Here is a 55726-nt window from a genome sequence, read left to right as displayed (position 1 = left end):
TCCCCGCCCGGCTACGCTGAGCGGCCCCATCGCTGCTTCCGCGTGTCGCTTGCCGAGTCGTACACCTGTTCGGCTATTGTCCACAGCGGGGTGCTCGTCCACAGCTCGCGGCCCGTCGGCTGGTTTTCTGTCGGACCCAGCGCCTAGCGTGTCCCGCGTGACGCGAAGCTCAGGAAAGACGCCGGCGAAGGCAGGGGTGGCAAACATGGCCGCAGGGCCCGACCGGGAGAAGGCACTCGACCTTGCTCTCGCTCAGATCGACAAGCAGTTCGGCAAGGGTTCGGTGATGCGGCTGGGCGAGCGGCCGGTCATCCAGACCGCGGTGATCCCGACCGGCTCCATCGCGCTCGACGTGGCGCTCGGCGTGGGCGGTCTGCCCCGCGGCCGGGTCGTCGAGATCTACGGTCCGGAGTCCAGCGGTAAGACCACGGTCGCCCTGCACGCGGTGGCCAACGCCCAGCGGGCCGGGGGCATCGCCGCCTTCATCGACGCCGAGCACGCGCTCGACCCGGAGTACGCGAAGGCCCTCGGCGTCGACACCGACGCGATGCTGGTGTCCCAGCCGGACACCGGCGAGCAGGCGCTGGAGATCGCGGACATGCTGATCCGCTCCGGCGCGCTCGACATCGTCGTGATCGACTCGGTGGCGGCACTGGTGCCGCGCGCCGAGATCGAGGGCGAGATGGGCGACAGCCACGTGGGCCTCCAGGCCCGGCTGATGAGCCAGGCGCTGCGGAAGATCACCGGTGTGCTCAGCAACACCGGCACCACGGCGATCTTCATCAACCAGCTCCGCGAGAAGATCGGCGTGATGTTCGGCAGCCCGGAGACCACCACCGGTGGTCGCGCGCTGAAGTTCTACGCCTCGGTCCGGCTCGACGTGCGCCGCATCGAGAGCCTCAAGGACGGCACCGACGTGGTCGGTAACCGGACCCGGGTCAAGGTCGTGAAGAACAAGGTCGCCGCGCCGTTCAAGCAGGCCGAGTTCGACATCATGTACGGCAAGGGCATCTCCCGCGAGGGCTCCCTGATCGACGTCGGTGTGGAGCAGGCGATCATCCGCAAGTCCGGCGCCTGGTACACCTACGACGGCGACCAGCTCGGCCAGGGCAAGGAGAAGGCCCGGGAGTTCCTCAAGGACAACCCGGACGTGGCCGCCGAGATCGAGAAGAAGATCCTGGAGAAGCTCGGCGTCGGGATCGGCGCGGGCGACGCCGCCGGTGGCCCGGAGCTGCCGCCGGTCGACTTCTGACCGGTCGCCGGCTAAGTGGCAGGACGACGCGCCCGCACGGGGCGGGGCTGGGACGCCAGCCCGCCCCGGCCGGGTGACGACAACACGACCCCCCGACCCCGACGAGGCCGCCGCGGCCGGTCCGAGGAGCCCGGTCCGGAGGCGACCCCGGCGCCGCCGCGCGACGAGGCCGAGGTGGCCCGGGAGATCTGCCTGCGGCAGCTCGCGGTGCGGCCGCGTACCCGGGCCGAGCTGGCCGGGGCGCTGGCCAAGCGGGGCATCTCCGAGGAGGTCTCCGCGCAGGTGCTCGACCGGTACGACGAGGTCGGCATCATCGACGACGCCGCCTTCGCCCGGGCCTGGGTCTCCAGTCGGCACGCCGGCCGGGGGCTGGCCCGCCGGGCGCTCGCCAACGAGCTGCGCCAGCGCGGGGTGGACGGCGACACCGCCAGCGAGGCCCTCGGCGAGCTGGACGAGGAGACCGAGGTGGAGACCGCCCGGGCCCTGGTGGAGCGGAAGCTGCGCTCCGTCCGGGGCGAGCCGGACGCGGTGTTCCGCCGCCTCGTCGGCATGCTGGCCCGCAAGGGCTACCCGCCGGGCGTGGCGATCCGGGCGGTGAAGGACGCGCTCGCCGCGCAGAGCGCGGAGGCGGCCGAGTTCGCCGAGCAGATCGACGCCGACGCCCTGGCCGACGCCGAGGGCGAACCCGACCGGGACAACCGCGCCCTCGGCTGAGCCGGGTCGGCGACCGGGTGCGGCACGCGTTCCGGGCCGAAGGGCGGGCGAGGCGGCGCGGTTCGCGACCGTCGCCCGGTCCGGCGATGATGGCCGGGTGCTGAAAGCCTGTCTCAACGGCGGCCGGCGCCGCGACGAGCATGCCGGCGTCCCGGTCACCCCGGCCGAGCTGGCGGCCGACGCCGCCCGATGCGCCGCGCGGAGGGTCGCCGCGGTGCACGTCCACCCGCGCGACGCCACCGGCGCGGAGTCGCTGCATCCCGCGGTGATCGCCGAGGCGGTCACCGCGCTGCGGACCGCCGTGCCCGGGCTGCCGGTGGGGGTGACCACCGGCGCCTGGATCGAGCCGGACCCGGCCGCCCGGGTGGCCGCCGTCCGGGCCTGGCCGGTGCTGCCCGACTTCGCCTCGGTGAACGCCCACGAGCCCGGCGCGGAGGCCGTCGCCGCGGCGCTGCACGAGCGGGGCGTGCTGGTCGAGGCCGGGCTCTGGACGGTGCCGGCGGTCGATGCCTGGCGCCGGTGGCGGGTGCCGGCCGGCCGGATCCTGGTCGAGTGCCTGGCCGAGGAGCCCGAGGTGGCGCTGGCCGACGCCGCGGCGATCCTCGCCGCGCTCCCGCCGGACGGCCCGCCGGTGCTGCTGCACGGCGAGGGCCCGGCCACCTGGCCGGTGCTCGCCGACGCGATACGCCGCGGCCTGGACACCCGGATCGGCCTCGAGGACACCGTCGTGCTGCCGGACGGCTCGCCGGCGGCCGACAACTCGGCGCTGGTCTCCGCCGCCGCCGCGCTCGGTGCCCGGTGAGCAGGGCCGACACCCCTCCGCGCCTGCTGGCTCGCCGTCTTTGTCCACCCGTGTCCGGCATCTGGTCAGCGCTGGGTGATGCCCCAACTTCTCTCCGTCCGGGTGGTTTGATCATGAGTTCTTGACCGAACCGCCTCTCGCGACCTAGCCTCGCCATACAGGTTCACATTGCCCGACCAGCGCAGGCTAAGCGCACAACATAGATCTCGTAACAGAACAGCATCACTTTGGCCAGCTTCACCGGCCCTTGACGGCAGCTCCGGACAGCCGGTCCGGAGCCGGCCGACAACTGCAACCGGCCGTCGGCGATGTCCTTTCGAGGGCACCGCCGACGGAGAGCTACCCACTGCCAGCCGCTCCGGTCGGGCGTCCAGAGCCGCAGGTGCGTGCCCCCGGCACGTCTCCTGCGGAGTCGACGTTCAGGGGAGGCGGCCATGGCGGGGCGGCACAGGTTCACCGGCGGTCTTCCACGCATCGCGGGCCGGTCGGGCGCCGACCACGCCACCGGCGGTCGGGAGACGGCCGGAGGTCGGGAGACGGCCGGAGGTTGCCGGGAGACGGTCCCACGTTGCGGGGCGACGGCATGAGCGGCTTCGACGTCGTCATCCTCGCGGTCGTGCTGATCCTGGCCGTCGTGGTGGTCGGGGCCGTCCTGGTGGGCGTCCGGGCGCTGCGCCGGATCGGCGTCGCGCCGGCCCCCGAGGATCCGGCCTTCATCGCCGAGAAGGACCGCCAGGAGCAGTCGCTCGCCGCCCTGCGTTCCGCCGCCGACGAGGCGAACAGCACCATCGACGTGGCGAAGTCGGCTGCCGCCGCGGCCCGTGCCGAGGCGGCCGCCGCGAAGGCCGAGGCGAAGGCGGCCCGGGCCGAGGCCGGCCGAGTGCTCGACGACGCCCGTGCGGAGGCCGACACCGTCCTGGAACGGGCGCACAAGCAGGCCGAGGCGGACGCCGAGCAGCTCCGCACGGCCGCCCGGCGCAGCGGCGAGCGGGAGGTGGCCGTGCTCGCCGCGACCACCCGGGAGCAGGCCGCCGAGGTGGAACGCCGGGCGGCCAGGATGGACGAGCGGGAGCGGCTGCACACCGAGGAGGTGGAGCGGCTCGCCGAGCGGGAGCGGCAGCTCACCGCCGCCAGCGCCGCCCTCGCCGCCCGGGAGAACGCGCTGGCGGAGCGGGAGCGGGCGGTGGCCGAGGCGGAGGAGCAGCGCCGGCGGGAACTGGAGCGGGTGGCCGGGCTCACCGCCGACGCCGCCCGGGTCGAGCTGGTCGAGGCGATCGAGGGCCAGGCCAAGCGGGAGGCCGCGCTGCTGGTCCGGGACATCGAGTCCGATGCCCGCAACACCGCCGAGCAGCGGGCCCGGCACATCGTGGTCGACGCCATCCAGCGGGTGGCCAGCGAGCAGACCGCGGAGAGCGTGGTCAGCGTCCTGCACCTGCCGGGCGACGAGATGAAGGGGCGGATCATCGGTCGGGAGGGGCGCAACATCCGCGCCTTCGAGTCGATCACCGGGGTCAACCTGATCATCGACGACACCCCCGAGGCGGTGCTGCTCTCCTGCTTCGACCCGGTACGCCGGGAGGTCGGCCGGCTCACGCTGGAGAAGCTGGTCCTCGACGGGCGAATCCACCCGCACCGGATTGAGGAGATCTACGACCTGGCCCGCCACGAGGTCGAGGAGCTGTGCCACCGGGCCGCCGAGGATGCGCTGGTCGAGGTCGGCATCACCGAGATCCACCCGGAGCTGGTCACCCTGCTCGGCCGGCTGCGCTACCGGACGTCGTACGGGCAGAACGTGCTCAAGCACCTGGTGGAGACCGCGCACATCGCCGGGATCATGGCGGCCGAGCTGCGGCTGGACGTGCCGACCATCAAGCGCTGCGCTTTCCTGCACGACATCGGCAAGGCGCTCACCCACGAGGTGGAGGGGAGCCACGCCATCATCGGCGCCGACCTGGCCCGCAAGTACGGCGAGAGCGAGGACGTGGTGCACGCCATCGAGGCGCACCACAACGAGGTGCCGCCGCAGACCATCGAGGCCGTGCTCACCCAGGCCTCCGACGCCTGCTCCGGCGGGCGGCCGGGCGCCCGCCGGGAAAGCCTGGAGGCGTACGTCAAGCGGCTGGAGCGGATCGAGGAGATCGCGGCCGGGAAGATCGGCGTGGAAAAGGTCTTCGCGATGCAGGCGGGCCGGGAGGTCAGGGTGATGGTGAAGCCGGAGGACGTCGACGACATCGGCGCGGCGGTGCTGGCCCGGGACGTGGCCAAGCAGATCGAGGAGGAGCTGACCTACCCCGGTCAGATCCGGGTGACTGTGGTCCGCGAGTCCCGGGTCACCGAGATCGCCCGCTGACGCCGACGTCGGCCCAGCGCCGCCGCAGGCGGCCGACACGACGAGGGCCGGCCCGGATGCCCGGGCCGGCCCTCGTTTCGTATCCGTGGGTCAGTTGCTGCCCGCGCCCTCGGCCTGTGCCGTGAGCGCCGCCGGGGGCGGGTTCTGCGCCGGGGTGCCGGCGGTCTTGCGGCCCCGGGAGAGCCGGCGCTGGATGTACTGGGCCAGCTTCGACAGCGAGTAGTTCACCGCGATGAACAGCACCGCGATCACGACGTAGACCTGGATCGGGTTGCCCAGCACGCCGATGATCTGCTTGCCGATGTTGAGGGTCTCCTCGTAGCTGATGATGAAGCCCAGCGAGGTGTCCTTGAGCACCACGACCAGCTGGCTGATCAGCGCCGGCAGCATGATCCGGAAGGATTGCGGCAGCAGGATCATGCGGGTGGTCTGCAGCGGCGAGAGACCGATGGCGCGGGCGGCCTCCGCCTGGCCCCCCGGCAGCCCTTCCATGCCGGAGCGGAGGATCTCCGCGATGACCACCGAGTTGTAGATGGTCAGGCCGATCGTCAGGTACCAGAGCGTGTCGAACGAGATGCCGAACTCGGGGAACCCGCGGGCCACGAAGAAGATGGTGATGACGACCGGCAGGCCCCGGAACACCTCGACGCAGACCCGGGTGACCGCCGACAGCAGCAGGCTCAGCCCGCGCAGCAGGTACGCCAGCGGCGTGGCCAGCCCGGTGAACCGCCGCCGGGCGAGGCTCTTGAGCTGGATCCGCAGCACGGCCAGCAGGGTGCCGACCACCAGCGAGGCGACGATGGCCAGCGCGGCGGCGGTGAGCGTGTTCTTGAAGCCGAGGCCGATCCGGTCCCACACCAGGGAGAAGTTCTCGTTGGAGGGGTCGACCAGCGGCCCCCACAACTCCATCGAGAACTGGCCCTTGTCGTCCAGCGGCTGGTAGATCAGGAAGTACACCCCGAGGAGCAGGACCACCCCGGCAACCAGGCTGCTGATCAGGGTGATCCGCCGCTGGCGGGGGCCGGGGACGTCGTAGAGGACGCTGGTCTGCTGACTCATCGGGCCACCGCCTGTCGCTTCTCGATCCGGTCCAGCAGGGCGCCGAGCGGCACGGTCATGATCAGGTAGCCGATCGAGATGCCGATGGCGACCGGGATGAAGGCGTAGCCCTCGGCTCCGGTGAGCTGGTCGGCCGTGGCCGACAGATCGCCGACGACCCCGAAGAAGCCGGCCAGCGCCGAGTTCTTGATCATCGCGATGATGACCGAGCCGAGCGGCACCACCGAGGCCTTCCAGGACTGCGGCAGGACCACGTAGCGCAGGTTCTGGCCGAAGGTGAGACCGATGGAGCGCGCGGCCTCGGCCTGCCCGGCCGGCACCGCGTTCACGCCGGAGCGCAGCGCCTCGCAGACGAACGCCGCGGTGTAGAGCACCAGGGCGATCAGCGCGAAGCGGAAGTACGGCAGGTCGGTGCCGAGCCGGGTGAAGAGCGCGTCCACGCCGGGGATGCGCAGGAAGTCGGCGTTGGAGCCGAGCGCCGGCAGGCCGAACGCGGCGAAGAACATCACCACGGTCAGCGGCATGTTGCGGAAGACGTTCACGTAGCCGGTGCCGACGGCGCGCAGCGGCGGCACCGGGGAGATCCGGAGCACCGCCACGACGGCGCCCAGGATCAGGGCGCCGATCGCGGCGAGTACGCAGATCTGGAGGGTGAGCCAGAAACCACCCGCAAAGACGTCGAACTTGTCGATGAGCACGTTCACGGGTCGGTGTTCCTCCCCACCCTCCAGATCGAAGGATCAGATCAGTAGCGGTTGATGGTCGGGGCGCTGCCCAGCTCCGCGCCGAACTTGCCGGCGGTGTCGTCCCAGGCCTTCTTCCAGCGGCCGTCGGCGATCGCCTTCTCCAGCGTGTCGTTGATGAAGGTGCGGAAGGCGGTGTCATCCTTCTTCACCCCGATGCCGTACGGCTCCTTGGTGAAGTTGTCGCCGGCCAGCTTGAACGACGCCTCGTCCTTGGCGATGTAGCCGAGCAGGATCACGTTGTCCGTGGTGACGGCGTCGACCTGACCGCCCTTGACGGCGTCGCGGCACTTGTCGTAGGTGTCGAAGAGCACCAACTGGGTGGCGACGTCCTTGACGTACTTCTTGATGTTCTCGGCCGGGGTCGAGCCGGTGACCGAGCAGACCTTCTTGGTGCCGTCCTTGAACGAGTCCGGGCCGGTGATGGTGGTGTCGTCCTTCTTGACCAGGATGTTCTGGCCGGCCTCGTAGTACGGGCCCGCGAAGGCGATGCGCTCCTTGCGCTTGTCGTTGATCGTGTAGGTCGCGGCGACCAGGTCGACGCTGCCGTCGACGATCTTGTCCTCACGGACCTTCGACGGCGTCTCCACGAACTCGATCTTGTCCTCGGGGATGCCGAGCTCCTTGACGATGATCTTCGCGATCTCGACGTCGAAGCCCTCCGGCTTGCCCGACAGGCCCTTCTGGCCGAAGCCCGGCTGGTCGAACTTGGTGCCGATCTTGATCTTCTGGGCCTTGTTGAGCTTCTCCATGGTGCTGCCGGCGGCGAAGGACTTGCTGCCCGCGCCGGTGCCCTTCTCGGAGTCGCCGCCGCAGGCGGCCATCCCGAGCGCCAGGGTGGCGGCCGCCGCGAGCGCCGCTACGCGCTTCATACGCATACTCATCTCCTTTTTCGATGGAGCCCGCCGGGGGACGGCGCGCTCCACAACGGACGCCTAGTGGGTGAGGATCTTGGACAGGAAGTCCCTGGCCCGCTCGCTGCGGGGGTTCGCGAAGAACTCCGCCGGCGGGGCGTCCTCGACGAGCTGGCCGTCGGCCATGAAGATGACCCGGTTGGCCGCGTGCCGGGCGAAGCCCATCTCGTGGGTGACCACGACCATCGTCATGCCGTCGCGGGCCAGCGAGGTCATCACGTCCAGCACCTCGCCGACCATCTCCGGGTCCAGCGCGCTGGTCGGCTCGTCGAAGAGCATCGCCTTGGGCTGCATGGCCAGCGCGCGGGCGATCGCCGCCCGCTGCTGCTGGCCGCCGGAGAGCTGGGCCGGGTACTTCTCGGCCTGGTTGGCGATGCCGACCCGGTCCAGCAGGGCCAGGCCGCGCTCGCGGGCGGCGGCCGGCTTCTCCTTGCGGACCTTCACCGGGCCGAGGGTGACGTTCTCCAGGATCGTCTTGTGCGCGAAGAGGTTGAACGACTGGAAGACCATGCCGACCTCGCTGCGCAGCTTCGCCAGCGCCTTGCCCTCGGCGGGCAGCGGCGTGCCGTCGAAGGTGATGGCGCCGGAGTTGATCGGCTCGAGTCGGTTGATCGTCCGGCAGAGCGTCGACTTGCCGGAGCCCGAGGGGCCGATCACCACGACCACCTCGCCCTTGCCGACGGAGAGTGACACGTCGTCCAGCACGTGCAGCGGGCCGAAGTACTTGTTGACCTGGTCCAGCACGATGAGCGGTTCGCCCGTCGTCACGTAGTCCACCGTCCCTGTCGGTCGTCCCGGAAGCGGGGTCGGTAGACCCCCGGTGCGGCAACTGTAGGCGGGGTCATGTGGCGGGACGCAACTCAGATGGTCACGGAGCGGTAACACCGGTCCCCGCCGTGTCCGGGAGTCCGAATTCCGGCACGCGTCGGGCCGCGTGAGTGGCGCCGGCCGGGTTTCGCGGAGATCATGTGGGGATGACCGATGCGATCCGGTTGACCGATTACGCCCGCGGCGGCGGCTGCGCCTGCAAGATCCCGCCCGGCGAGCTGGAGGCGATGGTCGCCGGGCTGGGACCGGCCAGCGGCACCGCCGAGCTGCTGGTCGGTCTGGACCACGGCGACGACGCCGCGGTGGTCCGGCTGGACGAGCGGACGGGCCTGGTCAGCACCGCCGACTTCTTCACGCCGGTCGTCGACGACGCGTACGACTGGGGCCGGATCGCCGCCGCCAACGCGCTCTCCGACGTGTACGCGATGGGCGGCACCCCGCTGGTGGCGCTCAACCTGCTCTGCTGGCCGCGGGAGAAGCTGCCGGTGGAACTGGCCCGGGAGGTGCTGCGCGGCGGCCAGGACGTGGCCCGGGATGCGGGGTGCCACCTGGCGGGCGGACACAGCGTCGACGACGACGGCCCGAAGTACGGCCTCGCGGTCACCGGCGTGGTCCGGCCCGAGGAGCTGATCACCCTGGACGCCGGTCGGGCCGGCCTGCCGCTCTCGCTGACCAAGCCGCTCGGCGTCGGGGTGCTGAACAGCCGGCACAAGCAGACGGGGGAGCGGTTCCCCGAGGCGGTCGCCTCGATGAGCGCGCTGAACCGGGACGCCGCCCGGGCGGCGGTCGCCGCCGGCATCCGCTGCGGCACCGACGTCACCGGCTTCGGCCTGCTCGGGCACGCCGCCAAGGTGGCCCGGGCCAGCCGGCTGACGGTCGCCATCGACGCCGCCCGGGTGCCGTACCTGCCCGGGGCCCGGGAGGCGCTGCGGGACGGGTACGTCAGCGGCGGCACCCGCCGCAACCTGGACTGGGTGACCCCGTGGACCGACTTCGGCGCCGCCGACGAGTCCGAGCGGCTGCTGCTGGCCGACGCGCAGACCTCCGGCGGTCTGCTGGTCGCCGGCGAGGTGCCGGGCGGCACGGTGATCGGCGAGCTGCTGCCCGGGGGCGAGCACCTGATCCGGATCCGCTGACCGCCATGTCGCCTGCCGGGCAGCGGCACGATACCCGATAAGCTGTCATCTTCCCGCTACTCGGAGCAACAGCGCCCGAGGAATTTTTGCCCGGAATGGTCACAGACCGGTAACTTGCCCCCGGCTGAGGTCATATGCACCCCACCATCGTCAGTAAGGCCCGATCCGGAGGCCGGTGGGATCGAGCACAGCGAGGAGGCGGCATGACCGAGCTGTGGAACTGGAGAATCGACGGGGCGGCACCCGTGGAGGTGTACCCCGCGCTGGCCGAGGCGCTCGGCCGGGTGGTGATGCCCCTCGCCGTCGCCGACCCGGCCCGGCTGCCCACGTACGCGGTGATCTGCGATGTGTGGGAGACGCCGGGGGAGTTCGGCACGATGGTCGACTGCTACGGGGTGCCCGAGCGGCTGCCCGAGCTGCCCAGCATCGCGGCGCTGGCCCGGCTGCTGGACCGCAACTGCCTGATGCGTGACGACACCCTGGACGCCGGCCGGCACCTGCTGGTCGCCCCGGACGGCACCATCCGCCCGGTGCACTTCACCGTCACCGAGACGGACGACGGCGAGGTGCTCAGCGACCAGCGGCTCTGCACCGTGGCCGACCCGGGCTGCCGGGGCTGGTCGCAGTGCCACCGCTCCCGGTGGGCCCCCGACTCCGTCGCCCCGGCGTTAGCCGCGGCCTGAGCCCGGGCGCGGCCGGCGCGGGCCGGCCGGGGAGCGCGTCAAGCGGCGTCAGGCGCGGGCCGTCGGCTGCTGGCCGCGCACCACCAGCTGGTCGAGCAGGGTCGCCGTGGCGGCGGCCACGGCGTCCACCGCGGCGTCGAAGGCGGCCGCGTTGTGGGCGGCGGGCGTCCGGAAGCCCGAGATCTTCCGGACGTACTGCAACGCCGCCGCGCGGACGTCCTCCTCGGTGACCACCGGGACGTACGGCTCACGCAGGGTCTTGATGCTCCGGCACACGGCTCCTCCTCGTTCGGTCCGACCAGCTCGGCCCGGATACGCTGTGCACGTCATGACTACCGCAGCCGCGGGCAGCCCGCGCACCTACCAGGTGCGAACGTACGGCTGCCAGATGAATGTGCACGACTCCGAGCGCATCTCCGGCCTGCTCGAACAGGCCGGTTACGTGCGTGCCGCCGAGGCCGACGACAACCCGGACGTGGTGGTGTTCAACACCTGCGCCGTCCGGGAGAACGCCGACAACCGGCTCTACGGCAACCTGGGTCATCTGCGCCCCGTGAAGGACAAGCATCCCGGGATGCAGATCGCCGTCGGCGGCTGCCTGGCCCAGAAGGACCGCGGCGAGATCGTCCGCAGGGCGCCCTGGGTGGACGTGGTCTTCGGCACGCACAACATCGGCTCGCTGCCGGTGCTGCTGGAGCGGGCCCGGCACAACGCCGCCGCCGAGGTGGAGATCCTCGAATCCCTCGACGTCTTCCCCTCCACGCTGCCCACCCGGCGCGAGTCGACGTACGCCGGCTGGGTGTCGATCTCGGTGGGCTGCAACAACACCTGCACGTTCTGCATCGTGCCCTCCCTGCGCGGCAAGGAGAAGGACCGCCGCCCCGGCGACATCCTCTCCGAGGTGCGCGCCCTGGTCGACGAGGGCGTGCTGGAGGTGACCCTGCTCGGGCAGAACGTCAACTCCTACGGCGTCGAGTTCGGCGACCGGTACGCGTTCGGCAAGCTGCTGCGCGCATGCGGCGACATCGACGGGCTGGAGCGGGTCCGGTTCACCAGCCCGCACCCGAAGGACTTCACCGACGACGTGATCGCCGCGATGGCCGAGACGCCGAACGTCTGCCACTCGCTGCACATGCCGCTGCAGTCCGGCTCCGACGAGGTGCTGCGCGCGATGCGCCGGTCGTACCGGTCGGAGAAGTACCTGGGGATCATCGAGAAGGTCCGGGCGGCGATGCCCGACGCGGCGATCACCACCGACATCATCGTCGGCTTCCCCGGCGAGACCGACGCGGACTTCGAGCGGACCCTCGACGTGGTCCGGGAAGCCCGGTTCTCGTCGGCGTTCACCTTCCAGTACTCCAAGCGCCCCGGCACCCCGGCCGCGACGATGGACGGCCAGCTCCCCAAGCAGGTCGTGCAGGAGCGCTACGAGCGGCTGATCGCCACGGTGGAGGAGATCACCTGGGCGGAGAACAAGCGCCTGGTGGGGGAGACCGTCGAGGTGCTGGTCGCCGTCGGCGAGGGGCGCAAGGACGAGCGCACCGGCCGGATGTCCGGCCGCGCCCGCGACGGCCGCCTGGTGCACTTCGACGCCGGCACACTGGCCGGGCGGATCCGGCCGGGCGACATCGTGCACACCACCGTCACGTACGCCGCCCCGCACCACCTCAACGCCGACGGCGAGCCGCTGTCGCACCGGCGTACCCGGGCCGGCGACGCCGCCGAGGCCGGCCGCTCCCCGCGTACCCCCGGGGTGCTGCTCGGGCTGCCCACGATCGGCGCGGCGGCCGCGGCGCCCGCGCCGACCACCGGCTGCGCCGCGCACTGACCGACCGCCGACGGCCGGGACCGCCCCGCGGCGGCCCCGGCAGGGCGTGCGACACCCCCGCCGGCGACGTCGGCAGGGGTTCGGTCCGGACGCGCGGAAGCCCCCGGTCCGTGGCGGGACCGAGGGCTTCCGGACGTGCGTCAGCTCAGCCGGCCTGCTCGGCGAGCTGGAGGAACTGCCGCTTCGAGGCCAGCGCCTGCTCGGCCTCCTTGATCCGGCGGGCGTCACCGGCGGCCTGGGCGCGGGACAGCCGCTCCTCGGCCTCGGCGACCTGCGCCCGCATCTGCGCGAGCAGCGGGTTGTCCTCCTTGGTGGTCCGCCGCCACGCCGAGTCCATGATCTCGCGGACCTTGTCGTCGACCGCGCGGAGCCGGCGCTCCAGCCCGGCGGCGGCCTCCCGCGGCACCCGGCCGGCCTCGTGCCACTGCGCCTGGATCTCCCGCAGCTTCGCCTGGGCGCCCTTCGGGTCGCCATCGACGTCGAGGGCCTCGGCCTCGGCGAGCAGGGCCTGCTTGCGCTCCAGGTTGGCCCGCTGCTCGTTGTCCCGCGCCGAGAAGACCTCGCTGCGCCGGGTGAAGAAATCGTCCTGCGCCGCCCGGAACCGTTCCCAGAGCTTCTGCTCGGCCTCCTTGGACGCCCGCGGCGCGGCCTTCCACTGGGTCATCAGGTCCTTGAGCTGGTTGGCGGTGATCGCCCAGTCGGTGGATTCCTTCAGCTTCTCGGCCTCGGCGACCAGTTCCTCCTTGACCGTCTGCGCCTGCTTGCGCTGCTGGTCGAGGGAGGCGAAGTGGGCGCCCCGCCGGCGGGTGAAGCCGTCCCGGGCGGCGGCGAACCGCTTCCACAGCTCACCGTCGGTCCTCTTGTCGACGCCGCGGATCGTCTTCCACTCGTCGAGGATCTCCTTGAGCCGGTCCCCGGCGGTCTTCCAGCCGGTCGACTCGGCGGCCAGCTTCTCGGCCTCCTCCACCAGGGCGGTCTTCCGGGCGAGGGCCTCGCCCCGGGCGGCGTCCCGGGCGGCCTTCGCCTCGCCGGCCTTCGCCTCAGCCACCTCGGCGAGCTTGTCGAGCCGGGCGGCCAACGCGTCGATGTCACCCACGACGTGCGCCTCGGGCAGTGAGGCGCGGATCCGCCGGATCGTGGTCAGCGACCCGCCGGCGTCCGCGGCGCCGGAGTTGAGCCGGGCCTCGGTCAGGTCCACCTCGGTCACCAGGTCGGCGAAGCGCCGGGCGAAGTGGGCCAGCCCCTCCTCCGGGGCCCCCGCCTGCCAGGATCCGACCACCCGCTCGCCCTCGGCGGTCTTGACGTACACGGTGCCGTCCGCGTCCACCCGTCCGAAGGCAGTCCAGTCGCTCATGTGCCCATCCTCGTTCTCCCGGCGTCGACGGGACAGCCCCCGCGATCGCCGCCACGGCGCAGCAAAGTTACTCCGGGCATTGTCACAGGTCCGACCCCGTCCGCGTCGAGCGCCTGTCGTCGACCGTGACCATACGGTGTCCTACCGCTCGAATGACCGGATCGGCGCGGGGACGCACCGGTGGATCCCGCTACGGTGAGGGCGTGCCTCTGGTCGCCGCCGCCGTCTGCCCCCACCCGCCACTGATCGTGCCCGAGCTGGCCGGCACCGCCGCGCCCGAGCTGGACGACCTCCGCGCCGCCTGCGACGCCGCCGTCGCCCACCTGTACGCCGCCGGCGCGCGGAGCATCGTGGTGGTCGGCGCCGGGGACGGTACCGCCGACCTGCCCTACCCGTACCGGGGCAGCTTCGCCCCGTGGGGCCTGCCGCTGGAGGTCCAGCTCGGCAGGCTGCCCGACGGTTGCGTCAACACGGACGGCCTCCCGCTGGGCCTGCTCGTCGGGACCTGGCTGCTGAACCGGGTGCGGCCGGAGACGGGCCCGATGGGCTGGCGGATGGCGACCGTGGCGCGGGACGGCTCGGTCGAGGAGTGCGTCACCGTCGGCGCCGGGATCGGGGGGAACCAGCCGTGGGCGCTGCTGGTGATGGGGGACGGGTCGGCGTGCCGGGGCCGGCAGGCGCCCGGCTACGACGACCCGCGCGCCGAGGCGTACGACGAGGGGGTGGCCCGGGCCCTGGCCGACGCGGACACCGACGCCCTGCTCGGCCTGGACCCGGCACTGTCGGCGGAGCTGAAGGTCGCCGGGCGGGCGCCCTGGCAGGTGCTGGCCGGCGCGGCGCGGGCGGCGGGCGGCGACTGGCGCGGCGAGCTGAGCTACGCCGCGGCGCCCTACGGCGTCTCCTACTTCGTGGCGAACTGGGTGCCGGCGTGAGGGGCACGGTCGTGGCCGTGGTCGGGCCGACCGCGGCCGGCAAGTCGGCGCTGAGCATCGCGCTGGCGCACGCGCTCGACGGCGAGGTGGTCAACGCCGACTCGATGCAGCTCTACCGGGGCATGGACATCGGCACCGCGAAGCTGACCCCCGCAGAGCGGGAGGGCGTGCCGCACCACCTGCTGGACATCTGGGACGTGACCGAGCCGGCCAGCGTCGCCGAGTACCAGCGGCTGGCCCGCGCGGCGGTCGACGACATCCTGGCCCGGGGGAAGTTGCCGCTGCTGGTCGGCGGTTCGGGGTTGTACGTGCGGGCGGTGCTGGAGCAGTTCGAGTTCCCCGGCACCGACCCGGCCGTGCGGGCCCGGCTGGAGGCGGAGCTGGCGGCGGTCGGCCCGGCCCCGCTGCACGCCCGGCTGACCGAGACAGACCCGGCCGCGGCGGCCGGCATCCTGCCCGGCAACGGCCGGCGGATCGTCCGCGCCCTCGAGGTGATCGAGCTGACCGGCGCGCCGTTCACCGCCTCGCTGCCCGAGCCGACGCCGTACTACCCCTCCGTGCAGCTCGGCGTCGACCTGGACACCGCCCTGCTGGACGAGCGGATCGCGCTGCGGGTGGACCGGATGTGGGCCGACGGCCTGGTCGCTGAGACCCGGACGCTGGTCGGGCACGGCCTGCCCGAGGGGCGTACGGCCAGCCGGGCGCTCGGCTACCAGCAGGTGCTGCGGTTCCTCGCCGGGGAACTGACCGAGGTCGAGGCGCACGACGAGACCGTCCGGGCCACCCGCCGGTTCGTCCGGCGGCAGCGGTCCTGGTTCCGGCGCGACCCGCGCATCCACTGGCTGGACTCGGCCTCACCGGCGTTTGTCGAGACTGCGCTGCGGGTGGTCGCCGACCATCGGGGATGATGGGGGCGTGGAGTTCACCAAGGGCCACGGCACCGGCAACGACTTCGTGATCCTGCCCGACCCGGACGGGGCGCTGGACCTCACCCCGGGGCTGGTCGCGGCGATCTGCGACCGGCGGCGGGGGATCGGCGGGGACGGCGTGCTGCGGGTGGTCCGGGCGGCCAAGCACCCCGAGGGCGCCGCTCTGGCGGGCGACGCCGAGTGGTTCATGGACTACTGGAACTCCGACGGCTCGTTCGCCGAGATGTGCGGCAACGGCGCCCGGGTCTTCGTCCGGTACCTGCTGGAGATCGGCCTGGCCACGCCGTCCGGCGCGGCGCTGCCGGTGGCCACCCGGGCGGGCGTCGTACGCGCGCGGGTCGAGGGCGAGTCCATCGCCGTCGAGATGCGCCGCCCCCGGCTGTACGACACGGCGACCGCCACCCTGGGTGGACTGACCCTGCCCGGCACCGCGGTGGACGTCGGCAACCCGCACCTGGTCTGCGCCCTGCCGGCGGGGCTGGACCTGGCGGGCCTCGACCTGACCCGCGCGCCGGACGTCGACCCCGCGGTCTTCCCGGCCGGGGTGAACGTCGAGTTCACCGTCCCGGGGGACCCGGTGGACGACACCGACGGGCACGTGCTGATGCGGGTCTACGAGCGGGGCTCCGCCGAGACGCTCTCCTGCGGCACCGGTGCCTGCGCGGTGGCTGCGGTGGCGCTGCGCGACGCCGACCGGGACACCGGCACGGTCACGGTCGACGTGTCCGGCGGACGCCTCACGGTGACGGTGACCGACGACTCCTGCTGGCTGTCGGGCCCGGCGGTCCTGGTCGCCACCGGCGAGCTCACCCCGGACGCCCTGCTCGCCTGACCCACCCGCCCCGCCCGCCCCAGGGGACCGGTGCCCGTGTCCTTCTGGGCCGGGCGCCGACGCCTCAGGTGCTCCGCGTCCTGCCCGCCGTCCCATCGGTCCGCGCCGTCCCATCGGCCGGAGACACGGCTCGCCTCCCCGTCCGCGCCCGGGGATGTGCTCAACGTCCTTTGCTCTGCTTCAGCCCGCGCAACACCCGTTGTCCGGATACCGGACGCCAGGTGTTGCCGTCGCTGCAGCAGAGCAAACGACGCGGGCTGACCACCCGCGGTCGGTCGTCCACCCCTGAGTCGCCCGGCGGCGCAGGCGGAGACGGGGGGAGGGGTTCGGTCCGTCTGTTGCCGCTCTGGCGACAACAAACGCACGCGAAAGGGCGGGTCAGGGTGTGGCGCTGGCCTCGGCGGCGATTTCGGGAAGGTCGGTCGGGCCCGGGTCGGCGGCCGGGGGCGGGGTGGCGGCCGGGTTCTGGGCGGCGGCGCGGACCGCGGCGGCGACCGCCGGGGCCACCCGCGAGTCGAAGACGCTCGGCACGATCACCGTCGGGTTGATCTTGTCCTCGCCGACCACGTCCGCGATGGCCCGGGCCGCCGCGATCGCCATCTCCTCGGTGAACTCCTCGGCGTGCGCGTCCAGCATGCCGCGGAAGACGCCCGGGAAGGCGAGCACATTGTTGATCTGGTTCGGCTGGTCGGAGCGGCCGGTGGCGACCACGGCGGCGTGCTTGCGCGCCTCCCGTGGGTCGACCTCCGGGTCCGGGTTGGCCAGCGCGAAGACGATCGCGTCCTTGGCCATGGTGGCGATGTCGTCGCCGGTGAGCAGGTTCGGCGCGCTGACCCCGATGAACACGTCCGCGCCCCGGATCGCGCCCGGCAGGTCGCCGGAGTAGCTCTCCTTGTTGGTGTTCTCCGCCAGCCACTGCCAGGCCGGGTTGAGGTCCGGCAGGCCGCGGTGCAGGGCGCCCTGCCGGTCGTACGCGATGATGTCGCCCACGCCCTGACGCAGCAGCAGCTTGATGATTGCGGTGCCCGCCGCGCCGGCCCCGGAGACCACGACCCGGACGTCCGCGAGCTGCTTGCCCACGACGCGCAGCGCGTTGGTCAGCGCGGCCAGCACGCAGATCGCGGTGCCGTGCTGGTCGTCGTGGAAGACCGGGATGTCCAGCAGTTCGCGCAGCCGGGCCTCGATCTCGAAGCAGCGCGGCGCGGCGATGTCCTCCAGGTTGATCCCGCCGTACGCGGGTGCGATCGCCTTGACGATCGCCACGATCTCGTCGGTGTCCTGGGTGTCCAGCACCACCGGCCAGGCGTCCACCCCGCCGAAGCGCTTGAACAGCGCCGCCTTGCCCTCCATCACCGGCAGCGACGCGGCCGGCCCGAGGTTGCCCAGGCCGAGCACGGCCGAGCCGTCACTGACCACGGCGACCGTGTTTCGCTTGATGGTCAGCCGGCGGGCGTCGGCCGGGTTCTCGGCGATCGCCATGCAGACCCGGGCCACGCCCGGGGTGTACGCGCGGGACAGGTCGTCGCGGGTGCGCAGCGCGACCTTGGAGTTGACCTCGATCTTGCCGCCGAGGTGCAGCAGGAACGTCCGGTCGGAGACCTTGCGGACGTCCACGCCGTCGAGCGCGGTCAGGGCGTCGACCACCTGGTCGGCGTGGCTGGCGTCGGCGGTGTCGCAGGTGAGGTCGACGATCACGCTGGTCGGGTCGGAATCGACCACGTCGAGCGCGGTGACGATCGCGCCGGCCTCGCCCACCGCGGTGGTCAGCCGGCCGATCGAGGAGGCGTCCGCCGTCACCGCGATCCGGATCGTGATCGAGAATCCCGCACTCGGAAGTCGGGTGATGGCCACGGAAAATCCCTCCGTCAACACTGAGCGGCTCGCTCCGCATTTCTACCCGCCCACCCAGGTCGCCCGGCATCCGCCCCCGCTTTCAGGGACATGCGCCACGGGCATATAGCAGGTGCGTCGCGCGTTGACACATGTCAGGATGATCGGTACACACGCGAAACCACTCGGTAGCAGACAGAACGGACAGGAGATCAGTTTGCGAGACCAGGAGACCTACGTTCCCTTCGAAGACGACGAGCTCGACACCACCACCGGTGAGTTCGAGCTGTCCGAGCGGCAGGCGTTGCGGCGGGTCCCCGGCCTCTCGACCGAGCTCACCGACATCACCGAGGTCGAGTACCGCCAGCTGCGGCTGGAGCGGGTCGTCCTGGTGGGCGTCTGGACCGAGGGCACGCAGGACGACGCGGAGAACAGCCTCACCGAGCTGGCGGCGCTGGCCGAGACGGCCGGTTCGCAGGTGCTCGAGGGGCTGATCCAGCGGCGCAACCGTCCCGACCCGGCGACCTACGTCGGCCGGGGCAAGGTCGACGACCTTGGCGCGATGGTGCTCTCCACCGGCGCCGACACGGTGATCTGCGACGGTGAGCTCTCCCCGTCCCAGCTGCGCAACCTGGAGCAGCGCACCAAGGTCAAGGTGGTCGACCGCACCGCGCTGATCCTCGACATCTTCGCCCAGCACGCCAAGAGCAAGGAAGGTAAGGCGCAGGTCGAGCTGGCCCAGCTCGAATACCTGCTCCCGCGGCTGCGCGGTTGGGGTGAGACGCTCTCCCGGCAGACCGGTGGTTCCGGCCGCGGCGGCGGCGCCGGCGGCGGCGTGGGCCTGCGCGGTCCCGGTGAGACCAAGCTCGAGACCGACCGGCGCCGGATCCGGCACCGCATCGCGCGGCTGCGCCGCGAGATCAAGGGCATGAAGACGGTACGCCTGACCAAGCGTGCCCGCCGGTCCCGCAACGCGGTGCCCGCGGTGGCCATCGCCGGCTACACCAACGCCGGCAAGTCCAGCCTGCTCAACCGGCTGACCGGGGCGGGCGTGCTGGTCGAGAACGCGCTCTTCGCCACCCTGGACCCGACCACCCGCAAGGCCACCACCTCCGACGGGCGGCTCTACACCCTCTCCGACACGGTCGGCTTCGTCCGGCACCTGCCCCACCAGATCGTCGAGGCGTTCCGCTCGACCCTGGAGGAGGTCGCCGAGTCCGACCTGGTGGTGCACGTGGTGGACGGCACCCACCCGGACCCGGAGGAGCAGGTCCGAGCGGTCCGCGAGGTGCTCGCCGAGGTGGGCGCCGACCGGCTGCCCGAGCTGCTGGTGGTCAACAAGACGGACGCCGCCGACGAGGAGACGCTGCTGCGGCTCAAGCGGCTCTGGCCGGACGCGGTCTTCGTCTCCGCACACAGCGGGCGCGGAGTGGACGGGCTGCGCGAGGCGATCGAGGAGCGGCTGCCCCGTCCGGCGGTGGAGGTGCACGCGGTGCTTCCCTACGACCGGGGTGACCTGGTGGCCCGGGTTCACCGGCAGGGCGAGGTGCTGAGCACCGCCCACCTCCCGGAGGGGACGTTGCTGCACGTCCGGGTCGGTCAGGCGCTCGCCGCCGAGCTGGCGCCGTTCCGGGCCGGTGAGCGGCTCATCGAGGAGGAGCGGGTGGGCGCCGGCCGGTGAGGCCTCCGGCGTCGCCCGCCCGGTTAAGCGGACGTGCGACACTGGGCTCCATGCGGCACGTTCTCTCCTCGGTCACGGTTGCGCTCGGCCTGCTGGGCGCGACCGTGGCGCCTGCCGGGGTCGCCCTGGCGAGTCCCGCCACGGCCCCCGTGCAGGCCGTGGCTCCCGGCAAGAAGAAGTGCACCGTCGAGGACAAGCGCCTGCGGGAGCTGTCCGGCCTGGTCGCGACCAGCACCGGCTACGTCGTGATCAACGACGGTACCGACATCCCGAGCCGCAAGCGGGTCTTCTACCTCGACACCAAGTGCGAGATCTCGAAGGAGCCGGTCCAGTACTCGGGTGACGGGCCGCTCGACACCGAGGACCTGGCCCTCTCGCCGGACCGCAGGACCCTGTGGATCGCCGACACCGGGGACAACATCACCAGTAAGCAGCGCCGGGAGCGGGTCGCGGTCTGGACCATGCCGGTCGGCGGGTCGAAGCAGCCGGTGCTGCACCGGCTCGCGTACCCGCAGAAGCAGCCGCACGACGCCGAGGCGCTGCTCATCGGCGACGACGGCAAGCCGCTGATCATCACCAAGGAGCTCTCCGGCAAGTCGGAGCTGTTCAGGCCGGCGGCCGCGCTGAAGACCGGCGACACCGAGCCGGTGCCGATGCAGAAGGTCGGCGAGGTCACGCTCCCCAAGACCACCACCGACAACAAACTGGGCGCGCCCGGCCGGCTCCTGGTCACCGGCGCGGCCCGCTCGCCGGACGGCACGAAGGTGGTGCTGCGGACGTACGCGGACGCCTTCGAGTACGACGTGGCCGGTGGCGACATCGTCGGCGCGCTGACCACGGTCAAGCCCCGGGTCACCCCGCTGACCGACCCGTTCGGCGAGGCGATCTCCTACACCCCGGACGGCAAGTCCTTCGTCACCGTCTCCGACGGCGGTCAGCTGGCTCCCGACGACCCGATCGACATCCTCAGCTACGTCCCGTCGAGCAAGGGGGCCGAGGCGCTGCCGGCCGCCGGTGAGGTGGCGAAGCCGGCCGCCAAGAAGTCCTGGGTCGAGGGGCTGAGCCTGGACGAGATCACGTACCTGATCGCGGCGGTAGGCGCGCTCGGCGCCCTGCTGGTCGGCGCGGGCATCTTCGGCATCCTCCGGTCCCGGCGCCGGCCCGCACCGGCCACCGACCGGACGGACGGACCCGACCGGGGCGGGCCGCCGCCCGGCGGGCCCCCCGGTGGCGTGTACGGCGGCCCGGCCGGGGGCGGCTACGGCGGCGGGCCGGTGAACGACGCGCCGGGCCGGCCCGCCTCGGGCGGGGTGTACGGCGGCGGTCGTCCCCCTGAGAGCGGCCGTCCGCACGGCGGCGTGTACGGCGGCGGTGGTGGTCGCCCGCAGGGCGGTGGGGTCTACGGCGGCGGTGCGCCGCAGGGCGGTGGCGGGTACGGCGGTGGCCGCGCCGAGCCGCCCCGGCGTGACCCGGACTACGGGGATCCGCGTGGGGGCCGGCGCAACGGCTACGACGACGGACGGGGTCAGTACGGGCAGGTGCCCGGCGGTCGCGACTACCGGGGCGACCGCTACTGACCACGGCACCGGGTGACCGCGGCGCGGCGGTCACCCGGGCGGGTGTCAGATTCGACGCAGCACCGCGACGACGCGGCCCATGATGGTGGCGTCGTCGCCGGGGATGGGGTCGAACGCCGGGTTCTGCGGCATCAGCCAGACGTGCCCGTCGCGGCGCCGGTAGGTCTTCACGGTCGCCTCGCCGTCGAGCATGGCGGCCACGATGTCGCCGGCCTCGGCGGTCGGCTGCTGACGGACCACCACCCAGTCGCCGTCGCAGATCGCCGCGTCGAGCATCGAGTCGCCCTTGACCTGGAGCATGAAGACCTCGCCCTCACCCACCAGCTCGCGGGGGAGCGGGAAGATGTCCTCCACCGCCTGCTCGGCGAGGATCGGGCCACCGGCGGCGATCCGGCCCAGCATCGGCACGTACGCCGGGGTGGGGCGCTGCGCGCGGGCCAGCTCGTCGTCGGCGTCGCTGGGGGCGCGGACGTCGACCGCCCGGGGGCGGTTGGGGTCGCGGCGCAGGAAGCCCTTCTTCTCCAGCTCCTTGAGCTGGTAGGCGACGCTCGACGGGGAGACCAGGCCGACCGCCTCGCCGATCTCGCGCACGCTCGGCGGGTAGCCGTGGCGCTCCACCCAGGTGCGGATGAACTCCAGGATCCGGCGCTGCCGGGCGGTGAGGTCGATCGTGGCGGGGTCGGGGAAGCTGCTGACCACCGGGGTGACCGGGCGCACGGCGGGCTGGCCCGTCCGGCTGCGCGCGGCGCGGGGCCGTCGGGTCGCCGGCGGACCCGCCCCGTTGATCGGCTGCGGGTTCTTCTGCCGGTTGGCCCGGTCCTCGGTCACGTCCGTCCCTCCCTGGTCGGCGCTGGGTGCCTTGGCGGCTCGTGGTGCGCGCGGATGGTTGCCGATCGGCCGGAGGCGACACGCCGCGCCCGGTCGTTGTTGACCGTATAGGTGAGATCGGCCATTTTCAAACATCTGTACGACCTCTTGTCGGCGTGTCGGGCCGAAAGCTGGATTTCCGAACGCCTGTTCTGATAAATGATACGTCGGCTTCGAACGGATGTTCGACGAAACGGTTGAGCGTGACCGTGGCGGGAGTCGCCCGTTGGGCTTTCGGCGACCCCCGGGGGAGGTGGGACGGGTGAGTGATTCTGATGACGCGCCGGACACGCCGGCCAACTTGACCTCGCCTGGGCGACGACATACGGTCGACCCCTAGATGTAGTAGTCACATGGGCGTAAGTTGCCTATAGGTTGGGTTCGACTACCGACCGCACTCCCGTACCGCCGACCCGGGGCGGCCATCCCAGGATGGCCTCTCCGCGGTGCCGCGTGCCCGGGAACGCGTCGGTGCGCCCGCGGTTCGATGAAGGAGGTCAGGCGATGCGGTGTCCGTACTGCCGGTACGCCGACTCCCGGGTCGTCGACTCGCGGGAGGCCGACGACGGCCAGCTCATCCGGCGGCGGCGGTCCTGCCCGGAGTGCGGCAAGCGGTTCACCACCGTCGAGGAGGCGGTGCTCGCGGTGGTCAAGCGCAGCGGGGTGACCGAGCCGTTCAGCCGTACGAAGATCATCGGCGGGGTGCGCAAGGCGTGCCAGGGCCGGCCGGTCGACGACGACTCGATCGCGCTGCTGGCGCAGAAGGTCGAGGAGACCGTCCGGGCCAAGGGGGCCGCCGAGATCCCGAGCCACGAGGTCGGGCTGGCCATCCTGGGGCCGCTGCGCGACCTGGACGAGGTGGCCTACCTGCGCTTCGCCAGCGTCTACCGGTCCTTCGACTCGCTCGCCGACTTCGAGCACGAGATCGAGACGCTGCGGGCCGCCGCCCGCGCCCGGGAGGGCGCAGGGGCCGACGCGGTCGAGGCCGCCGGCCGTACCAGTTGAGTTTTCGGATTTCTGACAGTGACGACGCGCGGTGGGTGACCGCGCAGACGAGGGGGCGGATGAGATGGCGGGGGACGGCGTGACAGCAAGCAAGTCGCGGACCCGGGCCGGTGCGCCGGCGGGGCTCAAGGTCGAGCGGGTGTGGACGACCGAGGGGGTCCACCCGTACGACGAGGTGGCCTGGGAGCGCCGCGACGTCGTGATGACGAACTGGCGGGACGGCTCGATCAACTTCGAGCAGCGCGGGGTGGAGTTCCCCGAGTCCTGGAGCGTCAACGCGGCCAACATCGTGACCACCAAGTACTTCCGGGGCGCGGTGGGCACCCCGGAGCGGGAGTGGTCGCTCAAGCAGCTGATCGACCGGGTGGTCACCACCTACCGCAAGGCCGGTGAGGAGCACGGCTACTTCGCCACCCCGGCGGACGCGGAGATCTTCGCGCACGAGCTGACCTGGATGCTGCTGCACCAGGTGTTCAGCTTCAACTCGCCGGTCTGGTTCAACGTCGGTACGCCGTCGCCGCAGCAGGTCAGCGCCTGCTTCATCCTGAGCGTCGACGACTCGATGGACTCCATCCTCGACTGGTACAAGGAGGAGGGGCTGATCTTCAAGGGCGGCTCCGGCTCCGGCGTCAACCTGTCCCGGATCCGTTCCTCCCGCGAGCTGCTCTCCTCCGGCGGCAACGCCTCCGGCCCGGTCAGCTTCATGCGCGGCGCGGACGCCTCGGCCGGCACCATCAAGTCCGGCGGCGCCACCCGGCGCGCGGCCAAGATGGTCATCCTCGACGTGGACCACCCGGACATCCAGGAGTTCGTGGTCACCAAGGCGCGCGAGGAGGACAAGATCCGCGCGCTGCGGGACGCCGGCTTCGACATGGACCTGGGCGGCGCGGACATCGTCAGCGTGCAGTACCAGAACGCCAACAACTCGGTCCGGGTCTCCGACGAGTTCATGACCGCGGTGGAGAACGGCGGCGGCTTCGACCTGCGCGGCCGGCTCGACGGGCAGACCATCGAGACGGTCGACGCCAAGAAGCTGTTCCGCAGCATCTCCCAGGCCGCCTGGGAGTGCGCCGACCCCGGCCTGCAGTACGACGACACCATCAACGACTGGCACACCTGCCCGGAGACCGGGCGGATCACCGCGTCGAACCCGTGCTCGGAGTACCTGCACCTGGACAACTCCTCGTGCAACCTGGCCTCGCTCAACCTGATGAAGTTCCTCCGCGCCGACGGCGGCTTCGAGGTGGAGAAGTTCGTCAGGTCCGTCGAGTTCGTCATCACCGCGATGGACATCTCGATCTGCTTCGCCGACTTCCCGACCGAGAAGATCGGCGAGACCACCCGCGCCTACCGGCAGCTCGGCATCGGCTACGCCAACCTGGGCGCGCTGCTGATGGCGTCGGGCCTGCCGTACGACTCGGAGCAGGGCCGCTCGGTCGCCGCCGCGATCACCTCGCTGATGACCGGCACGGCGTACCGCCGCTCGGCCGAGCTGGCCGGCATCGTCGGTCCGTACGAGGGCTACGCCCGCAACGCCGAGCCGCACAAGCGGGTCATGCGCAAGCACGCCGCCGCCAACGACGAGATCAAGCCGGCCGGCACCGTGGCCACCGCGATCCAGCGGGAGGCCACCAAGCAGTGGACGCTCGGCAACAAGGTCGGTGACAAGTTCGGCTGGCGCAACTCGCAGGCCAGCGTGCTCGCCCCGACCGGCACCATCGGCCTGATGATGGACTGCGACACCACCGGGGTCGAGCCGGACCTGGCGCTGGTCAAGTTCAAGAAGCTGGTCGGCGGCGGCTCGATGCAGATCGTCAACCAGACCGTCCCGCGCGCCCTGCGCAGCCTCGGCTACCCCGAGGAGCAGGTCGAGGCGATCGTCGAGCACATCGCCGACCACGGCCACGTGGTGGACGCCCCCGGCCTCAAGCCGGAGCACTACCCGGTCTTCGACTGCGCCATGGGCGCGCGCTCCATCGCGCCGATGGGCCACGTGCGGATGATGGCGGCCGTCCAGCCGTTCATCTCCGGCGCCATCTCCAAGACGGTCAACATGCCGGAGCAGGCGACCGTCGAGGACGTCGAGAAGATCTACTTCGAGGGCTGGAAGCTCGGCCTCAAGGCCCTCGCGATCTACCGCGACAACTGCAAGGTCGGCCAGCCGCTCTCGGTGGCGAAGCCGAACAAGGCCGCCGAGCCGGCGACCACCGAGAGCGCCGCCGCGCCGGTGGTGGAGAAGGTCGTCGAGTACCGGCCGGTGCGCAAGCGGCTGCCGAAGAAGCGCCCGTCGCAGACGGTCAGCTTCTCGGTCGGCGGCGCCGAGGGCTACCTCACCGCCTCGTCCTACCCGGACGACGGCCTCGGCGAGGTCTTCCTCAAGATGTCGAAGCAGGGCTCGACCCTGGCCGGCGTGATGGACGCCTTCTCGGTGGCCATCTCCATCGGTCTCCAGTACGGCGTCCCGCTGGAGACGTACGTCAGCAAGTTCACCAACATGCGCTTCGAGCCGGCCGGCATGACCGACGACCCGGACGTGCGGATGGCGGCCTCGGTGATGGACTACATCTTCCGTCGCCTGGCCCTGGACTTCCTGCCGTACGAGCGCCGCGCGGAGCTGGGCATCTTCACCGCCAAGGAGCGGGCCGCCCAGCTGCGGGCCGAGGCGGAGGCGGAGAGCGGTGCGGACCTCACCGCGATGGCCGCCTCCGCCCCGGTCGAGGCGCCGACCGAGCCGAAGACCGGCCCGGTCGCCCAACCGGCGCAGGAGGTGGCGGACGTCGCCGCCGCCAAGCCGGCACCGACCGTGGGTTCCAGCACCGAGCTGCTGGAGGCCGTGCTCGGCAAGGCCGCCGACGCGCCGCTCTGCTTCACCTGCGGTACGAAGATGCGACCGGCCGGTAGCTGCTACGTCTGCGAGGGCTGCGGCTCCACCAGCGGCTGCAGCTGACGTTTCACCGTCTCGCGAGCGCGGCAGGGTTTCCTGCCGCGCTCGCGGCATTTCGGTGGCGCGGGCGGGGCGCCACAAGTCACGCTGCCAGTCGGCGTCGCGCTTCTACTGACCGAACGTGTACCGCAGGTTCGCGTTGATCAGTTGATTGAGCCGCTTGGACATATGCCCGAGCAATGACGACTCCGGCAGTGGCGCCGCCACCAGGGGAGTCCAGCGCAAGTCCGTTCCGCCTCCGCCATCGGACGGCAGGTCGAAGCGCACCACAGCGTCCGGCCGCCTGCTCCAGATCGAGGACCAAATGACGAAGTCGGGTCTCTTGGCGTGCAAGGCTAAGGCCACTCATCACGGTTGGTTCACAGGCTATGAACTTGATGCCGCAGACGACTCTGCTGCCGACCCGGGTCAGCGGTCCTCGTCGCCGTCCGTCGGTCGGGGCGGGCGGTTGTGCCTCGCCCACTCGTCCACTTCGTCGGCGTCCCAGACGGTCATCCCGATGAGGCGGGCGACGGGCTCGGGAAAGCCGGGCCTGCGTGTGATCTGCAGTACCCGCTGACGCGACACGCCGAACAGCGCGGCCAACTCGCCGGGTCCGTACAAGCGCGGTCGCTTCACGGCTCACGCCGCCGGGTTGGAGTCGGCCGGCGGTTCGACGGTCCGCTGCCCGGCCGCCGCAGCGGCCCGGCGCAGCGCGAGCGTCTCCCGGATTCGCCGCCGGGCCGCCCGCCACCGGTGCTCGTCACGGCAACTGCGGTGAGCTGGCTCAAAGATCATGTCCGACTCCTGAAACGGCATGGTGGCACGGAGGGCATCCGAATGTCGGGCCCCCGCAGATTTTGTTGCCTGGTCAAGCAAACGCTAGTCAGCCGTCGCTCGACGGAGCAACTACTCCGCGTATGGTCACGATCACAGTTACTGGCGTTTGCGGGGTGCCAGCCGAGTGAGGGCCGCGGATGACGGCGGACGTTCCGTACCCTCATGGGACAGCTGGCGGTGCGGGAGCGGGGCGAATCTCACTCCGGCCGCGGTGTTCGGCGGCGGAGATCGGCTGGGATGCTCGGGCCATGACGATCGCCGAGACCTACGCACGGTTCGCCGCCCGTGAAGTCCGCGGGGTGTCACCCACGTACGAGCGGCTGGCGCTGGCGGTCGCCGGCGACCACGAACTGCTGGCGCTGCTCGGCACGCTCCCGCCCGCCAAGCGGCAGCCGAATCTGCTGTTCGGCGTAGTCCGCCTGCTCGGCGGCCCGGTCGAGGACCCGGCGGCGTTCCACGACTTCGCGGTGGCGAACTGGCCGGCGATCGAGGCGGAGATGCGGGTCCGGGCGACCCAGACCAACGAGGCCGGGCGGTGCGCCGTACTGCTGCCGGTGCTCGCCGCGCTGCCGCAGCCGCTCGCGCTGCTCGAGGTCGGCGCCTCCGCCGGCCTGTGCCTCTACCCCGACCGGTACGCCTACCGCTATGGCGATCACCGCGTCGGCGCCGGTCAACCGGTCCTCGACTGCGCGCTCACCGGGACCGCGCCGCCGACCCGGCTGCCCGAGGTGGTGTGGCGGGCCGGCCTGGACCTCAACCCGCTCGACGTGACCGACAGCGCGGACGTGGCGTGGCTGGACGCCCTCATCTGGCCGGAGCACGAGCACCGCCGGGCCCGGTTGCGGGAAGCGGCGGCCGTCGCGGCCGCCGATCCGCCGCTGCTCGTCCGCGGTGACCTGGTGGACGACCTACCGGCGTTGGCCGCGCAGGCGCCCTCCGCCGCGACGCTGGTGGTGTTCCACACCTCGGTGCTCTACCAGGTGCCGGCGCCCGGGCGGGACGCGTTCGCCGACGTGGTCCGCGGCCGGCCCGGGCACTGGATCGCGAACGAGGCCCCGGACGTGCTGACCTACGAGGCGCTGCCGACGCCGCCGAGCGACGCGCACTACAACGTGCTCGCGCTGGACGGGACGCCGCTCGCCTGGACCCGAGGACACGGGCAGGCCATCACCTGGTTCGGGTAGCGCCTTCGACGCTCGACGCCGGCGGACGCACCCGCCGCAGCAGGTCCGCCACCGACCAGCCGCCGGTGAGGCACCACAGCGCGATGACCGGGTCGCAAATGGCGCAGCCGTGCGAGGAGCCCGGCAGGAACGGGATGATCGGCGCGCCGCGCAGGTGGTGGACGACGTCCCAGGCGGTGTGCAGCAGCCAGCCGATCCCGATCCATGTCCACGACTCCAGCCCACGCCAGGCCACGTAGGTCATGAGCACGACGAACGGAAGTTCCCAGCCCCCGAGACCACCGCCGCTGAGGTACGCCGCCCCGGCCCCGCCGACCATGACCGCGTTGAAGGTGCGGCGGTGCCGTTCGGGGATCGACGCGTTGAGGCACACGTACAGGAGGCCGATGAGCAGTGGAACGAGGATTGTCATGGTGGCCGAATCTAGGGACGGGCCGCCGCGCCCGGCAGGGGCCGGCGCGCCAACCGTCGACGGATTCCCGCCAGGATGGGACCCGTGCATCAGGTGAGGGTTCTTGCCTACGACGGCGTGGTCCCGTTCGACCTGTCCGTGCCGGTCGAGGTGTTCGGCCGCGCGCGCCTGGCCGACGGTCGCCCGGCCTACGACGTACGCGTCTGCGCCGTCACGGACGAGGTGCGGGCCGGAGCGGTCAGCATCAGGGCACCCCACGACCTGTCCGCGCTGGCGGAGGCCGACACGGTCGTCGTACCGGGAGTTGCCGACCTCGACTCGGCGGTGCCCGGCGCGATCCTCGACGCGCTCGCCGCCACCCCGGCCCGGCTGGTGTCGATCTGCACCGGCGCCTTCGTGCTGGCCGCCGCGGGGCGGCTCGACGGCCGGCGGGCCACCACCCACTGGGCGGCGGCGGCCGAGCTGGCCCGCCGCCATCCCGCCGTCACCGTCGACCCCGACGTGCTGTTCGTCGAGGACGGACCGGTACTGACGTCGGCCGGCGCGGCGGCCGGACTCGACCTGTGTCTGCACGTCGTACGCAACGACCACGGCGCCGCGGTCGCCGCGGACACCGCGCGGAGCTGCGTGATGCCACTGGAGCGCGCGGGTGGTCAGGCGCAGTTCATCGCGTACGAGCCGCCGGCGCCGGCCGGGCACAGCCTGCAACCGCTGCTGGTCTGGCTGACCCACAACCTGCACCGCCCGCTCACCCTGGCCGACATCGCCGCCCACGCCTCAATGAGTACGCGTTCCCTCAGCCGGCACTTCCGCGACCAGACCGGTGCGACCCCGGTGCGGTGGCTCAACCGGCAGCGGATCCGCCGCGCGCAACAGCTGTTGGAACAGACCGACCAGCCGGTCGAACGGGTCGGCTCGCTCGTCGGCTTCACCTCCCCGACGGCCTTCCGCGAGTCCTTCCGTCAGGTCGTGGGCGTCCCACCCCGCGCTTACCGGGCCGCGTTCCCGCCCGCCCCGCGCCCGCCTCGTCGATCATGAAGTTGTTGTCCCGACACGCCGGTACGGCGAGTGTCGTACTCCGCTTGGTGAGTTACAGATTGGTTTCCAGATGATGGGCGACACCCGGCCGATCGTGACGTTGACGGAGGGTGTCGCGGCGGTCTTGTCACGTCTTGCTGGGGCGGTGGGGACCTGGTGGGGAGATCGGTGCGGGGTGTCGTCGTACGCGAATGTTGTCGGCGATGACGATGCCGGTGAGGACTGTGGCGCTAGCGAGGGCGTTGACGAGCGGTGGCAGGAGCAGCATCGGCGGCACGAGGCAGGCGAGCGCGATCAGCCCGAGGACGCGGCTTCTGGAGACGCTGCCGAATACCAGGTATTGCAGGAGGGTCCGACCGGCGAGGAACAGCGCGGTACCGCCGAGGATGGTGACGGTCGCGGCCGCTCGTGGATGGCCGAACGGGTCGTCGATGACCAGTTGGGCGCCGACCGAGGTGACGACGAGGCCGGCGATCATGACCAGGTGTGCGTCGGACACCAGGGTGCCGAGCCGGTCAGGGTTGGCGGAGGCCTGGATGGCCGGCCCCATGTCTTCTCCGGCACGGAAGATGTAGACCCGCCAGATCAATGCCGTGACGACGAATGCCACCACGAACGCCACGGTCTGCTCGGTGGAAAAGCCGCGACTGGTGAGGCTCGATCCGATGGCCAGAACGACTTCGCCGAGGCCGATGACGAACAGTGCCCGGTACCGGTCGGCCAGGTACTCGCCGCCGGCCGGCAACTGCGCACCGGCCAGGCGCCCGAGTCCTGGCAGGGGGTAGCTGAACCGTCGTTCGACGTAGATGAGGACAACCGCGAGCGTCCACAGCGCCGTACGTGCTGTGCCTGAGGCGACCGCCCCGGCCAGCCAGGGCACCGCGGTGGCGGCGTGCCAAATCGCCCCCCGTGCGGCAACATGTTGCAGCTCCTGGCCCCGCAACAGGACCACGAGGAACAGGCTGCGGCCGATCTGTATGGCAAGGTAGGTGACCGCGAAGATCAGGCCGGTCTTGCCGAACGCTTCGGGGACCGCCGCGGACAGCACCAGGGCACCCACCATGGTGGCGAGGACCAGCACTTGGACCGGCGGCCGCCGCGGGTTCAACGCTCCGGTCACCCGCGCGGTGAGGGACCACACCCATCCGATGGCCTGCAGCAGCACCAGTGCCTGGAACGCGCCGGACCAGGTCAGGTTGTTGAACAGCTGCTGGGCGAGCGCGCGGAGCGCGAAGACGAACACCACATCGAAGAACAGCTCCAGGAAGGACGCTCGCGCGATGTCCTCGAGCTTGCGAAGCAGTCCGCTCGTGCCACTCGTCGTCACCGGCCCGCCCGCTCCTGCCTATCTTTGATCGGTATTAGCGTATCCGTACTCTTTACGGTGGTGGGGCTGATCGTGGTGGTCGTCCCGCCGCGACCACGACAGCGACCGCACAAGCGTGCAGGTGCAGGTGCGGACGTGGGCGCAGAAGCGCCCCGACGAGAAAACCGACTCGGGCCGTGGATCCTGGGCGGGATCGTCCTTCTGCTGCTGTTCGGGGGAGGGGCCAAGAAGGTGTCGGAGGCCGGCAAGCAGGAGTGACCGGCCCCTTGGGTCACCCGGCGGTGACCTCCGCGAGGCGGGCGGTGAGGAACTCCCGTTCGGCCTCGTTGTCCACCAGGTCCAATGCCGCCCGGTACGCGGTCGCGGCCTCCCGCTGCCGGCCGAGCTGCCGTAGCAGGTCGGCCCGGATCGCCGGCAGGTAGCGGTACCCGGCCAGCCGGGCGTCGCCGGCCAGGGCGTCCACCTCGGCCAGTACCGCTGATGGCCCGTCCATCATGGACATGGCCACGGCCCGGTTGAGCGCGACGACCGGCGAGGGCCAGCGCTTCAGCAGCTCGTCGTAGAGGCGTACCACCTGGGGCCAGTCGGTCGCGGCGTAGCTGGGGGCGACGGCGTGCAGCGAGGCGATGGCGGCCTGGAGCGCGTACCGGCCGACCCGGCCGGTGCGGAACGCGCCGAGCACCAGGCGGTTGCCCTCGGAGATGGCGGCCCGGTCCCAGGCGGACCGGTCCTGCTCCGCCAGCACCAGCAGCCGCCCCTCGGCGTCGGTCCGGGTGGCCCGGCGGGCGTCGGTGAGCAGCAGCAGCGCGAGCAGCCCGCGGACCTCCGGCTCGTCGGGCATCAGGGCCAGCAGCATGCGGGTCAGGTGCAGCGCCCGGTCCACCAGGTCGGCGCGGACCAGGTCGGCGCCGGACGGCGCGGTGTGCCCGGTCGTGAAGAGCAGGTGGATGACGGTCAGCACCGCGTCCAGCCGTTCGGGCAGCTCGCTGGCCTCCGGCACCCGGTACGGGATCCCGGCTGCGGCGATCTTCTTCTTGGCCCGGGTGACCCGAGCGGCCATGGTCGGCTCGGAGACGAGGAACGCGCGGGCGATGTCGCCGGTGCTCACCCCGCACACAAGGCGCAGGGTCAGCGCCACCTGGGCCTCCCGGGCCAGTGCCGGATGGCAGCAGGTGAAGACCAGCCGCAGCCGGTCGTCGGGCACCGCGTCCTCGTCGGGCTCCGCCACGACCTCCTCCTCCGCCGGCTCCACGAGCAGGGGCATCTTCGACCGGAAGATCTTTTCCCGGCGCAGGACGTCGAGCGCCTTGCGCTTTGCGGTGGCGGTCAGCCAGGCGCCGGGCCTGTGGGGTACGCCGTCCCGCGCCCAGGCGTCCAGCGCGGCGAGGTACGCGTCCTGCACGCACTCCTCGGCGACGTCGAGGTCGCCGGCGACGCGCGCCGTCGCGGCGAGCACGAAGGCCCACTCGCGACGGTGCGCGTCCGCCACGGCGCGTTCGGCCGCGGCCGTGCCGGCGTTGCTCACTCGGACGGGGGCACGAACAGCGGCCGTACCTCGACGCCCCCGTCGATGGTGGCCGGGTTCAGCTTCGCGATCTTCAGGGCGACGTCCAGGTCCGGCGCCTCCAGGATGAAGAACCCGGCGACCACTTCCTTGGCCTCGATGAACGGGCCGTCGGTGACGAGGTCGCTGCGGACCGCCGTGGCGGTGGTGCTGGGCTGGAGGGCGAACCCCGTGACGATGTTGCCGCCCAGCTCCTCGACCTGGGCCGGGTACCGCTCCAGCAGCGCCAGGTAGTCGGGCGTGATCTCCATCGGGTCGGCCGGCGCGGGCGAGTAGATCAGGACTGCGTACTGGGCCATCAGGTTCTCCTCAGGTTGTCGTTCCACCTTCTTGCCATCCCGACGAGCGGGTCCGGCCGGATTCGACAGCGGACCGGGAAATTGTGCCCCGCTCACCTTGATCGGCGGGACCTCGCGACGCCGACTGAACCACCCCGGCGGCGGTCAGGCGTCGGTCGGGAAGTCGCGCATCCGGCGCAGCGGCGAGCAGACCACGAACACCGCGGCGCTCCACATGCCCAGCACGCAGATCCACAGCGCCGGCCGCAGCCCGAGCCGGCTGCCGAGGGTTCCGCCGAGCAGCGCGCCGAGCGGAATCACCCCGTAGCAGATCCACAGGAACGCGGCGTTGACCCGGCCGAGCAGCGGCGCCGGGGTGATCCGCTGCCGGTACGACATCGCCGCCACGTTGAACAGCACCGCGTTGGCTGAGAACGCGGCGAACCCGACCGCGAAGAGCAGCACGCCCCAGCCCGGTCGGGCCAGCGGGATGAGCAGGTAGAACGGTCCCGGCGCGGCCATCGCCACCCAGATGATCCGGGCGGTGCCGATCCGCCGCGAGAGCCGGTCGGCGAGGGCGCCGGCGACCAGGCCGCCGACCGCGCCGGCGGAGAAGACCAGCCCGACCACCAGCGGCGCGGCGTGCAACTCCCGGCGTAGGAACGGCACCTCGATCCCGCTCGCGGCCATCACGAAGAAGTTGGACGTGCTGGTACAGGCGAGGAGTTTCACCAGGATCGGCTGCCGGCGGACGAAACCGAGTCCTTCGCCCAGGGCGGCCCGCGCGGTCACCCGCCCGGCGGCCGGCGGCGCGGCGTCGGGGGTGGCCCGGATGAGCAGCAGCGTGACCGCGCTGACCGCGAAGGCGAGGCCGGTGGTGAGGAACGTCCGGGCCGCGCCGACCAGCGCGATCAGCGCGCCGCTCAGCGTCGGCCCGGCCAGCTCGGCGAACTGCTGGCTGGTGACCAGCTTGGCGTTGCCGTCGACGAGCTGCTCCGCCGGCACGAGCCGGGGCAGCATGCTCCGGTACGCCACGGTGAAGGCGACGGTCAGCACGCCGGAGAGGCCGACCACGACGTACAGGAAGACCAGGGTGAGGTGCCCGACCAGCGCGGCCACCGGCAGCGACAGCAGGAGCGCGGCCCGGCCCAGGTCGCACGCGATCATCAGCCGCCGCTGGTCGACCCGGTCGGCGAGGATCCCGGCCGGCAGCGAGAAGATCAGGTACGGCAGCCAGGCCAGGACGGTCAGCAGGGAGATCTGGAAGACGCTGGCGCCGAGGGTGTCCGCGGCGAGCAGCGGCACTGCCAGCCCGGAGACCCGGGTGCCGAGCTCGCTGACCGTCTGGCCGCTCCACAGCAGCAGGAAGTTCCGGCTGCGCCAGAGCGAGGGACGGGCCGGGTTCGCCGGGGCGGGTCGGGTCAGGTGCGCGGTCACTGCTGGGCCTGTCTGTCGATGAACGCCGCCGGCTGGCCGCCGCGGCCCGGGCACCCTATCGCCGGGCGTGGAGGGACGGCACCGCAATTGCGGGCCCGGCCGGGGTGACCGGACCGACTAGGGTCTGGAGATCATGACGGAACCGAGCTGGATGGCCGAGACCCGGACCGCCTACGACACCGTCGCGGTCGACTACGCCCGACTCCTGCCCGACGTGGGGGAGGGGCCGCTGGACCGGGCGATGCTGGCCGCGTTCGCCGAGCAGGTCGGCGGAACGGGTCCGGTGGTCGAGGTGGGCTGCGGCACCGGCCGGATCACCGCCCACCTGCGCGACCTCGGGCTGGACGTCGCCGGGATCGACCTGTCACCCGGCATGGTGGACGTGGCCCGCCGCCACCACCCCGGGCTGCGCTTCGCGGTCGGTTCGATGACCGACCTGCCGCTGCCGGACGGCGCCCTCGCCGGCCTCGTCGCCTGGTACTCGATCATCCACGTGCCGCCGGAGCTGCTGCCCGGTGTGTTCGCCGGGTTCCACCGGGTGCTCGCCCCGGGCGGTCGGCTGCTGCTCGCCTTCAAGGCCGGCGACCGCCTGGTCCGGCTCGAGGAGGCGTACGGCCACACCGTCTCGTACGACGTGCACTGGCTGTCGCCCGCCCGGGTCGCCGCCCAGCTCGCCGAGGCCGGGTTCGAGGTGCGCGCCCGGCTGGACCGCGAGCGCCAGGGCCGGGAGAAGGGGCCGCAGTCGCTGATGCTGGCGATCCGGCCGGACGCGGGCGTCGGCGGTTGATCGGCCGGCGTTCCGGCGGTCGCGTCGGGGCGTACAGCGCCTCGCGATGCCAGGGACCACCCCGACGCCGGTCGACCGGAAGTCACCCCGCCGCCGGAACGCCACCAGGAACCTCTCGCCGAGCAGGTCCCGAGGGCTGGGTTGTCCGGCTGCTCCCGCTCGTGGGTGTGGGCCCGCTGCACGTCGGTCACATCCGTTCCTGCCCGATGGGCGGTGACGGGTTCACGGTGCCACGGGTCGCCGGCGGTAGGGTCCATCCCCGACCCGGGCGCGGCGAAAGGAACCAGGCGTGACCATCAGCATCTTCACCCTCGGCGGCACCATCGCGATGGCCGGGGCCGGGCCGACGGGCGTGGTCACCCGGCTGACCGGCGCCGAACTCGCCGCCGCCGTGCCCGGGCTGGCCGACCTGCCGCTGGAGGTGCGGGACGTCGAGGCGGTGCCGAGCGCCGACCTGACGTACCGCCGGATCCTCGACCTGGTGGCGGCGGCGGACGCGGCGGTGGCCGACGGGGCGACGGGCGTGGTGGTGACCCAGGGCACCGACACCCTGGAGGAGGCCGCCTTCCTGGCCGACCTGGTCTGGTCGCACCCGGCGCCGCTGGTCTTCACCGGCGCGATGCGCAACCCGACCCTGGCCGGCCCGGACGGCCCGGCAAACCTGCTCGCCGCCGTCCGGGTCGCCGCCGCGCCGGCCGCCCGCGACCTCGGCGTCCTGGTCGCGTTCAACGACGAGATCCACGCCGCCCGGCACGTCCGCAAGACGCACAGCACCAGCACGGCCACCTTCGCCTCGCCCAACGCGGGTCCGCTCGGTCACGTGATCGAGGGCGAGGTACGGCTGCTGACCCGGCCGGCGCGGCACGCCCCGCTGCCGCCGGTGGACCCGAACCGGCTGGCCGCCACCCGGGTGGCACTGCACACCGTCACCCTCGACGACGACGTGGCGCTGCTCGACGGGCTCGTCCACGGCCGGCAGGGCCTGGTGGTGGCCGGCTTCGGTGTCGGTCACGTGCCGCCCGCCTTCGCGCCGGTGCTCGGTGCCCTCGCCGAGCGGATGCCGGTGGTGCTCACCTCGCGGACCGGCGCGGGGGCGGTGCTGCGGCACACCTACGGCGCGGTCGGGTCGGAGACCGACCTGCAGCGGCGCGGGCTGATCAACGGCGGGCTGCTCGACCCGTACAAGGCAAAGGTGCTGCTCCGGCTCCTGCTCGCCGCCGGCGCGGATCGGGGGGAGGTCCGCGCCGCCTTCAACCGGCACGGCTGACCGGTACGCCAGCAGCGCCATCTGATTCATCTGCGACATCAAGTTCGTACCGTCAGCGCCGCACACCTGGACGGCCCGGCCCGGCCCGGTGCCGGGCGATCGAACCGCCCGGCCTCCGTAGACTCGGCCGGTGACCGGAGAGCGACGACCGTTGGCGGACCGGCCGCTGACCGAGCCGCACCCGTCCCGGCTAACGCCCGAGCATCCCGACCGGGCGCGCATCCTGGCCGTCCACGCCGCCGCCCTGGCCGCGGGGGAGGCCGGCTACCTCGACCCGGCGACCGGGCTCTTCGTGCTCAGCGCCGGCTTCCTGGCCCGGCGGGGCACCTGCTGTGGGCGAGGGTGCCGGCACTGTCCGTATGTGGACGATTGAGGGCTTCCGCCCGACCGGGGCAGCCCGTACGGTGTCCGACGGACATCCGGCGGGGGAGCCGTCGGCGAGGAGGGGTGGCGCGTGCACGGGCGGATCTGGCTCGCCGGGGTGGTCGTGGCGCTGACCGCCGGCTGCGCCGCGGAGGCCGAGCGGGTGGCGGTTCCCGCGGCGGAGCCGGTGACCGTCGAGGTGGCGGCCGCCTCCTCCGGCGGCGCCTGCCGGCTGCTCGACTTCGCGGTGATCGCGAAGCACACCGGCGGCCGGTTCGACGTGGCGGCGGCCAGTGACCGGGGGGACACCCACACCTGCGTGGTGCGGGCCGAGCAGGCCGTCCTGCCGGAGCTGACCCTCACGGTCACCGAGACGTCGATCGACAAGTCGACCTTCACCCTCGACGTGCTGCCCGACGGGGCGAAGAAGGTCACCAAGCTCGGCCAGATCGCCTACCGCCGCACGCTGCCCAAGACCGCGAAGGCGGGGCCGGCGGCCGAGGTGGGTTGGCTCGCCACCGACGGGCGGCTGGCCACCCTGAGCTGGACCTGCCCGCACGGCGCCGACAACGCGGCCGCCGAGAAGGTGGCCGGCCAGTTGGTCACCCTGGCGAAGACGGTGGACACCCGCCGGATGTGAGGCGCGCCGGGAAGTCAGTGGGCGGCGACGAACACCCGGGAGGCCACCTCGCGGGGCAGCCGGATCCGCTCACCGGAGCGGTCGATCGACACGCCGTCCCGCTCCTGGGCCACGGTCACCGTGGCGCCCGGGTCCACGCCCGCCGCGTGCAGTTGCCGGAGCACGTCCGCGTCGGTCTGCACGCTCTCGCAGATCCGCCGGACCACGACCGGCCCGGAGAGGCCCGGAAACGCCAGGTTGCGCTCGGCCTCGGACCCCTCGGTCTCGGGCTGCTCGGGGCTGCCCAGCCCCTCCAGACCGGGGATCGGGTTGCCGTACGGGGAGCGGGTCGGCCGGTTGAGCAGGTCGTAGACCCGCTTCTCGACCGCGTCGCTCATCACGTGCTCCCACCGGCAGGCCTCCTCGTGGGCCTCCTCGTAGGGCATCCCGATCACGTTGACCAGCAGCAGCTCGGCCAGGCGGTGCTTGCGCATCACCGAGACGGCGCTGCCGCGGCCCAGCGCGGTGAGCGACAGGTGCCGGTCGCCCTCGACGGTGAGCAGGCCGTCCCGCTCCATCCGGGCGACGGTCTGGCTGACGGTGGGACCGCTCTGCCGCAGCCGCTCCGCGATCCGGGCACGCAGCGGCGGCACCCCCTCCTCCTCCAGCTCGAGGATGGTGCGCAGGTACATCTCGGTCGTATCGACCAAGTGGTGTTTACTCACTTCCGTCCCTTTCTGGCGACGAAGGTAACTACACCCTCGGTGGTATCGACCAGGTCATGCTTCACGTCAGCGGCCTCCCGGTGGTCGATGCTACCCCGGAGGCACGACGATCGGTCGCCGGCGAACCGCGAGGTCGCCGCCCGGATGGTGTTGACTGGACCGCATGTCCGGAACCGAGGAGCTGCTGGTCGAGGCCGACCGGCTCGCCGCCGAGCTCGACCGCGCCGACCCGCCCACCCTGCTCGACGTCCGCTGGCGGCTCGTCGGCCCGCCCGGCCGGGACGACTACGCGGCCGGCCACCTGCCCGGCGCGGTCTTCGTCGACCTGGACACCGAGCTCTGCGGCCGGCCCGGCGCCGCCGGCCGGCACCCGCTGCCCGACCCCGCCGCGCTCCAGGCCGCGCTGCGGGCCGCCGGCGTCCGCGCCGGTCACCCCGTCGTGGTGTACGACGGCGGCGACGGGATGTCCGCCGCCCGCGCCTGGTGGACGCTGCGCTGGGCCGGGCACCGCCCGGTACGCCTGCTGCACGGCGGCTTCCCGGCCTGGGTGGCCGCCGGCCTGCCCACCTCCACCGAGCCGCCCACCCCGACCCCGGGCGACGTCACCGTCGCACCCGGCGCGCTGCCGGTCCTCGACGCCGGGGAGGCCGCCCGGCTGGCCGCCGCCGACCCCGGGGTGCTGCTCGACGTGCGCGCCGCGCCGCGCTACCGGGGTGAGACCGAGCCGATCGATCCGGTCGCCGGGCACGTGCCGGGTGCGGTGAACCTCCCCGCCCCCGAGTACGTCGGCGAGGGCCGCTTCCCGGCCGCCGAGGCGCTGCGCCGGCGGTTCGCCGCGGCGGGCGTGACCGACGCCGCGCCGGTCGGGGCGTACTGCGGATCCGGGGTGACCGCCGCCCAGGCCGTTCTCGCGCTGCACCTCGCCGGCCGGCCGGACGCGGCGCTCTACGTCGGCTCGTGGAGCAACTGGGTGGCCGACCCGGCCCGCCCGGTGGCGACCGGGCGGACACCTGGGAGCTGAGCAGGGCGACCGGCGGAACCGCGTGCGACGATGGCACGCATGTCGGACGACACGGTGGTGGTGTGGGACGAGGCCCTCCTCGCCTATGACATGGGTGACCATCCCCTCGACCCGGTCCGGGTCGAGCTGACCGTCGCGCTCGCCCGCGAGCTCGGCGTGCTGGACCGGCCCGGGGTCCGCCTGGTCAAACCGGAGCCCGCCGACGACGCGCTGCTGACCCGGGTGCACGACCCCCGCTACCTGGACGCGGTCCGGGCGGCGCCGCGCGACCCGCTCTTCGCCGGTTTCGGACTGGGCACGGCGGACAACCCGGTCTTCGACGGCATGCACGAGTCCAGCGCGCTGATCGCCGGGGCCAGCGTGGCCGCGGCCGAGGCCGTGTGGCGCGGCGACGCCCGCCGGGCGGTCAACGTCGCCGGTGGCCTGCACCACGCGATGCCCGCCCGGGCCGCCGGCTTCTGCGTCTACAACGACCCGGCGGTGGCCATCGCCCGCCTGCTCGACCTCGGCGCGGAGCGGATCGCGTACGTCGACGTGGACGTGCACCACGGCGACGGCGTGCAGGAGATCTTCTACCGCGACCCGCGGGTGCTCACGATCAGCCTGCACGAGACCCCGCTCGCCCTCTTCCCCGGCACCGGGTTCCCCGACGAGACCGGCGGGCCGGGTGCGGAGGGCAGCGCGGTCAACGTGCCGCTGCCGCCGGGCACGGGCGACGCCGGCTGGCAGCGTGCCTTCCACGCGATCGTGCCGTCGGCGCTGCGGGCGTTCCGGCCCCAGCTGCTGGTCACCCAGTGCGGGGCGGACGGGCACCGACTCGACCCACTCGCCGACCTGCATTTGTCAGTGGACGGGCAGCGGGCCACCTACCTGGCGCTGCGGGCGCTCGCCGACGAGCTCTGCGACGGCCGCTGGGTGGCCTTCGGCGGCGGCGGGTACGCGCTGGTCGAGGTGGTGCCCCGGGCGTGGACCCATCTGCTCGCGATCGCCAGCGGCGAGCCGATCGACCCGGCGAGGCTCACCCCGCCGGCCTGGCGCGAGCTGGCCGCCGCGCGGCGGCCCGGCAGGGAGGTGCCGCTGCGGATGACCGACGACGCCGACCCGTCCTACGAGCCGTGGCAGCCGAACGCTGAGCCGGACGCGGTGGGCCGGGCAATCGCGGCCACCCGCAGGTCTGTCTTCCCGCTGCTCGGGCTGGACCCGCACGATCCCCGGGACTGAGCCGGTGGTGGGGGAGGACCGACGGTGACCACTGTCGAACAACCGGTGGACGTGCTGCTCAGCGACGGTACGACCGTCCAGCTGCGACAGATCCGTCCCGAGGACGCGCCGGCGATCGTGGCGATGCACGCGCGCTTCTCCGAGCGCACCCGCTACCTGCGCTACTTCTCGCCGTACCCGCGCATCCCGGAGCGGGACCTGCAGCGTTTCGTCAACGTCGACCACCGCGACCGGGAGGCGTTCGTGGTGCTGGCCGGCGGCCGGATCGTGGCCGTCGGCCGGTACGAGCGGCTCGGCCCCGGCTCCCCGGAGGCCGAGGTGGCCTTCGTGGTCGAGGACGAGTACCAGGGTCGGGGCATCGGCTCGGTGCTGCTGGAGCACCTGGCCGACGCGGCCCGCCGGTTCGGCATCGTGCACTTCGTCGCCGAGGTGTTGCCGGCCAACGGGGCGATGCTGCGGGTCTTCTCCGACTTCGGCTACCAAGTCCAGCGCCAGTTCGCCGACGGCGTGGTGCACCTGAGCTTCCCGATCGCGCCCACCGAGGCGACCCTGGAGGTGCAGCGCGGCCGGGAGCACCGCACCGAATCCCGCTCGATCGCCCGGCTGCTCGCCCCACGCGGGATCGCCGTTTACGGGGCGAGCGCCACCGGGCAGGGCGTCGGCGCGGCGGTGCTCGGGCACCTGCGCGACGGCGGCTTCACCGGGGCGATCGTGCCGGTGCACCCGACGGCGTCGACGGTGGCCGGGCTGCCCGCGTACCCGTCGGCGGTCGACGCCGGGCTCGACATCGACCTCGCGGTCGTCGCGGTGGCCCCGGAGGCGGTGACCGAGGTGGTGGCCGACGCCGCGAAGGTCGGCGCGCACGGCCTCGTCGTCATCTCCGCCGGTTTCGCCGAGGCCGGACCGGAGGGGGCGGCCGCCCAGCGGGCCCTGGTCCGCGCCGCCCACCTGGCCGGCATGCGGGTGGTCGGCCCGAACTGCCTCGGCGTCGCCAACACCGACGGCGCGGTACGCCTCAACGCCACCCTCGCCCCGGTGCTGCCCGCCCCCGGGCGGGTGGGGATCTTCAGCCAGTCCGGCGCGTTCGGGGTGGCGCTGCTCGCCGAGGCGTCCCGGCGCGCGCTGGGCCTCTCCAGTTTCGTCTCGGCCGGCAACCGGGCCGACGTCTCCGGCAACGACCTGCTCCAGTACTGGCAGGACGATCCGGGCACCGACGTCATCACCCTCTACCTGGAGACCTTCGGCAACCCGCGCAAGTTCGCCCGGCTGGCCCGGCGAATCGGCCGCAGCAAGCCGGTGGTGGCGCTCGCCTCGCTGGCCCGCCCGCGCGGCGTCGGCGACGCGCCGGCCCTGGACGCCGCCGCGGTCAGCGCGCTGTTCGCGCAGTCCGGGGTGATCCGGGTGGACACCGTCTCCGAGCTGCTCGACGTCGGCGTGCTCCTGGCCCACCAACCGCTGCCAGCCGGTCGCCGGGTCGCCGTGGTGGGCAACTCCTCGGCCCTGACCGGGCTGGCGGCCACCGCCTGCGCCGCCCAGGGCCTCACCGTCGCCGACGGCTACCCCCGCGACGTGGGCCCCCGGGCCGACGCCGCCGAGTACGCCGCCGCCCTCGCCGCCTCCGCCGCCGACGAGGGCGTGCACGCGGTGGTGGCCGTGTTCGCCCCGCCGCTGCCGGGCCAGCTCGCCGACCCGGACGCCGACTTCACCGCCGCCCTGCCCGACGCGCTCGCCGCCGGCAAGCCGGTGGTGGCGACGTTCCTGGCCGGCCGGGTGCCCGCCGGGGTGCCCGCGTACCCGAGCGTGGAGGAGGCGGTCCGGGCCCTGGCCCGGGTCACCACGTACGCCGACTGGCTGCGCCGGCCGCCCGGCGTGCTGCCCGGCCTGGACCGGGTCGACCGGGCCGCCGGGCAGGCTGCGTTCCGGGTCGACGGCGCCGATCCGGCGGCGCTGCTGCGCGCGTACGGGATCGACATTGTGGAGTCCGCGCCGGCGCGGACGGCCGACGAGGCGGTCCAGGCCGCCGGGCGGCTCGGCTGGCCGGTGGCGTTGAAGGCGGCCGCGCCGGGCCTGCGGCACCGCCTCGACCTCGGCGCGGTCCGCCTCGACCTGGCCGACCCGGCAGCGCTGCGCCGGGCGTACGCGGAGCTGGCCCCGGCCTTCGGCACGGACGTCCTCGTGCAGCCCATGGTCCCGCCCGGGGTGGCCTGCGTGGTGGAGCTCATGGAGGATCCGGCGTTCGGGCCGGTGGTCGGCTTCGGGCTCGGCGGCGTCGCGACCGAGCTGCTCGGCGACCGGGCCTGGCGGGCCGTGCCGCTGACCGACCGGGACGCCGCCGAGCTGGTCGACGAGCCCCGGGCCGCGCCGCTGCTGCGCGGGCACCGGGGCGCCGCGCCGGTGGACCGGGCCGCCCTGGTCGACCTGCTGCTGCGGGTCGGCCGGCTCGCCGACGAGCAGCCCCGGGTCCGCTCGCTGACCCTCAACCCGGTGCTGGCCCGCCCGGACGGCATCTCGGTGCTGCACGCCACCGTCCGCACCGGCATCGAGGCCCTGCGCCCCGACACCGGCCCGCGCCGCCTCTGACGGTCGGCGTCAGCCGCGGCTGGAGATCTGCTGCACCGCCCAGGCGTTGCCGTCCGGGTCGGTGAAGAAGACGAAGCCGACGTTGTCCAGCGGGTGCGGCACCGGGCGCGGATTGCGCCCCACCACCTGGATCTCGCTGACGTCGACGCCCCGCTCGACCAGCTCCGCGCGGGCCTTCTCCAGGTCCGGCACGACCAGCTGGAGCCCCTTGAGCGAGCCCGGCTGCATGTCCGGGACCGCGCCGGCGCCCATCACGATCGAACAGCCCGAGCCCGGGGGAGTGAGCTGCACGATCCGCACGTCGTCGCCGATCCGGGTGTCGTGGTCGACGGCGAAGCCGAGGCGATCGGCGTAGAACTCCTTGGCCCGGTCCACGTCGGAGACCGGAATTACCACCACTTCCAGGGTCCAGTTCATGCCTACGCACCCTGCCCGACCGGAGCGGGGAGTCAAGGGCGCCACACGGCGGAGGCCCCGGCGAACCGCCGGGGCCTCCGCGTACGGGTGGATCAGCAGGCGTACGCCTCGAGGCGGTTCGCCCGCTCCGGGGCGCGCAGCTTGAGCAGCGTCACCTTCTCGATCTGCCGGATCCGTTCCCGGGACAGGCCGAACTCCCGGCCCACCTCGTCGAGGGTGCGCTGCCGGCCGTCGTCCAGGCCGAACCGGAGCCGGATCACCGCCTGCTCCCGCTGGGACAGGGTGGCCAGCACGATCCGGACCTCGTTGCGCAGCTCGCCGTTGGCGGCGGCGTCGCCCGGCTCCTCGCGCGGGTCCACCGCGGCGACGAAGTCACCGAGCGCGCTCTCCCCGTCGTCGCCGACCGCCTGGTCCAGGCTGACCGGCTCCCGGTCGTACGAGATCAGCTCGATCACCTGGAACTCGGGGACGCCCATGGCGGTGGCCACCTCGGCGACGGTGGGCTCCCGGCCCAGCGAGACCGACAGTTCCCGGCGGGCCCGGACCATCCGGTTGACCTGCTCGACCATGTGCACCGGGATGCGGATGGTGCGGGCCTGGTCGGCCATGGCGCGGGTGATGGCCTGGCGGATCCACCAGGTGGCGTAGGTGGAGAACTTGTAGCCCTTGGTGTAGTCGAACTTCTCGACCGCGCGGATCAGGCCGAGGTTGCCCTCCTGGATCAGGTCCAGGACCGCCATGCCGCGACCGGTGTACCGCTTGGCGATGCTCACCACCAGCCGCAGGTTCGCCTCCAGCAGGTGGTCCTTGGCGGCGCGGCCCTCGGCCACGATCAGCGCCAGGTCGGCCCGCAGCTCCGCGGAGACCGGGGTGCAGGCGGAGAGCTTCTCTTCGGCGAAGAGGCCGGCCTCGATCCGCTTGCTGAGCTCGACCTCCTGCGCGGCGGTGAGCAACTTGGTGCGGCCGATCCCGTTCAGGTACGCCCGGACCAGGTCGGTGGAGACGCCGCGCTCGTCGGTGGCGTCCAGATCGGTCAGGGTAGCGTCCAGGTCCGTCGGGGTATGGGTGCCGGGCTCGGCGTCGACGGTGGCAGCCGGGCGGGTCTGGTGCTCAATCATCTGAAGGGCCATCTCTGTCTCTCCCCGTGTCCTTCGTGCCGCGTACCGGATTCCGTGCCGCGTGCCGGCGCGGTGGTGCCGGTGAGGAACAGCTTGGCGGTCGGGGCGTGAAACGGGAGTGAGGCGATCGGGGAACCGACAGCAATACCGACGGAACCTCGGGTGTCGGTTGCCCGACCCGGTTACCGTGCCAGCGGCCGGCCACCAGGGCGCGGCAGCACAGGCGATCGGAGGACGCGGTGGTCTTCAAGCGGCTCATGCAGGCGATGGGTGTGGGTGGTCCCTCGGTGGAGGCGGTGCTGGCCAACCCGAGCTGCCGCCCGGGTGGGCACCTGGAGGGCCGGATCCGGGTGGCCGGTGGGGATCACGCCGTGGACATCTCCTACGTGGCGCTGGGCCTGGTCACCCGGGTCGAGGTGGAGAGCGGCGACAACGAGTACGACACCAGCCAGGAGTTCGGCCGCCGGCAGGTGACCGGGGCGTTCCGGCTGGAGCCGGGGCAGCGGCACGACATCCCGTTCCGCTTCGACGTGCCGTGGGAGACGCCGCTGACCGACCTGTACGGGCAGCACCTGCACGGCATGACGATGGGTCTGCGTACCGAGCTGGAGGTCGCCCGGGCGGTCGACTCCGGCGACCTGGACCCGGTGGCCGTGCACCCGCTGCCGGCGCAGGAGCGGCTGCTGGAGGCGTTGCTGCGGCTGGGCTTCCGGTTCGCCCGGGCCGACGTGGAGCGCGGGCACCTCTACGGCGTACGGCAGAGCCTGCCGTTCTACCAGGAGATCGAGTTCCACTCCGCGCCGCAGTTCGCCCGCGCGATCAACCAGCTCGAGGTCACCTTCGTCACCGACCCGCAGCAGGTGCAGGTGGTGCTGGAGATCGACAAGCGGGGCGGCGTCTTCACCGAGGGCCGGGACGCCTTTGGCCGCTTCACCGTCGACCACGCGAGCGCCGCGACGGTCGACTGGGCCGCCCAACTCGACGCCTGGCTCCGCCAGTCCCTCCAGCGCCGCGGCCTCTTCTCCTGACCCCGGCCTGCCCCCCGGGAGCCGGCAGGGGTGGATCAGAGGTCGAGGAGGAGGGTGCGGGGGCCCACGTTGACGCTCTCGACCAGCATGTGGGTGCGGAAGCGGCCGGTCTCGACCTTGACGCCGCGGGCGCGGAGCGCCTCGACCACCGCGTCCACCAGGGGTTCGGCCGTCTCGGCGGGGGCCGCCGCGGTCCAGCTCGGCCTTCTGCCCTTGCGGGCGTCGCCGTAGAGGGTGAACTGGCTGACCACCAGAATGGGGGCGCCGGTGTCGGCGGCGCTGCGCTCCTCGTCGAGGATGCGCAGCTCGTGGATCTTGCGAGCCATCGTGGCGGCGACCTGCGGGGTGTCGGCGTGGGTCACCCCGAGCAGCACCAGCAGGCCGTCGGCGATCTCACCGACCACCTCGCCGTCGACGGTCACGCTGGCCCGGCTCACCGTCTGCACCACGGCCCGCATCTTGCCCTCACCTCCGTCCAGGACCCGGCCGGCGGAAACGCCCGCATCAGTCGGCCACCGGCTCGATGATGCCGCGCTCGACCAGGTGCGCCACGATCGGGCCGGCCGCCTCGGTCAGCTCGTCGGGGGTGACGTCGTGCGCGGCGGCGAGCAGCGCCAGCTGGTCGCGCAGCGGCAACCGGCCGTCCGCGCCACCGACCAGGGCGAGCACCAGCGGGTCGATCTCCTCCGACCAGCGCAGCCCGCGTGGCATGGCGAGGACCTGCCGGTCCACCGCCCAGCCCTCGTCGCCCATGGTGGCCTCCTGGCGGAGCTGGAGGCCCTCGGCGGCCCGGTAGCGCGTGGCGAGCAGCGTCTCGCTGTCGCGTACCCGGAGCCAGTCCTGGCGGTCGAACCAGGCGGCGATGTGGTCGCCCATCGGCGGCTCCACCCGCTGGCGCAGGTCCTCCACCCGGACGACCGGCTCGTCGTGGCCGGCGCGGCGCAGCGAGACGATGCCGAAGCCGATCGCCTCCACCTTGTGCGCGTCGAACCAGTCCAGCCAGGCCGCCATCCGCTGCGGGTCGGCCGCCTCGCCGACGTCGGTGAGCCACAGGTTGACGTACGCCATCGGGTCCGCCACCTCGCGCTGGATCACCCAGGCGTCCAGCCGGGTGCCGGCGAACCAGCCGGCCACCCGCTCGTCCCACTCCTCGCCGGTGACGTGCACCCAGTTGGCCAGGTACTGCATGGTGCCGCCCTCGGTGAGCAGGTGCGGCGCGGCGGCGGCCAGCTCGGCGCCGATGGCGTCGCCCACCCGGCCGGAGTCGCGGTAGACGTGGGTGGTGGTGCCCGGCCCGACCACGAACGGCGGATTGCTCACCACCAGGTCGAAGCGGCGGCCGGCGACCGGGGCGACCAGGTCGCCACGGAGCAGTTCCCAGTCCTGGCCGTTGAGCGCGGCGGTGGTGGCGGCGAAGCGGAGCGCCCGCTCGGAGACGTCGGTCGCGGTGACCCGCCGGGCGTGGGTGGCCAGGTGCAGGGCCTGCACGCCGGAGCCGGTGCCCAGGTCCAGCGCGGTCTCCACCGGCCGGCGTACGGTCGCGCCGATCAGCGTCTGGGTGGCCCCGCCGATGCCCAGCACGTGCTCGGCGTGCAGCGGCTTCCCGGGCCGGGCGCTGGCCGGCACGTCGGCGAGCACCCACCACTCGTCCCCGTACGGCTCCAGGTCCACTCCGGCGCGCAGGCCGTCCCCGTGCCGCTCGACCAGCCCGCCGGCCAGCGCCTCCTCGACGGTCAGCGGGGCGAGCGCGGCGGCCACCACCGCCTCGGACTCGGTCTGGTCGCAGATGAACACCCGGATCAGCGTGGCGAGCGGGTCGCGGTCCTCGGTGGCGCGCAGCGCGGCCCGGAAGTCGTTGCGCGCCACCCCGCCGGTGGCCTGCGAACCGAGCCGGCCCGCGATGCCGTTCGAGGTGAACCCCGCGCTGCTCAGCGCGGTCCGCAGCGCCTCGACGCCCGCGGGGGAGAGCAGCCTGTCGTGTTCGTCCACGTCGTCATCCTGCCCCGCCACGATTCCGCGGCGGGCACCGCCCGTCATTTCACCCCCGGGTGTCGCCCTCCACCGTCGGCGACCGGCAGGATGGGGGGCATGACGCTGTCGCTGCCCATCGACCCCGAGGCCAACCGACTGCTGGAGCGCAGCCCGTTGGCGCTGCTCCTCGGCATGGTTCTCGACCAGCAGGTGCCGATGGAGAAGGCGTTCTCCTCGCCGTACGTGCTGACCCGGCGGCTCGGTCACGAGCCGGACGCCCGTGAGCTGGCCGGGTACGCCCCGGAGGCCCTGGTCGAACTCTTCGCCCAGCCGCCGGCCCTGCACCGGTTCCCCAAGGCGATGGCGGCCCGGGTGCAGGAGGTCTGCCGGGTCCTCGTCGACCGGTACGACGGCGACCCGACCCGGCTCTGGGCGGACGTCGCCGACGGCCGGGAACTGCTGCGTCGGGTCGGTGAGCTGCCCGGCTTCGGGAAGCAGAAGGCGCAGATCTTCGTGGCCCTGCTCGGCAAGCGGTACGGGGTGACCCCGGACGGCTGGCGGGAGGCCGCGGGCGGGTACGGCGAGCCGGACGCCCGCCGGTCCGTGGCCGACGTGACCGACCCCGAGTCGCTGCGCCAGGTGCGCGAGTACAAGCAGCAGATGAAGGCGGCGGCCAAGGCCGCGAAGGGCTGACGCGACTCCCGCCCGTCCCCGGTCGTTGAGCACCTCAGGCGACGACGGCGGGCGGGGATGGCGGATCAACGGGGGGAGGAGTTCCTCCGCGGCAAGGCGACCTCGCCGCGGGCGACCTTCCTGGAGCTCTTCTTCGACGTCGCCTTCGTCTTCGCGCTCACCCGGGTGTCGAACCGGCTGGTCGACGACTTCACGGTGGAGCGGCGGGTCTTCCTGCCCGAGGCGGGGGAGACGCTGCTGCTCCTGCTCGCCCTCTGGATGGTCTGGTCGCTGACCACCTGGACGACCAGCCGGTTCAACCCCGAGCAGCCGGCGCTCCAACTGGTCGTGGCGGGCTCGATGTTCGCCAGCATGGTGATGGCGGTGTCGCTCCCGGAAGCGTTCGACACCAGGGGCGTCTCCTTCGCGGTCGGCTACGTCGCCGTCCAGGTCGGCCGTCCCCTCTTCCTCACCGTGGTGATGCGACACCACCCGGAGCGGCACGTCGCCGGCCGGATCCTCGCCTGGGCGGTGGTGTCGGCGGTGCCGTGGATCGCCGGAGCGGCCGTGCACAACGACGCCCGCGGGGTGCTCTGGACCGTCGCGGTGATCATCGACTACGGCGCGGCCCGGCTGGGCTGGCCGTTGCCGGGACGGGGCCGTGCGCCCACCTCCTCCTGGCCGGTCACCGGCGAGCATCTGGCCGAGCGCTACCAGCAGTTCACCATCATCGCGCTGGGCGAGATGATCCTGATCAGCGGATTCGGCTTCAGCATGAGCGAGTTCGCGGCCGCCCAGTGGGTGGCCTTCGCCATCACGTTCGCGAGCACCGTGCTGCTCTGGCGAATCTACTTCTATCGGGCCGGCACCGTGCTGGTGGAGGCGGTGGCCGGCTCGGCGCGACCCGGCCGGCTGGCCGAGTCGGCGACGTACACCCATCTGGCCATGGTGGCCGGCATCGTCGCCGCCGCGGTCGGCTATGAAATCGTCATCGCCCACCCCGGCGGGCACACCGACCCGGCCTGGCTCACCGTGATCGTCGGCGGTCCCGCGCTCTTCGTGCTCGGCCGGACGCGCTTCGAGTACGAGGTGTTCGGCCGGGTGTCCCGGTCCCGGCTGGTCGGCCTCGTCGTACTGGTGGCGATGGTGCCCCTGGTCGTCCGGCTGCCTCCGCTGGCGGTCGGCGCGGCGACCACGGCGGTGCTGGCCGGCATGGCGGCGACCGACGCGCTGCGGGCCCGGGGCCGGCCGCCGGAACGACCGGCCCCGCCCTTGTGACGGGCGTTCCGGCGGGCGGGCGAGCCGGCCGGTCAGGCGGCCGTCGGGCGGGAGAGCGCGGCCAGCGCGCGGCGCACGTCGGCGAGGGAGACGGTCGTCGAATCGTCCAGCTCGGCCAGGCCGGCCTCGATCCACTGTCGCATCAGGGTGGTCACCCCGATGCCGCGGGCGTCGGCGGCGGCCCGGACCCGCTCGTACGTCTCCAGCGGGAGGCGCACCGAGCGGCTGACCATGGGCACGTCGGTGTCGGGGGTGGGCAGCTCCGCCGGCTGGCTCTCATCGATCAGTTCGGCCAGCGCGTCGTCGCCGCCGTGGAAACGCTTGGTCGCCTCGTTCCGGTCCATCGTGACCGCCTCCTCATCGGCGAGATCTCCGTACCGCCTCGTCGTAGCGCTTCGCCTCGACGTCGCTCAGCTCGCGCGCGGACAGGACGTCCCAGTCGTGGTCGGCGCCGTCGGCCTCGGCGAGCAGCACGGCGAGTCGTCGGCCCCGGTGGGACACCGCGTAGACGACCATCACGTCGTCGCCGAGGTGCCGGATGACCCGGCGCGTGCTGTGCAGGGCCTCCCAGACTTCCCCGGGCGTGACGTCGTAGACCCGGAGGTTGGCCAACGCCTCGTCGGTGAAGCTGAACCGGCTGCCCACGAGCGGAGCGTACCACGCGCGTAACACGCGAACCGATGACCCGATTTTCGCTGATCAACGGCTGTGGGTGACAGGATGGGGCGTAATCCCCTCGAGGAGGTCCGTGGTGAAGCGTCAGGCATACCAGCCGATCCTGATCACCGACGCCTCGCGCAGCCAGAACGACCAGCTCAACAGCCGGCAGAAGCGTTACGTGCTGATGATGGGCATCCGGGTGGCGTGCCTGGTGGTCGGTGCCGTCCTGGTCGTCGCGAAGGCACCCCTGCTCTGGCTCTGGCTGCCGCTGCTCGGCCTCGGGATGGTGCTCATCCCGTGGCTGGCGGTGCTGCTGGCCAACGACCGGCCGCCCAAGGACGAGCACCGGCTCGCCAACAAGTTCCACCCCCGCCACCGCGACGAGACCCCGCCCATGAGCCTCACGGCCGAGGAGCGCCCTCACAAGATCATCGACGCCGAGCCCTGACCGGCCCCGGACCCGAGTGGGTCAGGGGGTGGGGCGGGCGCCGACCGTGGCGACCGCGGTGGCGCCGAGGTCCGCCGCGCGGTCGAGCGCGGCGCGGGGGTCCGCGCCGGTGAGCCAGGCCGTGAGCAGGCCGGCGGCGAAGGCGTCCCCGGCCCCGGTGACGTCCACCACCGCCACCCGACGGGCCGCCGCCACGCTGACCGTGGCGTCCCGGTCCACCCAGACCGCGCCGGCCGCGCCCTGCTTGACCACCACCCGGCGGGCCGCGGCCGAGAGCGCCCGCGCCTGCGCCGCCGGGTCCATCCCGCCGGCCAGCACCGTCGCCTCGTCCGTGTTCACCAGCAGCAGGTCGACGTCGCGTACCCAGGTCAGGAAGGCCGCCGCGCCGACCCGCCGCAGCGGCGCCGCGGAGGCCGCGTCGACGCTGGTGGTGAGCCCGCGCTCGCGGGCGGCGGCCAGCGCCCGCAGTCCCGCGCCGCGCGACGCGGCGTCCAGCAGGGTGTACGCGGACAGGTGCAGATGCCCGGCGTCGGGCGCCCCGGCCAGGGCCCGGTCGACGTGCGCGGCGGTCAGCCGCAGGTTCGCCCCGCGCTGGCTGACCATGGTCCGCTCGCGGTCGGCGGCCAGCACGACGACCGTGCCGGTCGGGTAGCCCTCGTGGCGCTCCACCGCGCAGTCGACGCCGATCCGGGTCAGCTCGGCCACCCGGTCGCGTCCCGCCTCGTCGTCGCCGACCGCGCCGACCAGCGTCACGTCCACCCCCTGGGCGGCGATCCAGGCGGCCGTGTTGGCCGCCTGCCCGCCGCCGCTGAAGCGGATCTCGGCGGCGGTGTCCGAGCCGGTCGCCAGCGGCCCGGCGAGCACCGCCACCACGTCGGTGATCACGTCGCCGACGACGAGGATCCGGGACCGGTGATTCATGCCGTGGCGGCGGTACGACGGGCGGCGGCGACGGCGATCCGGGCGGCCAGGTCGGCGTTGCGCAGGATGATCCGCACGTTCACCGCCAGGCTGGCGCCCTGGGTGGCGGAATGGAAGTGGGCCAGCAGGAACGGCGTCACGGCCTTGCCCGTCACCGAGTCGCGGGCGAGCAGGGCCAGGCCCTCGGCGAGCGTCCGGTCGTGCAGCTCCGGGTCGAGCTGCTCGTCGACGGGGAGCGGGTTGGCCACGATCAGCCCGCCGTGGTGCACGCCCTGCGCCGCCCGGGCGGACAGCACGTCGGCCACCTGCTCCGGCGAGTCCACCGACCAGTCCAGGTCGAATCCGGCGTCGCTGAGGTAGAAGCCGGGGAAGCGGCGGGTGCGGTAGCCCACCACGCCGACGCCGAGCGTCTCCAGCCGCTCCAGCGTCGCGCCCACGTCGAGGATCGACTTCACCCCCGCGCAGACCACCGCGATCGGCGTCCGGGCCAGGGTGACCAGGTCGGCCGACTCGTCAAAGGTCTGCGCGGCCTCCCGGTGCACCCCGCCCAGACCGCCGGTGGCGAAGACGCCGATCCCGGCGGCCGCGGCCACCGCGCTGGTCGCGGCCACGGTGGTGGCGCCGTCCGCGCCGGTCGCGGCGGCCACCGCCAGATCGCGTACGGAGAGCTTGCTCACCCCGTCGACGGTGGCGAGCCGGGTCAGCTGCGCGTCGTCCAGGCCCACCACCAGCTCGCCGCCGACCATGCCGATGGTGGCCGGGATCGCTCCGGCGTCCCGGACCGCCTGCTCGATCTGCCGCGCGACCAGCAGGTTGTCGGGCCGGGGAAGGCCGTGCGAGACGATGGTGCTCTCCAGGGCGACGACGGGGCGCCCGTCGCGCAGGGCGTCGGCCACCTCGGTGCCGTAACGGATGTGAAAGCTGGTCACTTCCGTTACGGTACCGCCGCCGTCCGGGCGGCCTGCGGTGGACCGGCCCGGGACGACCTGCGAAACTGGAAAAGTTGGAGGTGTAGACGTGAGTACAGAGGTTCTCGAGCGTCCCGAGCTGAAGGACGCCGACACCGGTCCCGAGATGTTCCACTACGTGCGCAAGGAGAAGATCGCCGAGAGTGCCGTCATGGGCACCTTCGTCGTGGCGCTCTGCGGCGAGACGTTCCCGGTGACCAAGGCGGCCAAGCCCGGCTCGCCGGTCTGCCCGAAGTGCAAGGAGATCTACGACTCGTACCGCGAGTGATCCCGGGCGGTCGGCCCGGCCACCCACGTAACCTGCGGCGGTGACCACCTCCACCGCCCTGCTCTTCGCCGACCTGACCGGGGTGGCCGTCTTCGCCGCGTCGGGCGCGTATGCGGCGGTGGCCAAGCGGTTGGACCTCTTCGGCGTGGCCTTCGTCGGGGTCGTCGCCGCGCTCGGCGGCGGGATCTTCCGCGACCTGGTGATCGACGAGGTGCCGCCGCTGGCCTTCGCCGACTGGCGGTACGCGATCACCGCGGCGGTCACCGCCGCCGCCGTCTTTCGGCTCCACCCGCAGCTCGCCCGGCTGCGCACCACCGTGCTGGTGCTCGACGCCGCCGGCCTCGGTTTGTTCACCGTCACCGGCACGCTCAAGGCCCTGGACGCCCACGTGCCGGCGGTCGGCGCGTGCATGATCGGCATGCTCACCGCGATCGGCGGTGGGCTCGGCCGGGACCTGCTCACCGGGGAGATCCCGGTGGTGCTGCGTCGGGAGATCTACGCGGTGGCGGCGCTCGCCGGGTCGATCGTGGTTGCCCTGCTGTCGACGTACGGCCACGCGACGGCGGTGCCGTTGACCGGGGCGGCCGTCTTCGTCTTCGCGCTGCGCCTGATCTCGCTGCGCCGGCGCTGGTCCGCCCCGGTGCCCACCACGCGCCCGCCGCGCACCGGCACCCGCGGCCCACAGGGCTGAACCGGCCGGGGCCGCGGTGGCGTGGGTCGGATGTGACCAGCGTGGCGTCGAGTGGGGCGAACCGGCCCCGCTGGTTATGCTGAGTCGGCCTTCGCGGCATCTTCTGCGCGGAGGCGTTTTCATGGGCTGCGGCACCCGTGGCCCTCGGCCCGGGTCCGCCCTTGGTGCGGTCGGAGAGGAGCCTTGCGTGGCAGCCCGGACGCCGGCGCTCGATACGTTTCCGCCCCTGCGCGCCTGGCAACGCAAGGCGCTGGTGGAGTACCTGCGCCGCCGGACCGAGGACTTCACCGCGGTCGCCACCCCGGGCGCCGGCAAGACCACCTTCGCCCTGCGGATCGCCGCCGAGCTGCTCGCCGACGGCACCGTCGAGGCGGTCACCGTGGTCGCCCCGACCGAGCACCTGAAGACCCAGTGGGCCACCTCCGCCGCCCGGGTCGGCATCCAGCTCGACGCCGCGTTCCGCAACGCCGACCTGCACTCCTCGGCCGACTTCCACGGCGCGGTCGTCACCTACGCCCAGGTCGGCATGGCGCCGCAGGTGCACCGTCGGCGCACCATGACCCGGCGCACGCTGGTCATCCTCGACGAGATCCATCACGCGGGCGACTCCCGGTCCTGGGGCGACGGGGTCAAGGCCGCCTTCGAGCCCGCGGTACGCCGGCTGATGCTCACCGGTACGCCCTTCCGCTCCGACGACAACCCGATCCCGTTCGTCAGCTACGAGCGGGGCGGGGACGGGCTGCTGCGGTCCCGCGCCGACTCGGTCTACGGCTACTCCGACGCGCTGCGCGAGGGCGTGGTCCGGCCGGTGCTCTTCCTGGCGTACTCCGGGGAGACCCGGTGGCGCACCAACGCCGGCGAGGAGTTGGCCGCCCGGCTGGGCGAGCCGATGACCCAGGACCTGGTCGCGCAGGCCTGGCGTACCGCCCTGGATCCGGCCGGGGACTGGATGCCGCAGGTGCTGCGCGCGGCCGACGCCCGGCTGACGGTGCTGCGCAACGCCGGGATGGCCGACGCGGGCGGCCTGATCATCGCCAGCGACCAGCAGACCGCCCGCTCGTACGCCAAGCTGATCGAGCAGGTGACCGGCGAGAAGGCCGCGGTGGTGCTCTCCGACGACCAGGGCGCGTCCGCGCGGATCGCGACGTTCGCGGCGTCCGGGCAGCGCTGGTTGGTCGCGGTCCGGATGGTCTCCGAGGGCGTCGACATCCCCCGGCTGGCCGTCGGCGTCTACGCCACCAGCGCCAGCACGCCGCTCTACTTCGCCCAGGCGATCGGCCGGTTCGTCCGGGCCCGCCGCCCGGGGGAGACCGCCTCGGTCTTCCTGCCGAGCGTGCCGCACCTGCTCGGGCTGGCCAGCGAGATGGAGGCCGAGCGGGACCACGTGCTCGGCAAGCCCAAGGACAACGAGGGCTTCGACGACGACCTGCTGGAGCGCGCCCAGCGCGACGACCAGGCCAGCGGCGAGCTGGAGAAGCGCTTCGCGGCACTCTCCGCCACCGCCGAGCTGGACCAGGTGATCTTCGACGGCGCGTCCTTCGGCACGGCGGCCCAGGCCGGCACCCCCGAGGAGGAGGAGTACCTCGGCCTCCCGGGGCTGCTCACCGCGGACCAGGTCTCCCTGCTGCTCACCAAGCGGCAGGCCGAGCAGCTCGCCGCCCGGCGCCGCCGAACGGCCACCCGGACCGCTGAGCCGGCCGCTGAGAGCCCCGCGGCGGCGCCGCCGCCGATGAGCGCCGCCCAGCGCCGGGTGGCCCTGCGACGCCAACTGAACGCCCTGGTGGCCGCCCGCCACCACCGCACCGGCCAGCCGCACGGCAAGATCCACGCGGAGCTGCGCCGGCTCTGCGGCGGCCCGCCCAGCGCCCAGGCGACCATCGAGCAGCTCGAAGAGCGCATCGCCACCGTCCAGACCCTCTGACCGCCTAAGCGGGCACCCGGCCGGGTACGCGCGGCCTCCCGGCCGCGCCGCCCCCACAGGGCTGGCTCCCGTGGCCGCAGGGGCGGGGTGTGCGCCCACGGTGGGGTCAAAGAGCGGGGTGCACGAAAAGCCGGCCGGAGGCTCCCCGTGGGGGCCTCCGGCCGGCTATGTCGTGGTTCGGTTGCGGTTTTCAGTTCGCCATCAGATCGGCGCCACGCCAGCTGAACTCTGGGTCCGTCGCGTACCGCACGGTGATCTTCACGAGATCCTCCGCGTACTTGTTCGCGTGGTGCCCACAGAACACCAGCTCGCTCCCACCCGCCAGAGTGATCCGGAGCTTGCCGGCAGCATTGCAGCGGTCGCACCGTTCATCGGCGGCTGGGGGAGCCGCCGTCACGGGCGGCGGCGTGAGGGTCGGGGTCATCGCCTTCCTCCTCTGGTCGTCACCGATGAACACTCTCTT

The 55726-nt window shown here is 72.9% G+C and carries 58 protein-coding genes (1 of these 58 only partly in view); 32 read left to right on the top strand and 26 right to left on the bottom strand.

Going from position 1 to position 55726, the window contains the following annotated elements:
* From GA0070613_RS01045 to rny, 5 genes are all read left to right on the top strand, one after another.
* Window positions 1-20, top strand: partial view of a DUF3046 domain-containing protein gene (locus tag GA0070613_RS01045; protein ID WP_089010542.1) — the final stretch only. The gene continues 181 nt to the left of window position 1, outside the view; 20 of the gene's 201 nt are visible here — the last part of the coding sequence; the start codon falls outside the window, past its left edge; it ends in the stop codon at window positions 18-20.
* 185 nt (window positions 21-205) lie between these two features.
* Window positions 206-1252: a recombinase RecA gene (gene recA, locus GA0070613_RS01040; protein ID WP_089010541.1), complete on the top strand. Its 1047-nt coding sequence runs from the start codon at window positions 206-208 to the stop codon at window positions 1250-1252.
* Between the two features lie 15 nt (window positions 1253-1267).
* Window positions 1268-1966, top strand: coding sequence for a regulatory protein RecX (locus GA0070613_RS01035; RefSeq protein WP_089010540.1), 699 nt, complete (start codon window positions 1268-1270; stop codon window positions 1964-1966).
* A gap of 97 nt (window positions 1967-2063) precedes the next feature.
* Window positions 2064-2768, top strand: a complete 705-nt coding sequence (locus GA0070613_RS01030) for a 3-keto-5-aminohexanoate cleavage protein (protein ID WP_089010539.1) — start codon at window positions 2064-2066, stop codon at window positions 2766-2768.
* A gap of 583 nt (window positions 2769-3351) precedes the next feature.
* A complete protein-coding gene (rny, locus tag GA0070613_RS01025) occupies window positions 3352-5118 on the top strand; it encodes a ribonuclease Y (RefSeq protein WP_089010538.1) in 1767 nt (588 codons plus the stop codon).
* A gap of 90 nt (window positions 5119-5208) precedes the next feature.
* Here rny and GA0070613_RS01020 read toward each other — a convergent pair whose 3' ends face one another.
* The 4 genes from GA0070613_RS01020 to GA0070613_RS01005 are packed head-to-tail and all read right to left on the bottom strand — an operon-like array spanning window position 5209 to window position 8611.
* Window positions 5209-6177, bottom strand: a complete 969-nt coding sequence (locus GA0070613_RS01020; RefSeq protein ID WP_089010537.1) for an amino acid ABC transporter permease — start codon at window positions 6175-6177, stop codon at window positions 5209-5211.
* On the bottom strand, window positions 6174-6881 hold the full coding sequence (locus GA0070613_RS01015; RefSeq protein ID WP_089010536.1) for an amino acid ABC transporter permease: 708 nt from the start codon (window positions 6879-6881) through the stop codon (window positions 6174-6176). The genes GA0070613_RS01020 and GA0070613_RS01015 overlap by 4 nt, the downstream gene beginning before the upstream one ends.
* A 41-nt stretch (window positions 6882-6922) precedes the next feature.
* The gene (locus GA0070613_RS01010) at window positions 6923-7798 is read right to left on the bottom strand and encodes a glutamate ABC transporter substrate-binding protein (RefSeq protein WP_089010535.1); all 876 of its coding nucleotides are present in this window, start codon (window positions 7796-7798) and stop codon (window positions 6923-6925) included.
* Window positions 7799-7855: 57 nt separating this feature from the next.
* A complete protein-coding gene (locus GA0070613_RS01005) occupies window positions 7856-8611 on the bottom strand; it encodes an amino acid ABC transporter ATP-binding protein (protein ID WP_089010534.1) in 756 nt (251 codons plus the stop codon).
* 197 nt (window positions 8612-8808) lie between these two features.
* Between GA0070613_RS01005 and selD the strand changes: the two genes are divergently transcribed.
* Both selD and GA0070613_RS00995 read left to right on the top strand, forming a co-directional pair.
* A complete protein-coding gene (gene selD / locus GA0070613_RS01000; RefSeq protein WP_089010533.1) occupies window positions 8809-9798 on the top strand; it encodes a selenide, water dikinase SelD in 990 nt (329 codons plus the stop codon).
* Between the two features lie 203 nt (window positions 9799-10001).
* Window positions 10002-10481 carry a hypothetical protein gene (locus GA0070613_RS00995; RefSeq protein WP_089010532.1) on the top strand — a complete coding sequence of 160 codons (480 nt, stop codon included), beginning with the start codon at window positions 10002-10004 and terminating at the stop codon, window positions 10479-10481.
* Between the two features lie 48 nt (window positions 10482-10529).
* Here the strand turns inward: GA0070613_RS00995 and GA0070613_RS00990 are convergent, their stop codons facing one another.
* Entirely contained in the window at window positions 10530-10757 is a 228-nt protein-coding gene (locus GA0070613_RS00990) for a DUF2277 family protein (protein ID WP_089010531.1), read from the bottom strand.
* 52 nt (window positions 10758-10809) lie between these two features.
* On the opposite strand from GA0070613_RS00990, the gene miaB reads away from it, so the two are divergent.
* A complete protein-coding gene (miaB, locus tag GA0070613_RS00985) occupies window positions 10810-12309 on the top strand; it encodes a tRNA (N6-isopentenyl adenosine(37)-C2)-methylthiotransferase MiaB (protein ID WP_089015671.1) in 1500 nt (499 codons plus the stop codon).
* A 145-nt stretch (window positions 12310-12454) separates the two neighbouring features.
* Here miaB and GA0070613_RS00980 read toward each other — a convergent pair whose 3' ends face one another.
* Window positions 12455-13663, bottom strand: a complete 1209-nt coding sequence (locus GA0070613_RS00980; RefSeq protein WP_089010530.1) for a DUF349 domain-containing protein — start codon at window positions 13661-13663, stop codon at window positions 12455-12457.
* Between the two features lie 152 nt (window positions 13664-13815).
* Between GA0070613_RS00980 and GA0070613_RS31835 the strand changes: the two genes are divergently transcribed.
* The 3 genes from GA0070613_RS31835 to dapF are packed head-to-tail and all read left to right on the top strand — an operon-like array spanning window position 13816 to window position 16356.
* Window positions 13816-14595 carry a class III extradiol dioxygenase subunit B-like domain-containing protein gene (locus GA0070613_RS31835; protein ID WP_172875732.1) on the top strand — a complete coding sequence of 260 codons (780 nt, stop codon included), beginning with the start codon at window positions 13816-13818 and terminating at the stop codon, window positions 14593-14595.
* A complete protein-coding gene (gene miaA / locus GA0070613_RS00975; protein ID WP_408631029.1) occupies window positions 14580-15503 on the top strand; it encodes a tRNA (adenosine(37)-N6)-dimethylallyltransferase MiaA in 924 nt (307 codons plus the stop codon). Before GA0070613_RS31835 ends, miaA begins: the two co-directional genes overlap by 16 nt.
* Window positions 15504-15510: 7 nt before the next feature.
* Window positions 15511-16356 carry a diaminopimelate epimerase gene (gene dapF, locus GA0070613_RS00970; RefSeq protein ID WP_089010529.1) on the top strand — a complete coding sequence of 282 codons (846 nt, stop codon included), beginning with the start codon at window positions 15511-15513 and terminating at the stop codon, window positions 16354-16356.
* A gap of 378 nt (window positions 16357-16734) precedes the next feature.
* Here dapF and GA0070613_RS00965 read toward each other — a convergent pair whose 3' ends face one another.
* Window positions 16735-18207 carry an NAD-dependent malic enzyme gene (locus GA0070613_RS00965; protein ID WP_089010528.1) on the bottom strand — a complete coding sequence of 491 codons (1473 nt, stop codon included), beginning with the start codon at window positions 18205-18207 and terminating at the stop codon, window positions 16735-16737.
* Between the two features lie 196 nt (window positions 18208-18403).
* On the opposite strand from GA0070613_RS00965, the gene hflX reads away from it, so the two are divergent.
* Window positions 18404-19867 (top strand): GTPase HflX, encoded by a 1464-nt coding sequence (hflX, locus tag GA0070613_RS00960; RefSeq protein WP_089010527.1) that lies wholly within the window; start codon window positions 18404-18406, stop codon window positions 19865-19867.
* A 50-nt stretch (window positions 19868-19917) separates the two neighbouring features.
* Entirely contained in the window at window positions 19918-21444 is a 1527-nt protein-coding gene (locus GA0070613_RS00955) for a hypothetical protein (RefSeq protein WP_089010526.1), read from the top strand.
* Between the two features lie 45 nt (window positions 21445-21489).
* On the opposite strand, the gene lexA is transcribed toward GA0070613_RS00955, so the two are convergent.
* A complete protein-coding gene (lexA, locus tag GA0070613_RS00950) occupies window positions 21490-22272 on the bottom strand; it encodes a transcriptional repressor LexA (protein WP_089010525.1) in 783 nt (260 codons plus the stop codon).
* 543 nt (window positions 22273-22815) lie between these two features.
* On the opposite strand from lexA, the gene nrdR reads away from it, so the two are divergent.
* Window positions 22816-23316, top strand: a complete 501-nt coding sequence (gene nrdR / locus GA0070613_RS00945; protein ID WP_089010524.1) for a transcriptional regulator NrdR — start codon at window positions 22816-22818, stop codon at window positions 23314-23316.
* 64 nt (window positions 23317-23380) lie between these two features.
* Window positions 23381-26263 (top strand): vitamin B12-dependent ribonucleotide reductase, encoded by a 2883-nt coding sequence (locus tag GA0070613_RS00940; RefSeq protein ID WP_089010523.1) that lies wholly within the window; start codon window positions 23381-23383, stop codon window positions 26261-26263.
* Window positions 26264-26368: 105 nt separating this feature from the next.
* On the opposite strand, the gene GA0070613_RS00935 is transcribed toward GA0070613_RS00940, so the two are convergent.
* From GA0070613_RS00935 to GA0070613_RS31830, 3 genes are all read right to left on the bottom strand, one after another.
* Entirely contained in the window at window positions 26369-26527 is a 159-nt protein-coding gene (locus tag GA0070613_RS00935) for a hypothetical protein (protein WP_197699031.1), read from the bottom strand.
* A gap of 141 nt (window positions 26528-26668) precedes the next feature.
* Window positions 26669-26845, bottom strand: a complete 177-nt coding sequence (locus GA0070613_RS00930; protein WP_331716713.1) for a DNA-binding protein — start codon at window positions 26843-26845, stop codon at window positions 26669-26671.
* Window positions 26846-26881: 36 nt separating this feature from the next.
* Window positions 26882-27037: a hypothetical protein gene (locus tag GA0070613_RS31830; protein WP_157746238.1), complete on the bottom strand. Its 156-nt coding sequence runs from the start codon at window positions 27035-27037 to the stop codon at window positions 26882-26884.
* A gap of 290 nt (window positions 27038-27327) precedes the next feature.
* Between GA0070613_RS31830 and GA0070613_RS00925 the strand changes: the two genes are divergently transcribed.
* Window positions 27328-28263, top strand: a complete 936-nt coding sequence (locus GA0070613_RS00925) for a DUF2332 domain-containing protein (protein ID WP_089010521.1) — start codon at window positions 27328-27330, stop codon at window positions 28261-28263.
* On the opposite strand, the gene GA0070613_RS00920 is transcribed toward GA0070613_RS00925, so the two are convergent.
* Window positions 28247-28675: a DUF6010 family protein gene (locus GA0070613_RS00920; RefSeq protein WP_089010520.1), complete on the bottom strand. Its 429-nt coding sequence runs from the start codon at window positions 28673-28675 to the stop codon at window positions 28247-28249. The two genes, GA0070613_RS00925 and GA0070613_RS00920, sit on opposite strands and share 17 nt — an antisense overlap.
* 84 nt (window positions 28676-28759) lie before the next feature.
* Here GA0070613_RS00920 and GA0070613_RS00915 point away from each other — a divergent pair, with 84 nt between their 5' ends.
* The gene (locus GA0070613_RS00915) at window positions 28760-29713 is read left to right on the top strand and encodes a GlxA family transcriptional regulator (protein WP_089010519.1); all 954 of its coding nucleotides are present in this window, start codon (window positions 28760-28762) and stop codon (window positions 29711-29713) included.
* Window positions 29714-29840: 127 nt separating this feature from the next.
* Here the strand turns inward: GA0070613_RS00915 and GA0070613_RS00910 are convergent, their stop codons facing one another.
* Entirely contained in the window at window positions 29841-31040 is a 1200-nt protein-coding gene (locus tag GA0070613_RS00910; protein WP_089010518.1) for a low temperature requirement protein A, read from the bottom strand.
* 60 nt (window positions 31041-31100) lie between these two features.
* Between GA0070613_RS00910 and GA0070613_RS31825 the strand changes: the two genes are divergently transcribed.
* Window positions 31101-31298, top strand: coding sequence for a hypothetical protein (locus GA0070613_RS31825; RefSeq protein WP_157746237.1), 198 nt, complete (start codon window positions 31101-31103; stop codon window positions 31296-31298).
* 13 nt (window positions 31299-31311) lie between these two features.
* On the opposite strand, the gene GA0070613_RS00905 is transcribed toward GA0070613_RS31825, so the two are convergent.
* From GA0070613_RS00905 to GA0070613_RS00895, 3 genes are all read right to left on the bottom strand, one after another.
* On the bottom strand, window positions 31312-32496 hold the full coding sequence (locus GA0070613_RS00905; RefSeq protein ID WP_089015668.1) for an RNA polymerase sigma factor: 1185 nt from the start codon (window positions 32494-32496) through the stop codon (window positions 31312-31314).
* A 65-nt stretch (window positions 32497-32561) separates the two neighbouring features.
* Complete coding sequence (locus GA0070613_RS00900) at window positions 32562-32903, bottom strand: YciI family protein (protein ID WP_089010517.1); 342 nt, start codon at window positions 32901-32903, stop codon at window positions 32562-32564.
* A gap of 144 nt (window positions 32904-33047) precedes the next feature.
* On the bottom strand, window positions 33048-34319 hold the full coding sequence (locus GA0070613_RS00895; RefSeq protein WP_197699029.1) for an MFS transporter: 1272 nt from the start codon (window positions 34317-34319) through the stop codon (window positions 33048-33050).
* Window positions 34320-34452: 133 nt separating this feature from the next.
* On the opposite strand from GA0070613_RS00895, the gene GA0070613_RS00890 reads away from it, so the two are divergent.
* The 4 genes from GA0070613_RS00890 (at window position 34453) to GA0070613_RS00875 (ending at window position 37376) form a co-directional block, all read left to right on the top strand.
* Window positions 34453-35106 (top strand): class I SAM-dependent DNA methyltransferase, encoded by a 654-nt coding sequence (locus tag GA0070613_RS00890; protein ID WP_089010516.1) that lies wholly within the window; start codon window positions 34453-34455, stop codon window positions 35104-35106.
* A gap of 289 nt (window positions 35107-35395) precedes the next feature.
* Window positions 35396-36373 (top strand): asparaginase, encoded by a 978-nt coding sequence (locus GA0070613_RS00885; RefSeq protein ID WP_089010515.1) that lies wholly within the window; start codon window positions 35396-35398, stop codon window positions 36371-36373.
* A gap of 130 nt (window positions 36374-36503) precedes the next feature.
* A complete protein-coding gene (locus GA0070613_RS00880) occupies window positions 36504-36746 on the top strand; it encodes a DUF5522 domain-containing protein (RefSeq protein ID WP_089010514.1) in 243 nt (80 codons plus the stop codon).
* Window positions 36747-36827: 81 nt separating this feature from the next.
* Complete coding sequence (locus GA0070613_RS00875) at window positions 36828-37376, top strand: hypothetical protein (RefSeq protein ID WP_089010513.1); 549 nt, start codon at window positions 36828-36830, stop codon at window positions 37374-37376.
* A 14-nt stretch (window positions 37377-37390) separates the two neighbouring features.
* On the opposite strand, the gene GA0070613_RS00870 is transcribed toward GA0070613_RS00875, so the two are convergent.
* Complete coding sequence (locus GA0070613_RS00870) at window positions 37391-38080, bottom strand: metal-dependent transcriptional regulator (RefSeq protein ID WP_089010512.1); 690 nt, start codon at window positions 38078-38080, stop codon at window positions 37391-37393.
* Window positions 38081-38243: 163 nt separating this feature from the next.
* Between GA0070613_RS00870 and GA0070613_RS00865 the strand changes: the two genes are divergently transcribed.
* From GA0070613_RS00865 to GA0070613_RS00855, 3 genes are read left to right on the top strand one after another with little or no spacing between them, the layout of a single operon-like run.
* Complete coding sequence (locus GA0070613_RS00865) at window positions 38244-39101, top strand: sulfurtransferase (RefSeq protein ID WP_089010511.1); 858 nt, start codon at window positions 38244-38246, stop codon at window positions 39099-39101.
* 39 nt (window positions 39102-39140) lie between these two features.
* Window positions 39141-40322 carry an acetoin utilization protein AcuC gene (locus tag GA0070613_RS00860; RefSeq protein WP_089010510.1) on the top strand — a complete coding sequence of 394 codons (1182 nt, stop codon included), beginning with the start codon at window positions 39141-39143 and terminating at the stop codon, window positions 40320-40322.
* A gap of 24 nt (window positions 40323-40346) precedes the next feature.
* Window positions 40347-42902: a bifunctional acetate--CoA ligase family protein/GNAT family N-acetyltransferase gene (locus GA0070613_RS00855; protein ID WP_089010509.1), complete on the top strand. Its 2556-nt coding sequence runs from the start codon at window positions 40347-40349 to the stop codon at window positions 42900-42902.
* Window positions 42903-42911: 9 nt separating this feature from the next.
* Here the strand turns inward: GA0070613_RS00855 and GA0070613_RS00850 are convergent, their stop codons facing one another.
* Together GA0070613_RS00850 and sigB are read right to left on the bottom strand one after the other, a co-directional pair.
* The gene (locus tag GA0070613_RS00850; protein WP_089010508.1) at window positions 42912-43319 is read right to left on the bottom strand and encodes a VOC family protein; all 408 of its coding nucleotides are present in this window, start codon (window positions 43317-43319) and stop codon (window positions 42912-42914) included.
* 92 nt (window positions 43320-43411) lie between these two features.
* A complete protein-coding gene (gene sigB, locus GA0070613_RS00845; protein WP_089010507.1) occupies window positions 43412-44449 on the bottom strand; it encodes an RNA polymerase sigma factor SigB in 1038 nt (345 codons plus the stop codon).
* A gap of 227 nt (window positions 44450-44676) precedes the next feature.
* On the opposite strand from sigB, the gene GA0070613_RS00840 reads away from it, so the two are divergent.
* Complete coding sequence (locus GA0070613_RS00840; protein ID WP_089010506.1) at window positions 44677-45465, top strand: sporulation protein; 789 nt, start codon at window positions 44677-44679, stop codon at window positions 45463-45465.
* 35 nt (window positions 45466-45500) lie between these two features.
* On the opposite strand, the gene dtd is transcribed toward GA0070613_RS00840, so the two are convergent.
* Window positions 45501-45923: a D-aminoacyl-tRNA deacylase gene (gene dtd / locus GA0070613_RS00835; RefSeq protein WP_089010505.1), complete on the bottom strand. Its 423-nt coding sequence runs from the start codon at window positions 45921-45923 to the stop codon at window positions 45501-45503.
* 46 nt (window positions 45924-45969) lie between these two features.
* Entirely contained in the window at window positions 45970-47454 is a 1485-nt protein-coding gene (locus tag GA0070613_RS00830; RefSeq protein ID WP_172875731.1) for a DUF7782 domain-containing protein, read from the bottom strand.
* A gap of 90 nt (window positions 47455-47544) precedes the next feature.
* Between GA0070613_RS00830 and GA0070613_RS00825 the strand changes: the two genes are divergently transcribed.
* Both GA0070613_RS00825 and GA0070613_RS00820 read left to right on the top strand, forming a co-directional pair.
* Window positions 47545-48129, top strand: coding sequence for an HhH-GPD-type base excision DNA repair protein (locus tag GA0070613_RS00825; RefSeq protein ID WP_089010503.1), 585 nt, complete (start codon window positions 47545-47547; stop codon window positions 48127-48129).
* A gap of 57 nt (window positions 48130-48186) precedes the next feature.
* Window positions 48187-49386 (top strand): low temperature requirement protein A, encoded by a 1200-nt coding sequence (locus tag GA0070613_RS00820; protein ID WP_089010502.1) that lies wholly within the window; start codon window positions 48187-48189, stop codon window positions 49384-49386.
* A 32-nt stretch (window positions 49387-49418) separates the two neighbouring features.
* Here GA0070613_RS00820 and GA0070613_RS00815 read toward each other — a convergent pair whose 3' ends face one another.
* Both GA0070613_RS00815 and GA0070613_RS00810 read right to left on the bottom strand, forming a co-directional pair.
* Complete coding sequence (locus GA0070613_RS00815) at window positions 49419-49730, bottom strand: hypothetical protein (protein WP_089010501.1); 312 nt, start codon at window positions 49728-49730, stop codon at window positions 49419-49421.
* Between the two features lie 13 nt (window positions 49731-49743).
* Window positions 49744-50031 (bottom strand): hypothetical protein, encoded by a 288-nt coding sequence (locus GA0070613_RS00810; RefSeq protein ID WP_231929620.1) that lies wholly within the window; start codon window positions 50029-50031, stop codon window positions 49744-49746.
* A 103-nt stretch (window positions 50032-50134) separates the two neighbouring features.
* On the opposite strand from GA0070613_RS00810, the gene GA0070613_RS00805 reads away from it, so the two are divergent.
* A complete protein-coding gene (locus GA0070613_RS00805) occupies window positions 50135-50494 on the top strand; it encodes a DUF3099 domain-containing protein (RefSeq protein ID WP_172875730.1) in 360 nt (119 codons plus the stop codon).
* Window positions 50495-50515: 21 nt separating this feature from the next.
* On the opposite strand, the gene GA0070613_RS00800 is transcribed toward GA0070613_RS00805, so the two are convergent.
* Complete coding sequence (locus GA0070613_RS00800; RefSeq protein WP_089010499.1) at window positions 50516-51415, bottom strand: carbohydrate kinase family protein; 900 nt, start codon at window positions 51413-51415, stop codon at window positions 50516-50518.
* Window positions 51412-52344, bottom strand: a complete 933-nt coding sequence (locus tag GA0070613_RS00795) for a pseudouridine-5'-phosphate glycosidase (protein ID WP_089010498.1) — start codon at window positions 52342-52344, stop codon at window positions 51412-51414. The genes GA0070613_RS00800 and GA0070613_RS00795 overlap by 4 nt, the downstream gene beginning before the upstream one ends.
* A gap of 88 nt (window positions 52345-52432) precedes the next feature.
* On the opposite strand from GA0070613_RS00795, the gene GA0070613_RS00790 reads away from it, so the two are divergent.
* From GA0070613_RS00790 to GA0070613_RS00780, 3 genes are all read left to right on the top strand, one after another.
* Window positions 52433-52651: a DUF3039 domain-containing protein gene (locus tag GA0070613_RS00790; RefSeq protein ID WP_007456912.1), complete on the top strand. Its 219-nt coding sequence runs from the start codon at window positions 52433-52435 to the stop codon at window positions 52649-52651.
* Window positions 52652-52691: 40 nt separating this feature from the next.
* Window positions 52692-53342 (top strand): trimeric intracellular cation channel family protein, encoded by a 651-nt coding sequence (locus GA0070613_RS00785; protein ID WP_089010497.1) that lies wholly within the window; start codon window positions 52692-52694, stop codon window positions 53340-53342.
* 187 nt (window positions 53343-53529) lie between these two features.
* Window positions 53530-55263 carry a DEAD/DEAH box helicase gene (locus tag GA0070613_RS00780; RefSeq protein ID WP_089010496.1) on the top strand — a complete coding sequence of 578 codons (1734 nt, stop codon included), beginning with the start codon at window positions 53530-53532 and terminating at the stop codon, window positions 55261-55263.
* Window positions 55264-55453: 190 nt separating this feature from the next.
* Here GA0070613_RS00780 and GA0070613_RS00775 read toward each other — a convergent pair whose 3' ends face one another.
* Window positions 55454-55687 (bottom strand): DUF7455 domain-containing protein, encoded by a 234-nt coding sequence (locus GA0070613_RS00775; protein WP_089015665.1) that lies wholly within the window; start codon window positions 55685-55687, stop codon window positions 55454-55456.
* Window positions 55688-55726 lie beyond the last annotated feature (39 nt).

It is taken from the genome of Micromonospora inositola, assembly GCF_900090285.1.
Classification (GTDB): Bacteria; Actinomycetota; Actinomycetes; order Mycobacteriales; family Micromonosporaceae; genus Micromonospora; species Micromonospora inositola.
This window is presented reverse-complemented; position numbering and strand designations above follow the sequence as displayed.

Bases quoted from the DNA above. Each gene is read 5' to 3' on its own strand.
- recA (WP_089010541.1), top strand. From the start codon at position 206: ATGGCCGCAGGGCCCGACCGGGAGAAGGCACTCGACCTTGCTCTCGCT.
- rny (WP_089010538.1), top strand. From the start codon at position 3,352: ATGAGCGGCTTCGACGTCGTCATCCTCGCGGTCGTGCTGATCCTGGCC.
- GA0070613_RS01020 (WP_089010537.1), bottom strand. From the start codon at position 6,177: ATGAGTCAGCAGACCAGCGTCCTCTACGACGTCCCCGGCCCCCGCCAG.
- GA0070613_RS01010 (WP_089010535.1), bottom strand. From the start codon at position 7,798: ATGCGTATGAAGCGCGTAGCGGCGCTCGCGGCGGCCGCCACCCTGGCG.
- selD (WP_089010533.1), top strand. From the start codon at position 8,809: ATGACCGATGCGATCCGGTTGACCGATTACGCCCGCGGCGGCGGCTGC.
- GA0070613_RS00995 (WP_089010532.1), top strand. From the start codon at position 10,002: ATGACCGAGCTGTGGAACTGGAGAATCGACGGGGCGGCACCCGTGGAG.
- miaB (WP_089015671.1), top strand. From the start codon at position 10,810: ATGACTACCGCAGCCGCGGGCAGCCCGCGCACCTACCAGGTGCGAACG.
- GA0070613_RS00980 (WP_089010530.1), bottom strand. From the start codon at position 13,663: ATGAGCGACTGGACTGCCTTCGGACGGGTGGACGCGGACGGCACCGTG.
- GA0070613_RS31835 (WP_172875732.1), top strand. From the start codon at position 13,816: ATGACCGGATCGGCGCGGGGACGCACCGGTGGATCCCGCTACGGTGAG.
- GA0070613_RS00955 (WP_089010526.1), top strand. From the start codon at position 19,918: ATGCGGCACGTTCTCTCCTCGGTCACGGTTGCGCTCGGCCTGCTGGGC.
- nrdR (WP_089010524.1), top strand. From the start codon at position 22,816: ATGCGGTGTCCGTACTGCCGGTACGCCGACTCCCGGGTCGTCGACTCG.
- GA0070613_RS00940 (WP_089010523.1), top strand. From the start codon at position 23,381: ATGGCGGGGGACGGCGTGACAGCAAGCAAGTCGCGGACCCGGGCCGGT.
- GA0070613_RS31830 (WP_157746238.1), bottom strand. From the start codon at position 27,037: ATGATCTTTGAGCCAGCTCACCGCAGTTGCCGTGACGAGCACCGGTGG.
- GA0070613_RS00925 (WP_089010521.1), top strand. From the start codon at position 27,328: ATGACGATCGCCGAGACCTACGCACGGTTCGCCGCCCGTGAAGTCCGC.
- GA0070613_RS00920 (WP_089010520.1), bottom strand. From the start codon at position 28,675: ATGACAATCCTCGTTCCACTGCTCATCGGCCTCCTGTACGTGTGCCTC.
- GA0070613_RS00900 (WP_089010517.1), bottom strand. From the start codon at position 32,903: ATGGCCCAGTACGCAGTCCTGATCTACTCGCCCGCGCCGGCCGACCCG.
- GA0070613_RS00890 (WP_089010516.1), top strand. From the start codon at position 34,453: ATGACGGAACCGAGCTGGATGGCCGAGACCCGGACCGCCTACGACACC.
- GA0070613_RS00865 (WP_089010511.1), top strand. From the start codon at position 38,244: ATGTCCGGAACCGAGGAGCTGCTGGTCGAGGCCGACCGGCTCGCCGCC.
- GA0070613_RS00860 (WP_089010510.1), top strand. From the start codon at position 39,141: ATGTCGGACGACACGGTGGTGGTGTGGGACGAGGCCCTCCTCGCCTAT.
- GA0070613_RS00850 (WP_089010508.1), bottom strand. From the start codon at position 43,319: ATGAACTGGACCCTGGAAGTGGTGGTAATTCCGGTCTCCGACGTGGAC.
- sigB (WP_089010507.1), bottom strand. From the start codon at position 44,449: ATGGCCCTTCAGATGATTGAGCACCAGACCCGCCCGGCTGCCACCGTC.
- dtd (WP_089010505.1), bottom strand. From the start codon at position 45,923: ATGCGGGCCGTGGTGCAGACGGTGAGCCGGGCCAGCGTGACCGTCGAC.
- GA0070613_RS00825 (WP_089010503.1), top strand. From the start codon at position 47,545: ATGGGGGGCATGACGCTGTCGCTGCCCATCGACCCCGAGGCCAACCGA.
- GA0070613_RS00820 (WP_089010502.1), top strand. From the start codon at position 48,187: ATGGCGGATCAACGGGGGGAGGAGTTCCTCCGCGGCAAGGCGACCTCG.
- GA0070613_RS00815 (WP_089010501.1), bottom strand. From the start codon at position 49,730: ATGGACCGGAACGAGGCGACCAAGCGTTTCCACGGCGGCGACGACGCG.
- GA0070613_RS00800 (WP_089010499.1), bottom strand. From the start codon at position 51,415: ATGAATCACCGGTCCCGGATCCTCGTCGTCGGCGACGTGATCACCGAC.
- GA0070613_RS00775 (WP_089015665.1), bottom strand. From the start codon at position 55,687: ATGACCCCGACCCTCACGCCGCCGCCCGTGACGGCGGCTCCCCCAGCC.